The 57,671-nt window shown below is 41.3% G+C and carries 53 protein-coding genes and 4 pseudogenes (1 of these 57 running past the window's edge); 6 read left to right on the top strand and 51 right to left on the bottom strand.

Annotated features, from left to right (window positions below):
* The 17 genes from addA to HMPREF1150_RS11410 form a co-directional block, all read right to left on the bottom strand.
* Nucleotides 1-999, bottom strand: partial view of a helicase-exonuclease AddAB subunit AddA gene (gene addA / locus HMPREF1150_RS08140; RefSeq protein WP_009659401.1) — the 5' end (the start) only. 2,676 nt of this gene lie to the left of the window's left edge; the window shows 999 of its 3,675 coding nt (coding positions 1-999); its start codon is at nucleotides 997-999; its stop codon lies beyond the left edge, outside the window.
* The gene (rexB, locus tag HMPREF1150_RS08145; RefSeq protein ID WP_009659430.1) at nucleotides 996-4,277 is read right to left on the bottom strand and encodes an ATP-dependent nuclease subunit B; all 3,282 of its coding nucleotides are present in this window, start codon (nucleotides 4,275-4,277) and stop codon (nucleotides 996-998) included. The genes addA and rexB overlap by 4 nt, the downstream gene beginning before the upstream one ends.
* Nucleotides 4,278-4,478: 201 nt before the next feature.
* Nucleotides 4,479-4,790, bottom strand: coding sequence for a hypothetical protein (locus HMPREF1150_RS08150; RefSeq protein ID WP_009659455.1), 312 nt, complete (start codon nucleotides 4,788-4,790; stop codon nucleotides 4,479-4,481).
* Between the two features lie 46 nt (nucleotides 4,791-4,836).
* Nucleotides 4,837-5,682 (bottom strand): DUF4300 family protein, encoded by an 846-nt coding sequence (locus tag HMPREF1150_RS08155; RefSeq protein ID WP_009659449.1) that lies wholly within the window; start codon nucleotides 5,680-5,682, stop codon nucleotides 4,837-4,839.
* 34 nt (nucleotides 5,683-5,716) lie between these two features.
* Nucleotides 5,717-6,259, bottom strand: coding sequence for a ClbS/DfsB family four-helix bundle protein (locus tag HMPREF1150_RS08160; RefSeq protein ID WP_009659396.1), 543 nt, complete (start codon nucleotides 6,257-6,259; stop codon nucleotides 5,717-5,719).
* Nucleotides 6,260-6,317: 58 nt separating this feature from the next.
* Nucleotides 6,318-6,815: a hypothetical protein gene (locus HMPREF1150_RS08165; protein ID WP_009659457.1), complete on the bottom strand. Its 498-nt coding sequence runs from the start codon at nucleotides 6,813-6,815 to the stop codon at nucleotides 6,318-6,320.
* Between the two features lie 86 nt (nucleotides 6,816-6,901).
* A complete protein-coding gene (locus tag HMPREF1150_RS08170) occupies nucleotides 6,902-8,659 on the bottom strand; it encodes a glycoside hydrolase family 13 protein (RefSeq protein WP_009659411.1) in 1,758 nt (585 codons plus the stop codon).
* A 282-nt stretch (nucleotides 8,660-8,941) separates the two neighbouring features.
* Nucleotides 8,942-9,613 carry a CPBP family intramembrane glutamic endopeptidase gene (locus tag HMPREF1150_RS08175; RefSeq protein ID WP_009659367.1) on the bottom strand — a complete coding sequence of 224 codons (672 nt, stop codon included), beginning with the start codon at nucleotides 9,611-9,613 and terminating at the stop codon, nucleotides 8,942-8,944.
* A gap of 194 nt (nucleotides 9,614-9,807) precedes the next feature.
* Nucleotides 9,808-11,349 carry an ABC transporter ATP-binding protein gene (locus HMPREF1150_RS08180; RefSeq protein ID WP_009659432.1) on the bottom strand — a complete coding sequence of 514 codons (1,542 nt, stop codon included), beginning with the start codon at nucleotides 11,347-11,349 and terminating at the stop codon, nucleotides 9,808-9,810.
* 531 nt (nucleotides 11,350-11,880) lie between these two features.
* Nucleotides 11,881-13,839, bottom strand: a complete 1,959-nt coding sequence (locus HMPREF1150_RS08185; RefSeq protein ID WP_009659384.1) for a DUF2075 domain-containing protein — start codon at nucleotides 13,837-13,839, stop codon at nucleotides 11,881-11,883.
* Nucleotides 13,840-13,849: 10 nt separating this feature from the next.
* Nucleotides 13,850-15,460, bottom strand: coding sequence for a DNA cytosine methyltransferase (locus tag HMPREF1150_RS08190; protein WP_009659402.1), 1,611 nt, complete (start codon nucleotides 15,458-15,460; stop codon nucleotides 13,850-13,852).
* Nucleotides 15,461-15,472: 12 nt separating this feature from the next.
* On the bottom strand, nucleotides 15,473-17,554 hold the full coding sequence (locus tag HMPREF1150_RS08195) for an AIPR family protein (RefSeq protein ID WP_009659376.1): 2,082 nt from the start codon (nucleotides 17,552-17,554) through the stop codon (nucleotides 15,473-15,475).
* A 21-nt stretch (nucleotides 17,555-17,575) separates the two neighbouring features.
* The gene (locus HMPREF1150_RS08200) at nucleotides 17,576-18,508 is read right to left on the bottom strand and encodes a PD-(D/E)XK motif protein (RefSeq protein ID WP_009659406.1); all 933 of its coding nucleotides are present in this window, start codon (nucleotides 18,506-18,508) and stop codon (nucleotides 17,576-17,578) included.
* The gene (locus tag HMPREF1150_RS08205; RefSeq protein ID WP_009659394.1) at nucleotides 18,508-21,255 is read right to left on the bottom strand and encodes a Z1 domain-containing protein; all 2,748 of its coding nucleotides are present in this window, start codon (nucleotides 21,253-21,255) and stop codon (nucleotides 18,508-18,510) included. Before HMPREF1150_RS08205 ends, HMPREF1150_RS08200 begins: the two co-directional genes overlap by 1 nt.
* Nucleotides 21,248-22,714, bottom strand: coding sequence for an ATP-binding protein (locus HMPREF1150_RS08210; RefSeq protein WP_009659477.1), 1,467 nt, complete (start codon nucleotides 22,712-22,714; stop codon nucleotides 21,248-21,250). Before HMPREF1150_RS08210 ends, HMPREF1150_RS08205 begins: the two co-directional genes overlap by 8 nt.
* A 94-nt stretch (nucleotides 22,715-22,808) precedes the next feature.
* Nucleotides 22,809-23,045 (bottom strand): helix-turn-helix transcriptional regulator, encoded by a 237-nt coding sequence (locus tag HMPREF1150_RS08215; RefSeq protein WP_009659409.1) that lies wholly within the window; start codon nucleotides 23,043-23,045, stop codon nucleotides 22,809-22,811.
* On the bottom strand, nucleotides 23,005-23,535 hold the full coding sequence (locus tag HMPREF1150_RS11410) for a DUF2326 domain-containing protein (protein WP_009659463.1): 531 nt from the start codon (nucleotides 23,533-23,535) through the stop codon (nucleotides 23,005-23,007). Before HMPREF1150_RS11410 ends, HMPREF1150_RS08215 begins: the two co-directional genes overlap by 41 nt.
* 1,156 nt (nucleotides 23,536-24,691) lie before the next feature.
* On the opposite strand from HMPREF1150_RS11410, the gene HMPREF1150_RS12130 reads away from it, so the two are divergent.
* The 5 genes and pseudogenes from HMPREF1150_RS12130 (at nucleotide 24,692) to HMPREF1150_RS08225 (ending at nucleotide 26,594) form a co-directional block, all read left to right on the top strand.
* Nucleotides 24,692-24,901 carry a hypothetical protein gene (locus HMPREF1150_RS12130; RefSeq protein ID WP_009659479.1) on the top strand — a complete coding sequence of 70 codons (210 nt, stop codon included), beginning with the start codon at nucleotides 24,692-24,694 and terminating at the stop codon, nucleotides 24,899-24,901.
* 302 nt (nucleotides 24,902-25,203) lie between these two features.
* A complete protein-coding gene (locus HMPREF1150_RS08220; RefSeq protein WP_009659415.1) occupies nucleotides 25,204-25,533 on the top strand; it encodes a hypothetical protein in 330 nt (109 codons plus the stop codon).
* Nucleotides 25,523-25,678, top strand: a pseudogene (locus HMPREF1150_RS12215) (DUF2800 domain-containing protein); the annotation flags it as partial. The gene HMPREF1150_RS08220 and the pseudogene HMPREF1150_RS12215, both read left to right, overlap by 11 nt.
* Nucleotides 25,679-25,736: 58 nt before the next feature.
* A pseudogene (locus HMPREF1150_RS12270) lies at nucleotides 25,737-25,934 on the top strand (recombinase family protein); the annotation flags it as partial.
* An 18-nt stretch (nucleotides 25,935-25,952) separates the two neighbouring features.
* Complete coding sequence (locus HMPREF1150_RS08225) at nucleotides 25,953-26,594, top strand: zinc ribbon domain-containing protein (protein WP_269624467.1); 642 nt, start codon at nucleotides 25,953-25,955, stop codon at nucleotides 26,592-26,594.
* Between the two features lie 56 nt (nucleotides 26,595-26,650).
* Here the strand turns inward: HMPREF1150_RS08225 and HMPREF1150_RS08230 are convergent, their stop codons facing one another.
* From HMPREF1150_RS08230 to HMPREF1150_RS08305, 16 genes are all read right to left on the bottom strand, one after another.
* Nucleotides 26,651-27,562 (bottom strand): hypothetical protein, encoded by a 912-nt coding sequence (locus HMPREF1150_RS08230; protein ID WP_009659417.1) that lies wholly within the window; start codon nucleotides 27,560-27,562, stop codon nucleotides 26,651-26,653.
* 4 nt (nucleotides 27,563-27,566) lie between these two features.
* Nucleotides 27,567-27,992 carry an SMI1/KNR4 family protein gene (locus tag HMPREF1150_RS08235; protein WP_009659473.1) on the bottom strand — a complete coding sequence of 142 codons (426 nt, stop codon included), beginning with the start codon at nucleotides 27,990-27,992 and terminating at the stop codon, nucleotides 27,567-27,569.
* Between the two features lie 19 nt (nucleotides 27,993-28,011).
* Nucleotides 28,012-28,476 (bottom strand): hypothetical protein, encoded by a 465-nt coding sequence (locus tag HMPREF1150_RS08240; RefSeq protein ID WP_156788986.1) that lies wholly within the window; start codon nucleotides 28,474-28,476, stop codon nucleotides 28,012-28,014.
* A 149-nt stretch (nucleotides 28,477-28,625) separates the two neighbouring features.
* The gene (locus HMPREF1150_RS08245; protein WP_009659478.1) at nucleotides 28,626-28,823 is read right to left on the bottom strand and encodes a hypothetical protein; all 198 of its coding nucleotides are present in this window, start codon (nucleotides 28,821-28,823) and stop codon (nucleotides 28,626-28,628) included.
* 285 nt (nucleotides 28,824-29,108) lie between these two features.
* Nucleotides 29,109-30,482, bottom strand: a complete 1,374-nt coding sequence (gene rlmD / locus HMPREF1150_RS08250) for a 23S rRNA (uracil(1939)-C(5))-methyltransferase RlmD (protein WP_009659414.1) — start codon at nucleotides 30,480-30,482, stop codon at nucleotides 29,109-29,111.
* 84 nt (nucleotides 30,483-30,566) lie between these two features.
* Nucleotides 30,567-31,916 carry an LCP family protein gene (locus tag HMPREF1150_RS08255; protein WP_009659436.1) on the bottom strand — a complete coding sequence of 450 codons (1,350 nt, stop codon included), beginning with the start codon at nucleotides 31,914-31,916 and terminating at the stop codon, nucleotides 30,567-30,569.
* Between the two features lie 18 nt (nucleotides 31,917-31,934).
* The gene (pheA, locus tag HMPREF1150_RS08260; protein ID WP_009659408.1) at nucleotides 31,935-32,768 is read right to left on the bottom strand and encodes a prephenate dehydratase; all 834 of its coding nucleotides are present in this window, start codon (nucleotides 32,766-32,768) and stop codon (nucleotides 31,935-31,937) included.
* Nucleotides 32,765-33,241 carry a shikimate kinase gene (locus HMPREF1150_RS08265; RefSeq protein WP_009659426.1) on the bottom strand — a complete coding sequence of 159 codons (477 nt, stop codon included), beginning with the start codon at nucleotides 33,239-33,241 and terminating at the stop codon, nucleotides 32,765-32,767. Before HMPREF1150_RS08265 ends, pheA begins: the two co-directional genes overlap by 4 nt.
* The gene (gene aroA, locus HMPREF1150_RS08270) at nucleotides 33,234-34,517 is read right to left on the bottom strand and encodes a 3-phosphoshikimate 1-carboxyvinyltransferase (RefSeq protein WP_009659374.1); all 1,284 of its coding nucleotides are present in this window, start codon (nucleotides 34,515-34,517) and stop codon (nucleotides 33,234-33,236) included. Before aroA ends, HMPREF1150_RS08265 begins: the two co-directional genes overlap by 8 nt.
* A gap of 133 nt (nucleotides 34,518-34,650) precedes the next feature.
* Nucleotides 34,651-34,989, bottom strand: coding sequence for a YlbF/YmcA family competence regulator (locus tag HMPREF1150_RS08275; protein ID WP_009659474.1), 339 nt, complete (start codon nucleotides 34,987-34,989; stop codon nucleotides 34,651-34,653).
* A gap of 18 nt (nucleotides 34,990-35,007) precedes the next feature.
* Nucleotides 35,008-36,114, bottom strand: coding sequence for a prephenate dehydrogenase (locus tag HMPREF1150_RS08280; protein ID WP_009659452.1), 1,107 nt, complete (start codon nucleotides 36,112-36,114; stop codon nucleotides 35,008-35,010).
* A 15-nt stretch (nucleotides 36,115-36,129) separates the two neighbouring features.
* Nucleotides 36,130-37,296: a chorismate synthase gene (aroC, locus tag HMPREF1150_RS08285; RefSeq protein ID WP_009659372.1), complete on the bottom strand. Its 1,167-nt coding sequence runs from the start codon at nucleotides 37,294-37,296 to the stop codon at nucleotides 36,130-36,132.
* Between the two features lie 91 nt (nucleotides 37,297-37,387).
* Nucleotides 37,388-38,455 (bottom strand): 3-dehydroquinate synthase, encoded by a 1,068-nt coding sequence (gene aroB / locus HMPREF1150_RS08290; RefSeq protein WP_009659466.1) that lies wholly within the window; start codon nucleotides 38,453-38,455, stop codon nucleotides 37,388-37,390.
* A gap of 10 nt (nucleotides 38,456-38,465) precedes the next feature.
* Entirely contained in the window at nucleotides 38,466-39,320 is an 855-nt protein-coding gene (locus HMPREF1150_RS08295) for a shikimate dehydrogenase (RefSeq protein ID WP_009659397.1), read from the bottom strand.
* Nucleotides 39,310-39,987: a type I 3-dehydroquinate dehydratase gene (gene aroD, locus HMPREF1150_RS08300; protein WP_002906180.1), complete on the bottom strand. Its 678-nt coding sequence runs from the start codon at nucleotides 39,985-39,987 to the stop codon at nucleotides 39,310-39,312. The genes HMPREF1150_RS08295 and aroD overlap by 11 nt, the downstream gene beginning before the upstream one ends.
* Complete coding sequence (locus tag HMPREF1150_RS08305) at nucleotides 39,984-41,147, bottom strand: class I SAM-dependent rRNA methyltransferase (RefSeq protein ID WP_009659390.1); 1,164 nt, start codon at nucleotides 41,145-41,147, stop codon at nucleotides 39,984-39,986. The genes aroD and HMPREF1150_RS08305 overlap by 4 nt, the downstream gene beginning before the upstream one ends.
* Nucleotides 41,148-41,397: 250 nt before the next feature.
* On the opposite strand from HMPREF1150_RS08305, the gene HMPREF1150_RS08310 reads away from it, so the two are divergent.
* Complete coding sequence (locus HMPREF1150_RS08310) at nucleotides 41,398-43,593, top strand: LTA synthase family protein (RefSeq protein WP_009659444.1); 2,196 nt, start codon at nucleotides 41,398-41,400, stop codon at nucleotides 43,591-43,593.
* Between the two features lie 53 nt (nucleotides 43,594-43,646).
* Here the strand turns inward: HMPREF1150_RS08310 and pulA are convergent, their stop codons facing one another.
* The 18 genes and pseudogenes from pulA to HMPREF1150_RS12205 form a co-directional block, all read right to left on the bottom strand.
* Nucleotides 43,647-45,944, bottom strand: coding sequence for a type I pullulanase (gene pulA, locus HMPREF1150_RS08315; protein ID WP_009659416.1), 2,298 nt, complete (start codon nucleotides 45,942-45,944; stop codon nucleotides 43,647-43,649).
* Between the two features lie 23 nt (nucleotides 45,945-45,967).
* Nucleotides 45,968-46,918: a diacylglycerol kinase family lipid kinase gene (locus HMPREF1150_RS08320; RefSeq protein ID WP_002914839.1), complete on the bottom strand. Its 951-nt coding sequence runs from the start codon at nucleotides 46,916-46,918 to the stop codon at nucleotides 45,968-45,970.
* A gap of 9 nt (nucleotides 46,919-46,927) precedes the next feature.
* Nucleotides 46,928-48,886, bottom strand: a complete 1,959-nt coding sequence (gene ligA / locus HMPREF1150_RS08325; RefSeq protein ID WP_009659403.1) for an NAD-dependent DNA ligase LigA — start codon at nucleotides 48,884-48,886, stop codon at nucleotides 46,928-46,930.
* A 214-nt stretch (nucleotides 48,887-49,100) separates the two neighbouring features.
* A complete protein-coding gene (gene tnpA / locus HMPREF1150_RS0111120) occupies nucleotides 49,101-49,526 on the bottom strand; it encodes an IS200/IS605 family transposase (protein WP_156788985.1) in 426 nt (141 codons plus the stop codon).
* A gap of 122 nt (nucleotides 49,527-49,648) precedes the next feature.
* Complete coding sequence (locus HMPREF1150_RS08330) at nucleotides 49,649-49,837, bottom strand: hypothetical protein (RefSeq protein WP_002933180.1); 189 nt, start codon at nucleotides 49,835-49,837, stop codon at nucleotides 49,649-49,651.
* A gap of 50 nt (nucleotides 49,838-49,887) precedes the next feature.
* The gene (imm47, locus tag HMPREF1150_RS08335; protein ID WP_124766147.1) at nucleotides 49,888-50,610 is read right to left on the bottom strand and encodes an Imm47 family immunity protein; all 723 of its coding nucleotides are present in this window, start codon (nucleotides 50,608-50,610) and stop codon (nucleotides 49,888-49,890) included.
* Between the two features lie 82 nt (nucleotides 50,611-50,692).
* Entirely contained in the window at nucleotides 50,693-50,887 is a 195-nt protein-coding gene (locus HMPREF1150_RS08340) for a hypothetical protein (protein WP_223322483.1), read from the bottom strand.
* Between the two features lie 50 nt (nucleotides 50,888-50,937).
* Nucleotides 50,938-51,381: a DUF4274 domain-containing protein gene (locus HMPREF1150_RS08345; RefSeq protein ID WP_002924193.1), complete on the bottom strand. Its 444-nt coding sequence runs from the start codon at nucleotides 51,379-51,381 to the stop codon at nucleotides 50,938-50,940.
* An 18-nt stretch (nucleotides 51,382-51,399) separates the two neighbouring features.
* Nucleotides 51,400-51,723: an AHH domain-containing protein gene (locus tag HMPREF1150_RS0111115; RefSeq protein ID WP_232212191.1), complete on the bottom strand. Its 324-nt coding sequence runs from the start codon at nucleotides 51,721-51,723 to the stop codon at nucleotides 51,400-51,402.
* Nucleotides 51,724-51,991: 268 nt separating this feature from the next.
* Nucleotides 51,992-52,645 (bottom strand): annotated as a pseudogene (locus HMPREF1150_RS11405) (PoNe immunity protein domain-containing protein).
* Between the two features lie 157 nt (nucleotides 52,646-52,802).
* On the bottom strand, nucleotides 52,803-53,504 hold the full coding sequence (locus HMPREF1150_RS08350) for an SMI1/KNR4 family protein (protein WP_009659380.1): 702 nt from the start codon (nucleotides 53,502-53,504) through the stop codon (nucleotides 52,803-52,805).
* Nucleotides 53,505-53,564: 60 nt separating this feature from the next.
* Nucleotides 53,565-54,023 (bottom strand): hypothetical protein, encoded by a 459-nt coding sequence (locus HMPREF1150_RS08355; protein ID WP_223314003.1) that lies wholly within the window; start codon nucleotides 54,021-54,023, stop codon nucleotides 53,565-53,567.
* Nucleotides 54,024-54,037: 14 nt separating this feature from the next.
* Nucleotides 54,038-54,529 (bottom strand): Imm6 family immunity protein, encoded by a 492-nt coding sequence (locus tag HMPREF1150_RS08360; protein WP_004190956.1) that lies wholly within the window; start codon nucleotides 54,527-54,529, stop codon nucleotides 54,038-54,040.
* Nucleotides 54,530-54,537: 8 nt separating this feature from the next.
* A complete protein-coding gene (locus HMPREF1150_RS12210) occupies nucleotides 54,538-55,311 on the bottom strand; it encodes a hypothetical protein (protein WP_009659424.1) in 774 nt (257 codons plus the stop codon).
* A gap of 159 nt (nucleotides 55,312-55,470) precedes the next feature.
* Nucleotides 55,471-55,680 carry a hypothetical protein gene (locus HMPREF1150_RS08365; protein WP_002924190.1) on the bottom strand — a complete coding sequence of 70 codons (210 nt, stop codon included), beginning with the start codon at nucleotides 55,678-55,680 and terminating at the stop codon, nucleotides 55,471-55,473.
* A gap of 38 nt (nucleotides 55,681-55,718) precedes the next feature.
* Nucleotides 55,719-56,270 carry an RNA 2'-phosphotransferase gene (locus HMPREF1150_RS0111100; protein ID WP_002924189.1) on the bottom strand — a complete coding sequence of 184 codons (552 nt, stop codon included), beginning with the start codon at nucleotides 56,268-56,270 and terminating at the stop codon, nucleotides 55,719-55,721.
* Nucleotides 56,263-56,634 carry a hypothetical protein gene (locus HMPREF1150_RS08370; protein WP_002924187.1) on the bottom strand — a complete coding sequence of 124 codons (372 nt, stop codon included), beginning with the start codon at nucleotides 56,632-56,634 and terminating at the stop codon, nucleotides 56,263-56,265. Before HMPREF1150_RS08370 ends, HMPREF1150_RS0111100 begins: the two co-directional genes overlap by 8 nt.
* 5 nt (nucleotides 56,635-56,639) lie before the next feature.
* Nucleotides 56,640-57,671: pseudogene (locus HMPREF1150_RS12205) on the bottom strand (hypothetical protein); the annotation flags it as partial.

Below are 57,671 nucleotides of genomic sequence, written 5' to 3'. Positions count from 1 at the left end.
GGCCTCATTGTAGTCCTTGGCCATCTCTTTTTTGAGCTCGTCTGCATTCTTGCCAACCCGAGCTGTAAAGGCCTGGCCATTGGACAGTTGGGAAAGTGCCACAATCTGTTTGAGAACCTGATCTGTTTCTTCTATCGAGGACAGCTCATTCAAGCCTGATAAAAGGGTCAGAGCATTTTGGACATTTTCCTGATATTTAGCACCCGCAAATTCTCTTCCTTCATGCTCCAAATGGGCGGAAAAGAAAGCTTCCAGCTCCCAAAGGGCTGATTTGATTTGGTCAAATATCCTCTCTCTCTCTGCTGAAAAGTCACTGTGCTCATAACCACAGAGGAAGGTCTCCTCCAGCCAGCGCTGAGGACTGCTAGTTGACTGCAGAAAACTGTAAATCCGATAAACTTGCTCCCGGAAGCCTGATAAATCCTTGCGCTTACCAGTAAAGTTCTTTACCAAACGGCTAAACAAAGCCTGACGCTCGCTGTCATAGTAACGGTCAAACACTTGGCTGAAAACTTCATTTTGCAGAATCAGCTGCTCACTGGCAGACTGGAGAATCCGAAAATTTGGTGCTAACCCAAGCAGATAACCATAGCGACTCAGCACTTTCTGGGTAAAGGCGTCCATAGTGCCAATATCGGCATTGGGCAGGTCAGCTAATTGCTGGGCTAGATGTTGCTTGAGTTCATGACTCTCGGCCTCTTTCAAGGCCTGTCCCAGTTCCTTCTCCAGCCTCTCTTTTAGCTCGCCTGCCGCCTTGACAGTGAAGGTCGAGATAAAGAGCTGGCTGACCGCAACACCTCTAAGAATCTGGTCAATAATCCGCTGGACCATGACAAAAGTCTTACCCGAGCCGGCCGAAGCGGAGACCAGAATATTCTGGCCAGAGGAGTAGATGGCCTCAATCTGCTCTGCCGTCTTTTTCTGTGGCTTGTCCGAAGCAGCTTCTTGGGCTTGCTTAAGAGCAATCTCTTCTGCAGTTAAAAAAGGAAGTCTCTTCATTTTTCCATCTCCTCCCTCATCTTTTCTAGCCAGGCCTGGCGCAACTTCTCACCAGTCGGCCGCCTATCAAATTTGCTTGCATCTAGCTTTTCTAGCTGCCGTGCCTGTCCCAAATGGAGATTGGCTTCAAAGCCAGTAATGGCCTTAAACTGCTCTACATAAGGAGCAATGCTTCGTCCATTCTCTGTATAAGGATTGACTGCAAAGTGACCTGATAGAATGCCTTCTGCAGCTTTTTTATAGAGATAAGCATTGTAGGCCAGCAGCAAGTCCAAGTCTTCCTGGCTCAGCAAGTTGGTCTTATTTTTTTCATAGAGCGGACCAAGCTCCTTGACAGCATCTGCCACAAAAAGTCCCTTGTACTGCAGTGGTTTCATAGACTGATTGACTGCATCAGCCAAGGTCTTGGTATCTTTAAGCGCCACAATCGGATCGGTCATCTGCAAATACATGGCGCCAAAAGTTCCCTTATCCTCTTGATAGTCTGCTAACTCCTCAATCGCTGCCAGATAGGTCGGCAGCTGAGAATTCAGTCCATTAAAGAACTTTTCAAAGCTGAACTTAATATCGCCAGACTTATAGTCCACCACTCCCAAACTCTCGGTCTTGGTCAGACGGTCAATCCGATCCACTTTACCGCTCACGGTTACTGCTCTGCCATTTTCCAAGGTCAGGAAAGGCGTAGAAGCTGAGCCAAAGCCAGTCTCCTCGCCAATAGTCTCAATCCCGCTTGGATGAGCCAGCACACGACCGGTCGCCCGCGCCGTATCTAGTAAGAGCTGGCGCGCAAAACGGGTCTGACCTGACTCGCTGTAGATGCTCTCAAACTCGGCCTCTCGGCTGGTCTCTTCCATGGCCTGCGCTAAACGCCGGTCAAAATCGGCAGACGAATCATCCTGCAGGACCTTTTCAAAGATCCGATGGAGGAAAATCCCATGACTGCGAGCATCTGGATGAATGGTCCACTCTTCCTGCAGGCGTAGAACATACTTGAGAAAATAAGCATACTGATGCCGGAAATATTCATTGAGAGCAGAGGCTGAAAGTCGGAGGGGCTGCTCCTGAGGGTAGAGAGCTTGCAAAGTTTCCGACTGCAGAGTCTCCGTTTTCAGTTCCTTGCTGATTTGCGGAATGCTGATGCCTTCTGCTGCCAATTTCTTGCGGAGAACCCGCACAGCCACCGCCCAAAAAGTCTGCTCCTCTGCTGTCCACTCTCGGTCAATCTCCTCTTGGTGGAGCTCGATGATTTGAGAAAGCAAAGCTCGGTAGCTGCCAATATCATCACTGGAAGCCTGAGGCTTTTTGACAATGATGGGCAAGGAAATCGGTGCTGCAGTCAATTCCAGCAGATAGGTCGACATGCTGTCCTCTACTTCATTGACCAAGGCTGGCGCAGACAAGACCAGCTCTTTGGTAGCAGAATTCATCAGCGACAGAGCCGTATAGCGATTCTTCTTGAGATTTTCTGAGCTGGCAATCTGGAGTTCCGCCTGAGAATCCGTTGCGTCATTGAGCCGAGCCCGATCTTCATCACTGAGCAAACTCTTGTTTTGTGCGATTTTCGGAAAACGCTCCTGGGTCAGTCCAATCGCATAGACGTAAGGAGCTGCTAAAGGCTCTATCAGGTCATAAGACTGGACCTTGACCACATCTACCGTCGCTGGTACCGTCCGATAGTTAGACAAAAGCATACCTGACAAGACCAAGGCCAGAAAATCATCCAGTTTGACCTTGCTATCTGCAAAGACCTGAGCAAACTGCTCTAAGACATGACTGAAAGCCTTCCAGACTTCCTCATGGCGCTCCTGCTCCTGCTGACTTTCTCCCTGTAGTAGAGCCGTCAAATTGTCAGACAAACGGGCTGCTTGGACGAACTCCGTAAACTTAGCTAAGAGACCAGACGCCGTCTGACTACGGGATTTGAAAAAGTCTTGCAGCGGAGTCATGACTCGGCGACGAATATGATTGAGACAGTCTAGGTCAAATTTCCCTTGGCTATTGGCCGTGAAATCCTTGGCTAGCTTGCCTGCCCCCTTAATGTCCGCAAAGCGCAGATATTGCTCAAAATGATCCAGCTCTTCTTGAGTCAAATCGCCATAGAGCCCCGTCTTTAAGAGATTGAGCAGGTCTTCCAGTTGGAAATTATAGCGTTTGAGCCGCTCCAAAGATTCGACAAACTGGACCAGCGGATGCTGGGCCATTGACTCGCTCCGCCCCAGATAGTAGGGAATCTGATACTGATCAAAAATGGTCTTGAGCTGAAGCTGGTAGGCTTCCACATCTCCCAAAAGCAGACGAATATCCTTATAGCGCACACCATCATGAACCCGCTGTCGGATGGACTTAGCCACATACTCCAGCTCTTCTTTCTGGTTCATAGTAGCCCAAATTTGGAGCTGCGAGCGGTCTGTCTCACTAAGACTAACCGTTGATTCTGAAAAGTCATAACGACTCTCTAAGATCTTAGAAATCCGTCCAAAGGCATCTTCTGCTTCTGCATGAGAGATATAGTCAGGCTTGACCTGATAGTCCTCGGCCAGCTTTCTCAAAAAATCCACGCTTGCCTGATAGAGATTGCCCTCACGAAAAGCTGCTCGATAGGCTTTTTGGCTGGCATAGGTCCCGATAACAATCTCCACACCTTTTCGATGCAGGAGACCGACCAGGTATTCCTCTTCGGCAGAAAAACGAGTAAAGCCATCAATGACCAGGGCCAAATTCTCCAACTCCTCATCCGTATCACCAGCCAGAATATGCTGTGCAAAAGCAGCAATCTGAGAAGACGAATCAAAATCGCCCCTATTCAGAGCAGCAGTCACTGCAGTAAAAATCTTGACCAGATCCTCTCGCTTCTCAGGCTCCTCAAGAAATTCCAAATCCGCAAAGGACATCTGAGCGGTCTGCAGTTCATGATAAAGGTCCATCAGCTGCTGGATAAACTGGGGATCCTTCTTAATCCGGCCATAGACCTTAAGATCTCCATCATCTAACTCTGTCAAGGTCCGATAAATCAGCATTCCCAGACCAATATCGTCCAAACTCTGCCCTTGCCGAACATCATTGAGGACAAAATACCGAGCCATCTGGGCAAAGCGCGTCACTGTAATGGCAAAAGAAGCCTTGTTCTTCAGGCACTCCAAAACCGCCCGCTCCTTCTCAAAAGAAAGCGAATTTGGCGCAATATAAAAGACTCGCTTACCGGTCGCCACCAAGCTCTCGGCCTCCGCCACCAAGACCTTGGTTAAGGAATGGCGAATATCTGTATAAAGTAATTTCATAGCCTGCCTTTTCCTCTAGAAAATATAGGAACATTATACCATTTTTGCCAATAATTCTCATGGAGAATAGTCCCAAAGCCCGATTAGAACTCAACGTCCAAATAGAGCTTTAATAACTAGCCTCTTCATGTCCATAAACAAATGAAAAAGCCACTGCTTCCAGTGACTTCCTAAGGCTCTTACTTCTTTCAAAGTAAGAACTCATTTAATCTTATGCTTATTCATCTTTTCTTCAAAAATCTCTGTCATAATCACGCGCAATTCTTCTCTTTCCTTGTCCGGAAGTTCGCCTTGCCGCTTAGCGACAGCGTATAGCTGAGGATATTGCTTGGCAACTCGCTCAACCGTCTTGGTCGTCGCATGCCCTCTCACGAAGAAAGGAATCCTTTTAATCCATTCCTTGGGCACGAGTGCAAGAATCTTTTTGGCAGCTTCCTTATCAGAAATTTCTGCGGTGCTGAGCCCTTGATTGATCTGCTCTTGCTCTTTTTCAGTAAAATCATTTAATTCCATACCCTAAATCTCCCAGTTCTATTTTCTTAATACTAACTGAAGCACACTACTTACCCTCTACCCACTTATCATTGTCCATGATAAAGGGCTTGGCCAAACCTTCCCCTGTGTAGTTCTTATATTTGGTCTGCAAGTATTTGTAGACATCTTCCTTGGTCGCAAATTTGATTGCCTGATAAGGCTCTTCAAATGTCAGCTTTTCGATAAATAAGTAGCCATCTTTATCTGGAACCAAGACGCCGACATGCCCTACAAAGAGAGAATCACCATCAAGATTATCGTGGACAATGACTGAAAGCATTCGAGCCTTTTCATTAAACTTGAACTGTTTGAAGTATTCCTCCATCTTCTTAGCATGGACTTTGACATCTTGAGTCGCTTCAGTCTTAACTCTTGAAAACAGAATATTAAAATCTTCCTTATCTTTTGCATCAAAGAGCTTCCCCTTGTCAATCGAATCATTATCTATGAACAAGAGTTCGTCATCTTTTTCGATTTGAGGGATTTCGATGCTATTTTTCAGCAAAGTATAAGTATTAATCCGACAATTTGTTCCGATAAAATCGCCCTTTTTTGCCTGCCATAGAGGATTGATTTTTTCTACGTCATATTCTGTTTTGGTAAACTTAGTGAAATCGCCCCTTAATCCAGTAGAACCAACAAGTCCATTGTAGTCATTGACTAGATTAACAAAGTTATCGACACTGTCTTTATCCAAGTCGGCTGCTAACAAACTCCTCACTTCTTCGACACTCTTTTTACTGTTTAGATTTGAATAAGTCGATGTATTTTGACTTGTTTCTTTATTTTTCTGCGAACTAGCGCATGCCACCAGTCCAAAAGCCATAACTAGACAGGCGCAGGACATGATTATTTTGCTGTATTTTTTCATATTTTATTCTTCTCCACTACTCGTATTCAATTAACTATTTTGCTTTACAATTTTTCTGATGAGCCTTCAACTTTTTCATGGCCCAGTCATAATGGCTGGAAGTAGCACTTACAAAATAGGAACCTAATACAGTCCCTCCAACCCATTTATAGACATTTTTTGAAAATAATTCTTGATTTGTAAATGTGTCTGCCAACTCCAAAACATCTTGATGCGATTTCTGAAACAGCTGAGTTGCCTCTTTTAGAGAAGTCTTTTGATGCTTCTGCCAAAATTCCAGATTCAGCTCTCCATAAGTCTTCCAGTTATAGGGCGCAGGAAGAAAGGGCTGCTCTTGACCCTTTTGATTGGAATGCACCCAATTCAACAAGAGCTGATGCCATTCATAGAGGTGAATCAAAACATCTCTTACATTTTTATCTCGTCTCCAATGGGGCTCTTTCTTCTTTGCATCCCGAGAAAAATCAAAAGGCGTATTTAACTCTTCATCAGACAATTTGGAAATGAGAGTTTGTAACTTCTCATAGTTTTCCTTAGCAGCTAGCATCAAATCTTCTTTAGTTTTCGGTCTAGGCATAAGATTGCACTCCTTGCATCTTTCGGCTCTTGGAAATCATTTTGCTAATACTTAGCATTTATAGGATTTTCTCAATTTCCTTTGCTATTTTACTCTTTTTCAATTTCCTATGTCGAAAGTATCTCCATAAAACAGCAGGATTCAAGCTGTATGACAATTGCAATTGATAGTAATTTACCCACTCTATAAGAGCAAACATCCAAATCCCTAAAGAAATGAACAATATGGAAAATTCTCCGTGATTCAATAATATCACAAAAATTCCCGTAGCTAGTAAAATAAAATCCAATTTCTTCAATATCTTGTAAATTTGTCCTGTATACTTTTCAGCAAATCCTGGATTGGAAATCCTCTTGATTAAAATCAACCAAAAAACGGAACCCTGTATCAAGATAAAAGTTAGGAGAAACAAGGAGAAGGAAATAGAAATGAAGGCTTTAGTAGTAAGAATCCACTTTTTAAGCAGAAAAAAATTCATCCAAAATACTAAAACAGCGACCAACTCCCCACTAGCTAGATTAATCAACTTTTTCTTCAGAAGTCCTTTTGATTTCATCTTACACCACCATGAAAAAATTCTAACACTTTTAAAGAAGGAATTTTTAAGACCTTGTTTGTTCGGATTCCTTTATTTCTATTCCATTACTTTTTAGACTCATCACAATAAACTACAAATCCCTTTGGTAAGATGACAAGTTTCTCGTCATCAGTTTGGCATCGACTCACCAAATCAGCTGAATCTCTGTCTAAGAGATAATTCTCTTTGGACTGATTAAAAATGGCTCGGATTGCTTGATGATCATGTTGCCATTCTAAAGCCAGCGCATCAGGAGCGATTTCTTCTAGACTATATCTCCCATGCTGAATGATATCCGCAACAACCTTGCGAAGCTGAATCAAGTTTTTCATAAAATTGAGCATGTCATTACTATCGGACACCCTATCCCAAGGCATAACCCGTCTACAATCCGGATCCATACCTCCGCCCAATTCTAGCTCAGTCCCATAATAAATACAAGGCGTTCCCCTTTGTAAAAAGAGAAAGGCGAGTGCGGATTTGACAAGCTGGATATCTCCTTGAGCTGTCGTCAAGATGCGCTCTGTATCATGCGAATCCAAGAGATTGAACATGACCTCAGAAATCTGCTGCTTGTAGTACATGGACTGGCAGTTAATCTCAGCTATGAATTGACTGGTCTTCTTGCTCCTGCTCAAAAAGTAGTCCTTGATACTATCGGATAGAGGATAGTTCATGACCGCGTGAAACTCATCTCCATTTAACCAAGGCTGAGACGTATGCCAAACCTCTCCAAGAATATAAAGGTCAGGCTTTTTGGCCAAAACAGCCTTGCGGAAATCTCGCCAGAATTGATGATCAACTTCATTGGCCACATCCAGCCGCCAAGCATCAATGTCAAAATGTTCAATCCAATAGGTCGCAACGCTTAAGAGATAGTCTTTCACCTCAGGATTTGCCGTGTTTAACTTAGGCATATAGCTGGCAAAGGCAAAGGTATGATAAGGGAGTTCTTTGGGATTCATAAGCTTGTCATTCATCACTGGGAACTTTTGAATGTGGAACCAGTCTTTGTAAGCTGACTTTTCACCGTGCTTGAGAACATCCTGCCATTGAGCGGATTGATCGCCAATATGATTGAAAACCGCATCCAGCATGACCTTCATCCCACGCAGATGAGCTTGCTCCACCAGTTGACGGAAAGTCTCCTTGTTCCCAAAGTATCGATCAATTTCAAAGTAATCCGTCGTATTGTACTTGTGATTACTTGGCGATTCAAAGATGGGACAGAGGTAAAGCCCTGTAATGCCCAAGTCTTGCAAATAATCCAGATGGTCAATAATCCCCTGTAAATCCCCACCAAAGAAATCCGTAGTCTTAGGACTGATAGCAGCATTCCAAGATAACGCTCCCTCTGGCGAAAGTTCAGCATTTCCATTGGCAAATCGTTCTGGGAAAATCTGATACCAGACCGTTTTTGAAACCCAATCAGGAACCTGGCAGCCGTCAATTTCGTGAATATAAGGGAGTTTAAATCTGTTGCCCTCTAAAGCAAGGTTTTCTGGACTATTGTCAGTGAAACCTTTATCTCCATACAAGACGCTTTGACCTTCTTTATCCTTAAGCTCAAACAAATACTGAATCCGAGCAAAGCGCACAGAGACTGCTACTTGCCAATAATCAAATAAGGCATCAGAGGTCACTTTGACCATCTCTTTCACATCTTCATAAGAATCCTCAAGAAAAATAAAGGGATCGCCATAGTGCAAAACGATTTTCTCTACATCATCTTTCTTAGTCCTAATTCTGATATGCACTTGACCTTCTTTATAAAGATAGGCATACTCCGACTCCGGTCTATGATAAATGGCTGTTAATTCCATATTTTTATCTCCTAAATATTTCTATTTCTTAAAGTCGCTTCAAATTTATGCAAACGATTCCATAGACTAGCCCTAGTATACTATTTTAAAAAAAGGATTGCAAGCTATGGGCTAGTTTATGAGCAAGTTAAAAAGCCTTGGAGACAAGGCTTTTAGTTATTCAAGTTTTTAGAAAGATTCCTTACTTTTCTAAATCAAGTCATCTAGCCGACTTTTACTGATAGTGACCATTACTGTCCTAAAATGAAAATTTTTTATTAGCTAGATGACATTAAAACCTTTCTAGCTATACATCATTAGCAAAAGAATTCCTGTTGCATTGCCGATAATATGAGAAAGTGCAGAAATCAAACAATTACCAGACTTTTTATAAATCATTGCATAGATGATACTATCAACAAAAATCATGAAAATATCGTAGCTTACAAGTCCAACGCTTCCACTAGAAATATGGGCTATCGCAAACAATAAAGAAGACAGAATGGCACAAAGCCAAAATGGTAGAATTCTCATTGACTTACCAAGAAAGAAACCTCTCCATGCAATTTCTTCCCCAAAGGCTGCGATTATTATTTGAATCATAAGGAGTGGTATTTTATCGAAGGACAACATACCATCCGTTCTTCCCAAAACATGACTAGCAAAAGCACCCTTAAATACCATATCGCCGATAAGCAAAGTTGCTGCAGCAGATCCTACAGGAAGCAAGACCAAAAGAATTACTCCTTGTTTTTTCAGATCATCGAAAAATGATTTAAAGCGCAAACCTGATTCTATATGTGTTTTTTTATCAAAATGTTCAAGAACAAAGAAAAAGAGAATACCAATCAGTACAGTGAGACCTGATAAAGAAAGTTCAGATATTATCTTTGTCAAAGACAACACTGCCATTAGAAACAAACCAATGATTGTAGTATAAAAATACTTTCTATCTATTTTAGCAGAATCAGTCAAAACAATATTCCTCCTTGATTTAGTACGACGTCATCAATATTTTTTTATCGAACAATATAAATTCCAATCTCCAAATCGGAATCAATATTATTGTATATTATAAATGGGAAAAAAGCTAATCATCTTATTTTCCAACCCACAAAAAGAAAAAAAGAGTGGCCTCTGCCACTCCTTTCTGAAATCTATGCATCCAGCTATCTCTCCAATTTTATCACCTTATCATAGCGTTTCAAGTCCTCTTCGCTATAGTGATGAATCACTTCTACGACTGCTTGTGGGAAAGAGAAGAGAAGCTGACTGATTTTCTCTTGATTTTTAAGATCCAGATTGGCCTTGACCTCATCAGCCAGGATAAATTGGCGATTGTGATAGAGCGCGCGGGCAATTTCTAGCCGCTGCTTCTCACCACCTGAAAGGGTTTGGTTGCTGGGTGTTTTGCCTTGGAGAGCTTTCAGACCGGTTTGCTGCAGGATCTCCTCCATCCTAACGGAATCCAATTCTTGTCCCAAAGCAATATTTCCCTCTAGACTCAAACCATCAAAGACATGACTGGACTGGAGAATGTAGGCTCCTGCCTGATAAAGTTCATCCGAGCTTAGCTCTTGTCCATGGTAGCGAATCCGACCTTGACTAGGCTTGATTTCACCATAGATTAGGTTCAATAAGGTTGTTTTCCCAGACCCACTTTCTCCGATAATGGCAATCTTTTCTCCTTCCTCAATGGTAAGATCGCAAGGGGCTAAGATTTCTTGGCCATCACACTCTACTCTGACTTGCTCTAGCTGGATAGGAAAGACGGAACCTTCAAGAGCAGAAGGCTTTGTCAACTCCTCTCCCAGCAGTTTTTGATATTTATCACAGAGAGACTTGGCTGATTTTCTAGTATTGATAAAGTAAGATAGCTCCTGAAATTGGTAGCCGATATTATGCGATACTAGGTAAATTCCAACAAAGCTGGCTGCAGATAGGTAGTTATAATAAGTCATGAAACCACCAATGACAATAGGAGCGACCGAGCAAAAGGCATCAATCCCATTGATAAAGAGACTGTTTAAAGTCCGTTGCTTTTCATAGGCGATTTCTTGATCTAAAGCCTTGTGCAAATCTTTGGAAAAAAGATTGTAAAACAAGCTTTGTCCCCGATAATGCCGTATGGAACGAGCACCCGCAATCATATTGGTCACTTGAGAGACATAGCCCTGGTTAGCCATGGACTTGTGCTTAGTAATCGTATCCAAGCGTTTAGAGCCAATTCCACTGCAAAGAACCGGTATCGAATAAAAAATGATAAAGAGCAAGCCGAGATAAAAATTAGTCCAGAGAGCATAACAGATAGAGACGGTTGTAAATCCCAAAGAAGAAATGATAATGACAGTAGGCTCAATATAATTATCTTCTAGCTGTTTCACATCATTTTCCAGGTCGGACAAAACCTCTTCATCCGCTATCCGACGGCTATATAAGAAAGTCTGAAAGATGGCCTGCTTAATGCCCGACTTAAAGTCCGTCAGCACTCGTGCATAGTAATAGCGTTTCCCCGCCAAACCCAGCAAGAGAATCAAATTCCCCACAATCCCCCAAGTCAAGACCTGCCACAGCAAATGCAACTGGTGATTGGTAAAACTAGAGACAATATACTGAATCAAAGCTGGTGTAATGACAGCCTCCAGCCAAGTAATCATAATCGCCACAAAATAGAAGAATAAATACTTTTTAGTTACATAAGATCTAAGCATAGCGTATAAACCTCCTGAAGTTATTTACCAACTTAGATGGTCGTTTTTATGTAGACGGGGATATAAGGAGTTAAAAATCCTTTCACTAAAGGTTTCTAGCCTTTTACGAGCAGAGCAACACACTCAACCTGGCACGATACCTGCGAATTGATGTCAAAATAGGCTTCTGTATGCGTAAACATATCATATCAATTAGGGAACAGGTCAACGCTTCCTGAATATCCACTTTTACACTTTCCAAGGTACAGGAAAAATGTGATTTTTGACAACCATATCAAGGTCTTGTCTGTTGAAGTATTCGGGAAACAGTCTATACGTACCGCATGCTACTATAATCATTCCGCCACTTTTATGTACTAGCACCTTGCCACTGTCTCAAGACTCTTGAGTTTGTGGCCACTGGTACTTGCACATATTTTTCTTTGTAGCTATCGACCTATTTTCACTGATGGGCCAATACACTCCACGAGGTCGAGTTGCTGGATTTCAAGGTCTCAACCCCTATATCCGTTTGAATATTATTAATAGATTCTAAATTTCTTCAATACCTGTTTTTTTCAAATATTGAAAAGTTCTATCGTAATAAATACTGTTTCTTGATGGATCTTCATCTGATCCTTCTGGAACATATATGATCAATCCCTGTCGTGCTCTGGTTAGTAAAACTCGATAAGCATTTTTTAGATATCTCTTCCTTTGCTCCTTATTGACATGATTCCAATTCGTACCCCTAAACTTGAAATAATCAAAACCTTTTGTCGTATATCTAAAATCAGCATCCCATGCTAGTATCGCGTAATCAACTTCTAAACCTTGTACTTTAAATTCTGACGCTGCCACTTCTAAGTAATATGATGAGTCAACATTATCCTTTCCATTCAAAAACCATCCAACATGATTTATAGTTGATGGAACCCATATACCTTCAGCTCTTAATCTTTTTCCCTCTGAGCTTGCTAAAAGCCCATACCTTTCTGTTCCACGAGCCTGATTTTTCACCCATTTTTTTGCTATCTCTAAATCACGTGTAATGTAAATTGGATATGATTGCTTAAGCTCGCAATAAACTCCATGAGCATCTTCCGCTCTTTCATCTAATAAAAGTTTTACGAAAAGAGCTAATTTTTCACTCCTAAACGAACGTAATGAAACTCCTAAATGCAAATCTGGAATGCTACGATACTCTCGTCCATGCAACAACGTCGATATATCTGATTCACCTACATATTCTGTATCTGTAATTTTATCTGACAGATATATCTTCCAGTCTGAATAATTATCAGATAAAGTTTTAAACCAATCCTGAATTCCTGCCTCTCCGTTATATATTTCCTGTCCCCCACCTACAAGACAAACTATAACAGACCAATCTTTATGTCGATCCATAATACTAATCAGAAATTCCGGCTCTGATTGATTAAAATCAGGAATTCCTTTTTTGCGCTTCATAAAATCAGTGAGCGATTCTTCATCCCATGATCTTTGGGCCTCATCAAAAATTGCCACATTCTCTACAGGTGCTATGTCTGTTGTCAAAGCATCATCTCTAAGCTTATGAATAATTTGAATAAAAGCTTTTGTTTCTCTAAGAGCATTTTTCTTAGTTATTCCTTCTCTCTCTGCGCGATCTATCGCAAGCGCATTTTGCAAAACATCAACCAGCGGACCATTTCCTGAAAGAAAAACAGCATGTTCATCTTCATTAAAACGATGACGTTCATTCGCTATATTTAATCCAGCAAGTGTTTTTCCAGCACCAGGGACACCTGTAACAAAGCATATAGCTTTTTCATTATTCTTCTTACACTGATCAATTATATTAGAAATTGTCTCTGTTGTAATCGTTAAATTTTTTGCACCAGCATCATTCCTAGAAATATCTTCAACACCATGTTTTCTATACAATGCCTGCGCAGCCTCAATGATGGTCGGTGTCGGAGCATATCTTGAATTTATCCATTCCAGTGCAGATAAAGATGTGTCATTAATTCTTGAAATAACTTCTCGAATAGTACTGCCAATATTATTTTTATTACAAAAAAGTGTGTTATAAATATTATCTGTCATACAGTAATATTCATTCTGTTTTCCTACAGCCCTTGTTGAAACATTGATAGGAACAAGATACCTAGTCCCACTTTTATCATGAAAGTATTTCAAATCCAACGCATAATCCATCACCTGATCGCTGGTAGATTTCTTGTACTCTTTATCTCCTACCTTAAACTCTAGAAGAAAAATAATTCCATTTATTATGCATATCACATCTACCCTATGTCCCATTCTAGGAATGCTATATTCGAAAATAATATCACCTTGCAAAAACTCGACTAATTGTTCCTTTAAAATTTGAATTTCAGATCTCCAAGCCATCTTTTGGAGATCAGTAGTTTCAAACTCATCATTAATCAATAATTGGCCGAGAACACGCTCATCATCCTCTAATATAAAGTTGTTTATAGAATTAAAATAATATGCTCTTCGACTCATAAATATCTCCTTATTTCTGTGATAATGCTTTATTTAGCTGACTTGCCAATTTCTTTGCTATCGCTTTTGCCATTATAGGCGGCACCGCATTTCCTACTTGCTGATATTGCTTATCCTTTGTCCCACAAAAAATGAAACTATCAGGAAATGTCTGCAAACGCGCCGCTTCTCTTATACTTACTGCTCTGTCTTTTGTTGGATGTACCCACATTGATTTCCGCACATTTACTACAGTACCGGATGGCTCATCATATTTTAAGCGAAGATATATTGTATTCTGCGTTTTTGTAACATCTGTATATGTATTTGTTTTCATTTCATCAGATAGGGAATGAAAATTTTGTCCCTGATCTAATGCCTTAAATCGCTCCATAGCTGTTGGTGTCGTTTTAGTTATTATATGATTATGTAATATCTCCGAGTCGCGAAGTGTCTGTGCTAACTCACTTAAGTTAGATTTAGCTTGTAACTTCACGCCGCTTTTATCATCGGACACATTATAGACCGGCTCAACATCCTCCAAATCTTTAATTGCATCCTCAACTGTCCAATATGGTCCGTCTTTATATTTTCCTTCTGGAAGTTTTACTTCATCTGTAATATCTTTACGAATACCCATTACTACAAAACGCATTCTTTTTTGTGGAGCGCCAAATTGTGTTGCGGATAGAACATCTGACGAAATAGCATATCCTTCGTCATCATCGCCCCCTTGTAGCTTTGCCTTTAAATAATCAAAAACGGCATATGAACGTATATTTGCTATCAGCCCTTTATTGTCGATATAGCTATCAACTACAATATCATTTTCGAATATCTCCTGTGCTTTACTTATCATTCTTTGATACATAATGGCTGGTTCAATTAATACCTTAATCTGAGAATCATCTATTTTCCCAGCGTAAAAATCAAGCATTGCATTAAACGCAACCCTATCAGCAGCAATGATGAAATCATCCTCATCACCCTCTGTGTGCTTCTCTGATATTTTTATCAAACGCGATCTATGTTTTTCTAATACATCTTTAAATTTAGTTGTATTCTTAGACGCTTTATAGATAACATTCAATTCGAGATAGTCGAAATCATCCCATTTATATCGATCCAATTCTTGCTCAGATTGCACAATATTAATTGCTTCATCGAACATAAACTCAGCATCAAGTAGAGCCAACTCTGTATTGGCAGTTTCAATCACATTACTATCCACCAATTCTCGATCATCTTCACATAAGTAAAATCTGTGTACATCTGATCTCAGCATACTCACATTTTCCATTACAAATGCCTTGGGCCTTAATTCCAAAATTGCTCTAATATACTGTTTCACAAGTGAATTATTCTGGCTAATTGCATGATTTTTTTGCCTATTCGCATTAGAAAACCCCTGACATGGTGGTCCTCCAATCACAACATCTATATCGCCGTATTTTTCTTTTATTTCTGCATAGTTAGCATCTCTAACATCGCCAAACACATCAACTCCAGGATGATTTTTCTTATAAGTTTCCTGCATGGCTGGGTTAAACTCATATGCAACTTTTATTTCAAATTTTTTTGTTTGCGTAAATCCCAGGCTCAATCCCCCGGCACCCGCAAACAAATCTATTGTATTAAACATAGTTCCTCCATCTTACGCTTCAGTATTAAAGCCTTCTTCGGAGGCTTTGCGTAGCAACGCAAGTAAGCGTTTGCATTGATAAGTGTTTGGTATTTTATCAGGTATTTTACATACAATCGCTAATGCAGACACATCCGTAGGTGTAACCATATGATTTCTGACAACAAATTCTGATAGTCGCATCCACATTTCTACAGGATAATTAACTACCGTTGTCTGAGCTTGAATTTCATTTACAACCTTTTGCTCTTTCTTAGCTGATTTCTGCGCCGCCTTCTGTTCATCTATAGTAATTAAACAATTTTCAATATCCTCAGGAATATCAATATGAATTTTCTTTACATCTTCCCAGCAATCATTTCTCTTACACCACTGAGTAACATTTGCAACTTTTCTTGACGGATCAGTTATTCGAAGAAGGACTAACTCAGCCAATGCAATTAAAACTGTTCCCACTTGTTCCGGTACACTCTGTCTATTCCATATCAGCATTAAATCAAGTTCCTGGCCCTGATATTGACTATGCAATAATCTTCTAAATTGCGCCAAAGTGTAATATATGATATTTGCACGATATCCACCTTCGTACCAAGGTTGCTTTGGTATTATCTTCTCTAAATATTGGAACAAAAGAATTAACGCTGAGGTTGTTTGGAAATATCTCTCGTTAAACTGCTCTTCGTTTGTGTTCCATTGATCATCTATGTATTCTGCAAACGAATTAAAATTGGTCTGAGCACCTTTACTTACAATTTGTGGAAATCCTCTCCATGTATTTTGCACCTTTGCAAGGTCTGTTTTCTTAATCACCCTGTTCTTAGGATGTTGTAGTTCAAATTGTTTTTTCTTTGCAGGTGTCAGGCGCATTTGTTCTTGCAGATATTGCCCTCTCGCTCTTTCATAAAACCACTTTGTTTCATACTGCGCACCTTCTGACGCCGGTGCAAATAAATGTCTTGAAATTTGCTCCATACGACGGTGAAAAGGGTGAGATGCAAAAAAATCTGCGTCACTAACCTTATTCTGGCTATTTGAAGATCTAGAAATATTCCTGATCAACTCATCTGACTCTTCTGGTGTAGATTCATCAATTGAAGTCAATTTCATTTGTACAAAAATAGATGACAAATCTGCTTTATCCTTGTATCTTGCATTTGAAATAGATGCCGTCGTCTGTCCTCCATTAATTATCTGAAAATCCCTGACATATGTAATAAATTTTCCATGGTTTGTATCTTCTATCTTTACATCCATTGCAGTTGCTGATATTCCATTATTAAATGCAAAAAACATCTGAGGATTGCTCAGAATAGTCCCTCTTATTTTCTTATTTACTGCTACTTTAGTAGATAAAAATGATCTAACATTTCCCTCCAAAAGCTTACTGCCGTATTTATCATATATATCAGCCAAGACAATTCCAGGAATTACCCCTAAATAGCTACTATACTGTTCTGTAGATGCAGAGCTAGCTTCTATACACGGAATGCCCTCTCCACAATATTCCTTAAAATCAATCTCAATAATCTGACGACCTTGTTCTGAACAGCAGACTCTGAACAAACGATCAATATCCCAAATTTGGCCTTCTACCGGAATAGCATTATACTCATCAATTTCTACTGTCTTTATAGCAGCACTCATATCTGCATCAGTAAATACAAGAAAACGATATTTGCGAATTGTATTTTTTTTATACCTTAAGAAATCTACTAAATCTGCACATGGCGTACTCATCTCTATTTCTTGGTATAAATTAGTTGTCAGTGCTGTATCAAGAAATTTCATAAGCAAGCCAAAATCCTTATTTGCAGCTGTTCCTGTAAGTCGGCGTTCCAAATCATTACCATCAAAATCAGCAATGATAAGATTCATTGTATTATCAAATTCATCGTATACATATCCGTCTACTCTATAATTACTACGCCCACTTTTTCCTTTATAGAAAGACGGTGTGAAATCAGATAACGCCTCAGCATCAATTAGATACTGCGCCATATTATCTACAAAGGATGCACATGATCCTTCTCCAGTAACTGCTGCTGCAGTTTTTATACTCTCTATAAAATCTTTTTTAAATTCTGTAGAATCCATGCTAACATCCTCCCATTTTCATTACTTCTCCCAGCTTTTTATACTAGGAATATCTATCTGAAAAGTAGCATTTGTAATCTCTACTGGAATATGACTTCTTCGTATTCTTGGAAAAGAATCATTTACAGCATATATCTGTTTTGAGGATATACTAAAGTGCTGTTTATCATATTCCTTCATATCAATATAACCAGCAGATCCAAGTTTCAATATTAGCTCATCAGGATTTTCTCCATGTCGTGAAATCAAATCTATCACTTCATGAACTAATCCATATAATGTGAACGAATTTGGTTGATCAGGTGCACATTTATCGATACGATAAACGATCAATTCACCTTCATCGTTTCTATCTAGTTGCTCAACTGAAGAAATAGATATTTCTGCAGATGAAGCTCCCGTAGACTTAATCTCATGCCAACAATCTGCATATACAAAATCTTGATCTGCTCCTTCTGGGCCTACCCATCCAGATAAAGCAACGGAAGGTGACATTCCATTATCTATTTTTTCTTTCAAAAACAACAATTCTCCAATGAGACCTTTCTGTGTATTACTACCTAACACCGCGTTACTTTTATGATCTAATAATTTTAACCACGCATTATATCTGCGTAATACTTTAAGCAATGCAATATCATCAGTTTCCACATTGGAATATTCAATAATATCTCCTGCCATTGTTATGAAAACGTCTTCCTGTTTTTTATCCATCAGTGTAAAGGAAATTGCATATTTACCATCCTTTCTCTGATTACACGTAGCATCAATACATTTAGATGAATCTATTTTTTTAATTGCCTTTTGACTCACTATTACAACAGACTTATTCTCCGGCGTTGCATATCGAACATACCATTCAAGAGGATGGTTTACAGACAATTTCAATGCTCCTCCAGAATAGTAATTAATGGCATTCCATTTTTCTCTTAATTCATTTTCTTTAGCACTCATTACATATCCTCGTCATCATCATAATTATCATAAACTTCCACCCAATTTCTTAACTCAATTAGGTTGACCTTATAATTTGCAGTTTCAGTGGAGTCGCTGGTTTTAGGGAACCCAACGCCTAACGCGAACAAAAATTCAGGTAAATCCTTATTCTCAGACTTTGTATAATCAGCTTGTATTATATGTAACATTAAAATAGGGTTTCTGCCGGCTATCAAATAGGCCTTATCCGGAATATTTTTCTTATTCTCATTTCCTGGCAAGGATTTATAAGCTTTTTCCGCATTTTCAATCTCATCTTTTGTTAAGCCAATTCGAGTACAGCCACCGGCTCCAACGCGTAACTTGGTACCACTCACACTGATCATTTTCTTATCAGCTAATATTTTTCTTTTTTCTGTTCCCTCGATATCCAACATTTCATCACCACACTGTAATGGTTCATTATATGGATCACCTGTTCCAGATTTTATCAATACTGCATCCCATCCATTGCTCCAATGGTGACTCTCTATAAATTCTGCAAGAGCCCTACCATTGAAACTCAAATGCCATGGATTTGTCTCAAAATCCAACAATAATTGAGCAACATTGTCCCCTGGTACGTTTTTCCAGTAATAATGTCCCTTTGTACATTCTTCATCAAAATATCTATCCCCAATACTACTCAACGAATTCACAAAATTCTTGAATGCAGTCTCATTTGATGCCAGAATGTTTTTTGATGCTTTTAATCTAGGTGTTTCAAGCAAATTACCAGAGACTGTAACAGGGCAGGTCAAATCAGTTGCTGTACGCATTTTGTTTCGTGCTGTCACAATTAATGCACCAGGATCTTGTCGAACCTTCAGGCCAAAGTCTCTAGGAGTTTGATTTGCATTTCTCATTTTCGAGATTTCTTCCTTAAGTTCAGCAGTTGCTCTAGTAATTTGTCCATACCAATCTATTACTTCTGGTGTCATCCACACCTTTGCAACATCCCCATAGTTTGGTCTATATCCGAACCAACGACCCATTTGCAATAAAGTATCGTACATCTTTGTATTACGATGGAAATATGTCACACCAAGGCCCTCTAACGTCAAACCTCTAGACATACTATTTCCGCCTACAGCAATCACTCGTAAACCATCATTTTTATGATTAAAATAATCTAAGCTTGATGCACCGGTTTTCATATTTACTGCACGAACTTCAATAGGCGAAATTGCCTTGTGTAAATAATTTTTTAGCAAGTCTTCCCATTCTATTCCTACAATTCCACTCAAATGATACTTGTCCCAAACAATATGCATTGCTTTTATATTTCTTATTTTTTCACTTTGAGAAAGTGGTAATTTAGCATAGTTTCGAACGTCTGATTTCACCTGATCTAACCACACATTCATCATTTCTTGTATCTGAATTTGGACATTGGTATAAAGGCTTATATGTACCATCATAGATCTATGCTCCGTAAGATCACCTCTATAGTCTCTAATTGCATTTAGTAACAAGAAATAATATGCAGCCTCATACAAGTCCTCCGGTAAATCATCTACCACAAAGTCCTTTTTATGTTTTGGAGGGAAGCACGCTTCTAGCTCTTCTATATCAATCTCTTGAAGCATGTGATCATTATCAGAATTTTCTCCAAATATCCTATCTGCACCAATATAATTAGTTGGAGCTGATAGTGCATAAATAAAATCAGCAGGGAATAGATCATCATCTTTTTCCGGATCAATAAATATATTTGCAAAAGGAGTTGCGGTAATACCTAAATAAGTAGTTTTACTGAATAATTTCAATAAACGTCTGATGCAATCATTAATTGTAGCTGGCTGAGAATCTTCGTCTTTCGTGTTAACTGATGCATTATCGGCCTCATCATCAATCAACATAAGCGGAAGATCAATCTGTCCAGCAGCATTTTGCGTGTTATTATCAGATAACCACTTAATTAAATTATTTAAAATTCTTTTATTCTTCTTCACCACCAAAATAACTGGGCAATTTACGTTTTCGATGCCCAGATTATTGTTCCTCAAAATGCCGCTATCAAAATCTTTAGTCACAGAAGTAAATGCAACGATTTTTTTATCTGTTCCATATCTTCCTACACCGACCGGCTGATTCTTTATACCCTGTTCAGCTTTTGGATCCAGATAATATTCACTCTTTCTTCCCGTACATTCAGCATCCAATCTTTCTTGTGTTTGCTTACGCAAATTCTCCTGCATACCTGCTAAGACAATAATGATTCGATAACCCGTATCTGCTGCTTTATTACAAATAGCTGTGTAATTAGCTGTTTTACCAGACTGTACATCACCTAGTACCAGACCTTTTATTGCAAAATGATCTTCTGATGGATCGCCGCATAAATCTAATATTTCATCAGAAACTTTTCCTAAATTTGTTGTAACTCTTGGATTCCAATGTTTAATTTCTTCCAAATACTTTTTATATCTGTTCCAAAAGAAAAAATCAAAGTCAGCTCTCTTTGAAGGCAACCATGACTGATGACCATTATTACGATCATTAATAAATACTCCAATATCCATCTGGATAACTAATGATTGCTTGAGTCTAGAAATTATCTCAGCAAATTCATCATCTGAAACCGGCATAATAAGCGCATTTGCATTTCTTAACATCGTTGCTTTTTCCAAAAATTCTTCTTCTGTAGGTGGAACTTCTTTATAAATGTTGTTAACAAATGCGGAGATTATATTTTCTAATTGTTCAACATAGGGATTAATCATTTTCCAAAATCTCCTCCTTAAGTTTTTCTACTATATCAAGATGTGACGAATATGGATCGATACATGCAATAGCATCAAGTAGATTACATTTTTCTTGCTTGTCAGCACACATCGTTGTCATTTCTTGTAGTGATTTTACTATTTCTACATCTGACTGCTTATTATCATTAGCAATTTGTTCATCATTATTCAAATCCACATATAATTGATTAAGCGGCAAACCCATCTCAATCTGTTGCAGTAACGCATTTAGTGATGCCTCTATATCCGGGTTTGTCTTTATCATTTGTTGTACAAGCGGATACTCGCGATTAACCTCATAATAGAATCCGCCTTGTTTGTTTTTCATGCGATTCCATACATGGGTTTCGGTATCGCTTACTTCTTTTTTTCCTCTGAAGGTCCACGTTCTTTTACTTCTCTCAGCAATCTGATTAATGATTATCTCCAAATTCTTTCTAACTTCCGCTGGAGGTAATGCGGACGATTTTTTTATATCCAAGGTCCACAGATCATCTAACGTATTCGGAATATCAACACGGATTCTAGCAAGTTTTGATAAATCACTTTGCCGCATCATTCTGAACCAAGTACCCCAGACTAACAATCTTTTGTTTCTGTATACATAAAACCCTTGTTGCTTTCGAAGTCCATCTTTTCCACCAAGCATTTTTATCTCTTCTGATGACAACTTGGATATGTGTGGAAGAATATATGGTCGTACTAATATCTTACTGCCCTGGATAACTAATGCTTCATCGTCCATAGCTTGAATGCTTTTCTCCGTCAAAAACGGATCAATTCCTTTAATTTTTTCTCCATTAATTGATAGTCTAAGTTTTGTGATTCCTGATTCGCCTGCTAAATATCTGTGGTAAACAAGTGAAAGATGATCTCTAACTCTATCAATTTTACGTCCTAACGACAGTTCAAAATTAATCTCACCAGCCTTGAGACGATCTAATTTTTGCCAAACCACTAATGTTCCTGATTCGTTTTTTATCAATTCATCGAACTGAGGTATTTGTTGAATATCTTCATAATCCAGAATATTTAAGGACCAATCGCCTACTTCCGTAACATGATCTATATCCCATTGACGTCCCTCCAAATTTTCTCCTTGCTTTGAAATAACAGTCAGGCACCTACACTGAGATAAAGATGCGGTTTTTAAGCCTAGGCCAAAACGTCCTAAATCTTTTATGTCTCTTTCTTCAATTGGATTCTTACTGCCATATTGCATCGCAATATCAATTTCTTCCTCGTTCATTCCTTTTCCATTATCAAGGATTGCAATAAATGCACCGTCTACTGGAAAAAAATATATATCAACATTTGTAGCATTCGCTGCAATGCTATTATCGATAATATCAGCTACAGCCGCCTCAAGAGAGTATCCTATTGCCCTTGTTGACTCAATTAACGTAGGCGCATAGGGCGGAAGACTTTTTGTTTTCATAATCTCATTAGTCCTTTCCCTAATTACTATTCAAATACAATTCAGTTGTGTTCATTAGTTTGTACTTTATTTTATATGACTAGCTGTACCACAATCAGGACTCTGACATATTCCCCGATCCCTTTGATTCATCCGGTATAAATTCCATAATATCAGAAACATCACATTTCAATTCATTGCAAATCTTTACCAATACATCCGTAGTTACATTTTCATCGTTGGTAAGCTTTGCTAATGTTGAAGAGCTGATTTTTGCATTCTTACGTAAATCAGATTTTTTCATCTTCTTATCAATCAATAGTTTCCAAAGTTTGTTGTAACTCATCTTCATTTGTTTTGTTCTCCTCTTTATTCCATGACATACCATAAAGTTCACAACCATCCGTAGACAGTATTATTCGAGCATTTCTCTCTATCCGCTCTCTTGTTTCAGCTCTGTAATCACCTTGCTTATCATAAGCAATAAACACCTTCTTATTAGTGATGTCGTAGATTTTGATTAATCCGTCTTCGATATCCTTTTCCAAATTTTTAAACAAAAGTGAATCATGAGCCAAAGCTAGCAAAGCAGTACATAACAGCACCGCCAAATCATAAACAATCATTCCCTTGAAATTTGAACCTGTACCAGTATCATCTGGTGTTTCAAACTTATAGCTATCATGCTTATTGAAGTGAATATGCGGTGGTTCCCTTGGCGTACTAAACAAGGAATCATTTATATCTTTCATCTTTGTATTAAGCTCATTCTCAATTTCTCGCAGAATGTCTTCAATACTCTTTTTAAGAATCTCGTCAGCATTAGCTTTAGCTACCTTCAATTCTTTAAGCGTTAAATAAGCTTGATTCTGTGTTTTCAGAGCATCAATTTCACCTTTTAGTTCAGAGTGCTTATCAAGAAACTCCTTAGAAATATTACCTACAAAGCCTAACTCTTTAATCTGCTACTTTTTCATCAGAGAACTGCGCATCTAGAAGCTTTGCAAGCTTTTGATGATATTGTTCAACTTCATAAAGCTTTCGCAAGTTCACATTCGGAAAAAAATTCCTGTAAGGATGCCATATCTGCTTCCGTAGGATATAATCCATATTCCAAGCTCATACCTACAAGACGGAGCTTCATTTCCTTAGACTGAATTTGACTTTCAATATTGAAAAGAATTACTTAAACTCCACAAAAACAATCTCCGTTTCTAAGATTTGTACCATGATGTACCACGCTGTACCATTCTATCCCCAAATACCAGTAGGGCTTTTTTATAATGGTATCAACGGATGAGAAATACGCCTCTCGCAGTAAAATGAGGCTGTTCGTATTATATCACATCTGTGTCCATTTGTCAAACATAAGATTTGCGATAAGGACATTTTTAATTCATAAAAGATTTTTTTATGGCGAAACGGACGTCTTATAATAATCGTCCCAGACAAGACGTTAAACTGTCTGACCCAACTACCAGCTCACATCCTGTGACCACGATGTGTGTTCGCAGTTGATAGGAAGGTCCCACAAGTAAATAGAGTGCCAGCTTGCTAACAGCTGGTCACCAAGTTTAAGCGGAGCAATCCGCATGAGGTGACCAACTATGTATAGAAATACTGGCAACCATGCTTTCTTACTACGCTTTGGAATTTCACCAAACGGAGGTAAAAAACATGGCAAAACAAGAAAATCATTTAGACAACCAGAGTAAAAAACGTTATTACCCAATTCGCGATGCTGAGAATCCTAAAAAGGTCTAACTCGTAGAAATTACTGAAGAACAGTATCGAGCTTTATACCCAGATATCTGGGCCACACAGAAGCGTGAGCAGTATCATCACCTTTGCATGTGTCCAAAGCATTATTTATGGAAGTGCGATGGAGATTGCAGTGTTTGTGAATATCATGCTACTGGTGATGTTCTATCATTAGATGTACCAACGGAAGATAGTAGCGCTAATATGTATGACAATTATGAGGATACCGCTCCTACTATGGATGATGTAATTGCGGATGCAATGCTTCTTGAACAGCTTATTGCAAGATTTTGTGAACTTGACCCGGACTCTGACCGCATCATTGAGATGCTTGGCGATTCACTCTCAGACTGTAAGATTGCAGAACAGCTTGGTCGTAAGCAGAGAACCTTTGCTGACCAGATGAAGCGTATAAGAACTGAACTTCGTAAAGTACGCGGCTACTAATATAAGTAGTGCCTCCCTTTGGTGCCTGAAATATCAGGTGCTAGAGGGATTTTTATATTTTTTCAAAATTTCTCCGCTCAAAATTCTCACTCGTCTCCAGTGGTAAGTGTAAGGGACGAAACAACAAGCCTTAACTACTAGAAAGGAGGCTAAAGCAATAAAACAGCCCTACTTCGATTCAGGCGGTGATGAGTGTGAATTGATTGCAGTATTAAATGCAATCTCACAGGTATTCGCAAGAATGGTGAGAAATATGACAATCCTCGCAAAACAGAGACAATCAGAGAAAGGAGAAATTCGCTATGAGCAAAATGAGCGATATGGCTATGACCATCGAAGAACTGCGCAATCCAGCCGCTACTATTAATGAAGAAACTAACTGGTTAGCAGAACAGTTTAGCAACACTGCTGATGAAGCACCTGCTAAAAAGCCTGCTACCAAGAAGGAAGTAAAAACAGAACTTAAACTTGAGGATGTACGAGCTGTCTTAGCAGAAAAGTCCCGTGCTGGACATACAGTTGCTATCCGTACATTGCTTCAGAAATATGGAGCCTCTAAGTTATCTGGCGTTGACCCTAAGAACTATGAAGCCTTGTTAAAGTATGCGGAGGTGCTTGACAATGCCACCTAAAGGACACGCGGTATTATCCGCATCAGCATCACACAGATGGCTTAATTGTCCACCTTCTGCAAGGCTCTGTGAAACCTACGAAGACAAAGGCAATGATTATGCTACTGAAGATACCGACACACATGAGCTTTGTGAGTACAAAATATGGATAAGATTGTTGCTGGCCTTGAAGCTGAAGGTATTCTCACCGGAGCAGGCAAGAAAAAATGGTGGACCAGTACAATATAAACAAAATCCTTAGAAACGAAAAGTACATCGGTGACGCCCTACTTCAAAAGACCTACACCACTGACTTCTTAAACAAAACCAGAGTCAAGAACAATGGCATCGTTCCTCAGTATTATGTGGAAGGCAATCACAAAGCCATAATTCCGAAGGATATCTTCCTAAGAGTACAGGAAGAACTGGTACGCAGGCGTGTGGTAAAAACCAGCTCCAATGGCAAGAAGCGATCCTACTCCTGCAACCACTGCTTCGCACAAATAGTTATTTGCGGAGAATGCGGAGAAATGTTCCGCAGAATCCACTGGAACAATCATGGCTGCAAATCCATCGTCTGGCGCTACATTAGCCGCCTTGAAGCCACCGGTGAAGAATGCCATGCAAGAACGGTTAATGAAACGGTTCTTGAGAACGTGGTGCTTGAAGCGATTAACAGACTCCTTGGTGACAGAACCACCTACCAAGCACAGCTCCAGCAGAATATTGCAAAGGTCATCCGTGGCGCACAACAAAACTCAGCTGATGGCATTGATGAGAAGCTTATGGAACTTCAAAAAGAACTGCTCAAAAAGGCCAATAATAAAGAAGCCTACGATGAGATTGCCGACGAGATTTTCAAGCTCCGCGAACAACGCCAGCAATGCACCGTCGACACTGCTTCTAGAGACGCACAGATTGAACGAATCAATGAAATGCAGGATTTCATCAAAGACAATAAATACAAGCTTACAGCCTTTGACAAATCTCTTGTAAAGCGCTGGCTGAAACAAATAACCGTCTGGGACGACCACTTCACAGTGGTGCTTAAGTCCAGACTTGAGATTGATATTGAAGGATAAAGCCTAAGACGCACGAAAACCTCTCGACTATAATAGCCGGGAGGGTTGTTTTGTTATTAATCTTTTTTTCCACCACGTTTGTATGAATCTTTTTCTATCCACACGCGTTCACCGTTTTTTCTATAATGCTGCCCATGAGCTCTCACAGTATGTTCATCAGGAGAACTATGAGTTTGACCAGTAGGCTCCGAATTATCAATAATATTATAATTTGAATAATCAACATTGCTATCAATCAAATAATCATCATCGTTTTCATTGTCACTTGAGGGATTATAACTTGAGTTGGATGAACTATTCTTTATAACTTCTGCAATAGCACCTGCTGCAATTATACCAGCAAACAATGCAATCTTACCTTTATTCTTCCATAGAAATTTTCCAGCACTAATAGCGCTTTTCTTTGCTGAATCCCACAAAACCTTACCAACCGATGGGTTAACCACCGTTTTAGTCGTATTCGAAGATGAATCCAGTTTTATATTTTTATCTGATAGAGCTGATTTGTTATTACCATTTTCCTTATTCTTTTCTTTTTCAATTTTATCAACTGAACCATCGCTAGGCTGAATTGTTGGTTCTATATTTACCACTGGTTCATTAAGCTTTATTATCTCACACGGAATAAATGGTCCGTCACCAAAATCAAATTTTTCTTTTGTTACCGGGTTAAAATACCAGTTCGTTGGATTTTGCCAATTACCATCATGAGCCTCTAAATGCTCTGCTCTTGTTAGAAATTGTATATTTCCGGGCTCACCTTGAAACTCTGGATAAGCCTCAGCACTTTTCATGTGCTGTCCTTCAAAGGCTTTCCCGTTATCATCATATGCTTTTCCTTTTTCAAGGATATCCTGCTGTTGCTGTGGAGTCCATTCCCTTGTTCCTTTTCCTTCCTGAACAAGCTCTTGTTCCCTATTCCATGCAGCAAGAATAGCCTTATTGGACTCGGATGTTCTTCTTGACATAGAATCAGCCTCCTATGCCAAGCAAATCATACAGGTCTTTTAAGAATGCGATAAAATCATCATAAATTTCATCATCTTCTATTCTTCCTGCTACTTGATTATAGATTGCTATTTTTTCACTATTCTTTTCAAAGAGAATAGGATCACCTGATGCTAAAGCTCCAATAACAACATAGTCCTCACTTGGTCTTGAATCATCATTCACATCTATAACTGGCTTATGTTCAATTCCGTACAATTGTATTCCAGCTGGTAAAAACAATTCACCACCATCTGAAAATCCAAGCCACTCCTTATAACCAGATGGAAGTGTAATGTTATTTTCCTTTTCAAATAATGCAATCTTATCTTCTGTTGTTGCTTCAAGAAAAGACATCTTGCCTTGTTCTTTAAACTTATCTAATATTACTTTTAATTCTTCTGAAATCATAATTGTCTCCTTGCAATTCTTACATTATCATAGGCGAAGGTTCCAGTATTTCTTCAATAGTTTTTATCAATTTATCCAGATATGGGAACAAGACATTATCATCAAACTGTTGTAATTCAACTATTGCAGTCTCTAATGAAAATGAATATTTCATATCACTGATATCAGAAGCCATCTGTGTTACTTCACCCGATTCCTTATTTTCGACATAAATTCCCATCATTCTTTCGGGCTTGAGTTTTTCTATTTCTTCATACACCGGATGACCTTTATGCTTGCAAAAATTATATCTCTTCCTAATCTCAGTAGATGAAAACTCAATCCAAAATTCTATAATCTGGTCAATCGCAGGTGTGAACTCTGGGCACATCATTTTTAAATACTCAAATGGATTTTCTTCTACTGTTGGAGAAGTTACATTTCTTTCTGCACTTCTTAATAGCTCTGCTGACTCCTCGACAGATTTCATTCCTGAGACATTCACTCTCTTTCCCTTTTTGTTACAAGCAAACTCAACTGCTATATAGCATAGTGCCCAAGATATATCAACTACAGAGTTGTAGTAAAAAAGGGCAGTCTCATAAAAATGAGACCTATAGATTAAATGAAATGCTTCATCTGCGTTAGGATTATCTACAGGATTATACCACTAGTTCCAATCAACGGTTTCTGTTTCATGCATAAAGATCGTGCTGCTGAGTATTGCTCCACTAATTCTTCCTGCTTTGCTCGAAAATACAAATCATTTGTACTTGGAAGTTTTGCACCAACCAAATTAAATGTAACCTTTTTAGGTTTATCCAAACTAAAAATATCTGTCTTAAAATCCATTATCCTTTTCCTCCAACATCTATTCCACTGTCCAAAAATGCCCAAATGGTCGAGTTGTCGATTATGTTGTCACACGATATCTAAATCAGACACTCGACCTTTTAGGCGTTAAAATCTGTAAAAGTTTGATTTCAAAATCAATGACATCTAATCCACTGTCTTAAATCGTGACATCTAATCCGAAATCACAACCTAAGCCCTTAGATAAATTCCTACTTACCGATTTTTGCATTTTTGAGTTAGTAGATTAGATAATTTATGCTTAGTTCAACCTCGCAAAAGCCCTTATTTCAAGGGATTTCGCGCCTTCCTTGACATCAATACAACCGCCTCAACATGATGCGTTTGAGGAAATAAATCCACCGGCTGGACTTTCTTCAACTCATATCCTAATTCTTGATAGAGCTTAATATCACGCGCCATGGTGGCGACATTGCAGGAGATATAAGTAATTTTTTGGGGCTCCATGCTGACGCTAGCTTTGATGAAGCTCTCTGTCAGGCCTTTTCGTGGTGGATCAACTAGGATGACATCCGCTTGGATGCCCTCTTTCAGCCAGTTTTGGATGGCTTCTTCAGCAGGGGCGCAGACATAACTGGCGTTGGTAATGCCGTTGATTGCTGCATTCTTTCGGCTATTTTCGACAGCTTCTGGAATCACTTCGACACCATAGACCTGCTTGACGTGTTTAGCAACAGAGAGCCCAATCGTTCCGATACCCGAGTAGGCATCAAGCACCACATCGTCAGAGGTCAGCTCAGAAAAGTCAATGGCTGTCTGATAGAGCTTTTCTGCCATCTCGGTATTGACTTGGTAAAAGGCGGGCGCAGCAATCTGGAAGTCATTTCCCAGCATCTGGTCGGTAATGTAGTCTTGACCATAAAGCGTTCGCCAGTCTTTTCCGAAAATCGCATTGCCAGGCTGGTCGTTGATATTCTGCATGATGGACTTGATAGCTGGGAAGGCTTCTGTCAAGCGCTCCATCAGCTGCTCCACTCGGAATATTTTAGGTCGGGTTGTCACCAGGATTACCATGATTTCCCCTGAATAATGACCACGGCGAACAACTAGATTGCGAATGAGTCCAGTCTTTTCTTGCTCATCATAAGGTTTGAGGTCAAAACGACGCAGCAAATCACGTGTAAAAAGGATAACTTGGTCAATGACTGGATCCTGGATATAGAAATCTTCAATCTGCAGGAGGTCATGGGAATTTTTCCGGAAAAATCCTGTTTCCAGCTGGCCATTGACACGGCGGACAGGCACTTGAGCCTTATTACGGTAGCCCAACGGCTGCTCCATACCAAGTGTCGGCGGCACTTCAACATCAGACAAACCAGCAATCTTATAAAGACTGTCCTTGACCTGCTTGCGTTTGAAGTCCAGCTGGGCTGAATAGTTCAGATGCCCCAAGTCGGCAATCCCCGTACGCAGATAGGCCATATCAAGATTTTCATTGCGCTGGTCTGAAGTACGGAGAAATTCCTCCACCTTGCCAAAGCCAATTTTTTTGTTGACCTTGAGCACACGCATGCGGATGAGCTCACCCGGCAGAGCATTTTCCACAAAGAAAACCAGGCCTTCTGCCTTGGCGACCCCAGCTCCCTCATGGCTTAAATCCACGATTTCAACTTCAATCATATCATTCTTTTTTAACATATTTTTCTCTTTCTGCTTTATCGCTCTGCCATTTCCCAAAAGAAAAGGCAGGACATCGTCCTACCTTTCATTATATCATATATCTTATCTAAGACCCATTTGCTGCAGTCTTTCTTTATAGGCTTCAAAGTCAATCAAGAGCCCTTGACCACCGTACATGTCATAGGTATCAACCCAGTCGCCATTTTCCGGAATCGTCAGGCGCTCAACCCCGTTGCGGGAATCTCCAGCCATAGAGAGACCATTAGTCAAAAGGAAGCTGTATGGTACATTGGTCGAAGTCAAGGCAAAGACCTTACCAAGAGCCTCTGATCCGGTAAAGAGCTTAGTCGGATCTTTGACCTGCTGGAAGACAGCTGTCAAAACTTCCTGCTGGCGACGGGTCCGGCCAAAGTCGCCCTCATCATCCTTACGGAAGCGAGCGTAGTTGAGCAAGGTCCGACCGTCCATCTGCTGCTGACCGACCTTGATTGTTTGATTAGGCACCACACCGTCCTTCATATTCAGGTCATCTGGCACTTCAACTTCTGTCACCTTCTCCCCATCAATCGTTGAGAACTGGGCATTCATGCTGACGCCATTTGGGAAAAGGGTGTCAATAGCTGTCGCAAAGGTCTGGAAATCCACCAGTGCATAATATTTGATGTCCAAATCAAAATTATCTTTGAGCATCTGGCGGACATAGTCTGCACCGCGGTTGTGGTTTTGCTCCCCAATCGTATAGGCAGAATTGAGCTTTTGGTCATAGTAATCTGCCTGCGACGGATCGGTGTACTCATTGCTGACGCCATCAATGTGAATAAGTGTATCACGCATAAAGCTGACCAATTTCACCTTGTGGTCCTTATTGCCAACATTCAAGACCATAATAGAGTCGGTTCGTGTCTCAGTCGAGTCGTCACCAACCCGGCCATCCGTCCCAAGAATGAGGATATTCACTCCGTCCTTAGTATCCTTGCCGTCAAAAAATTCTGTTTCTGCTGGCTTAGAATTGCCATTATGAGCTGTGGTCAAGCCTTTGACAAACATGAAAATCATGCCCCCCAAGACCATCAGCAGGAAAATCCCTGCCCAAAGCAGAATCCGTTTCAAGCGGATTTTTTTGCGAGGCTTCTTGGGCTTGTCTTGTCCCAGACCAGCTCCTGCCAGAGCTTCCGGCTCCTTCTTTTGCTTTCTGCTGCGAGAAGAACGCTCAGGGTACTTGGGCAAGAGGCCAGAAGAATCCATTTCAACAGGCTCTTGCTCATAGGCGTCACTAACTGTATGCGGCTGCTCTTCATGGTCCGGCGCACTGGCTGAACTGCCAATCCCCTTGGACTTCTGACGCAAATAGTCAAATTCTTTCTTTTCTTTATCGTTTAGATAATAATAATTTTTATAAAGATAATCTAAGCGGAGCTGTTCATGATGGCTAAGATTTTCTGGTTTCTTCATCTCTTCTCCAATCTATTACTACTTGTCCTGAATCAGAAACACACTGTAGCTACCAAAAATTTTATAAGTAATTCCAAGACTTGTCAACTCTTGATAGGCAAAATCCGCCAATTTTTTCTGTTCGTTGTCAATGTCTATAATGAAGAAATATTCTCCCAGAGCCGTTTTTAGAGGCCGGCTCTCAATCTTGGTCAGGTCAATCCCACGCCAAGCAAAGGTCGACAAAGCCTTATAGAGGGCACCAGGCAGATTGTCCGGCAAGGTTAAAGCCAGTGTCTGCTTGTCTCCTGTCTTAGCCAGTTCAAGCTCAGGCACCTCATGACCCAGAATCCAGAAGCGGGTATAATTTTCTTCCATTTCCTGAATATCGCTGGCCGCTACTTTAAGCCCGTATTCTGCTGCAGCCGTGCGCGGGGCAATAGCCGCAAAATTCTTTTCAGGATGCTCTGCCACAAAACGAGCTGCATAGGCCGTACTAGCCGTCACCTCAATGGCAGCCTGCGGATAATGCTGGCGGATGTATTTTTTTCCTTGGGCAATAGCCTGCGGGTGAGAAAATATTTTCTCAATCGGCTTCTCCAAATCCGTCACCAAGAGCTGCTGCTTGATGGGCTGGACGATTTCAGCCACCGCCTGAATATCTGCTTTATGAAAGAGATAGTCCAGCGTCTCATGGACACTGCCCTCAATGGAATTTTCCACCGGAACAACCGAGTAATCCACTTCCCTAGCCTCATAAGCCTTCATGACCTCGGTGATATTCTGATACGGCACCAAGTCCTCGCTGGGAAAAGCAGCTTGGGCTACATGGTGAGAAAAGGAGCCTCTGGGACCTAAAAATGCTATTTTCATTGAATTTCCTCAATAATTTCCTGCGGGCTTTTGAGCCTCGTATCGACAATCTGGGTCGCCACTTCCTCATACCAGGCCTGACGCTGTTCAAAAATCTGCTGCAAGTCTGACTTGCTCTGGTTTAAGAACAAGGGTCGCTCTTGCTCTGCATCCTGCTGAATTCGCTGATAGAGCGTTTCAAAATCTGCTTTCAGATAGATATTGTCAGCATTCTGAGCCAGCAATCTGCGGTTTTCTGGGCTGACGACTACACCGCCGCCGGTTGAGACGACCAAGTCCGTATCGATCAACTCAGCCAAGAGCTGGGCTTCTGCAGTCCGAAAGGCTGCTTCACCATGCTGGTCAAAATAGTCCTTGATAGACATGCCCAGCCGCTGGCAGAGCAGTTCATCCATATCGACAAAGTCTTGGGCTAAGCCTCGGGCCACTGTGGATTTTCCGGCTCCCATAAAGCCCAGCAATATCTTAGCCATGCATCAAGCCCTCCAAGTCGCTGAAAAAGCTTGGATAGCTGGTCTTAATGGCTTCAGATCGCTCAAGTTCTACCTGACCACTTTGAGCCAACAAAGCAGCAATAGCTGTCATCATCCCAATACGATGGTCACCAAAGGTATTGACTTGAGCACCATGAAGAGGTGTTTTCCCTTCGATAATCATGCCGTCTTCCGTCGGGGTAATAGCTGCGCCCATGCTATTGAGAGCGTCTGCCACTACCTGGATCCGGTCGGTTTCTTTGACCTTGAGCTCCTCTGCATCACGAATGACAGTTCGTCCCTGAGCCTGCGTCGCAAGAAGCGCAATAATCGGCAACTCATCAATCAAGCGCGGGATAATCTCGCCGCCAATCTCAGTGCCCTTAAGCACAGACGTCTCAACGGTGATGGTTGCAGACTTGGCTACTGGATCGACATCTGACAGCGTCATCCGTCCGCCCATAGCCTCTATCACTTCTAGAATACCTGTACGAGTTTCATTGATGCCGACATTCTCTAAGACAATCTTAGAGTCCGGCACAATCAGTCCAGCTACCAGCCAGAATGCTGCACTGGAAATGTCACCTGGAACCGTCACTTCTTGTGCAGTGAATTCCTGACCACCCTGAATGTGAATTTCCTTACCCTCAACCTCAATCTGCCCGCCAAACTGGGCAATCATATCTTCTGTATGATTGCGAGTGATTTCCTTTTCTATAATTACCGACTCTCCCTGAGCCTGCAGGGCAGCAAAAATCAAGGCCGACTTAACCTGAGCAGAAGCCACTGGCAGCTGATAATGAATAGACTGCAATTCCCTGCTCCCCTTCATCTTGAGCGGTGGTAAATCACGCTCGGTCCGACCAGCAATCTCAACTCCCATCTGCCTCAGAGGAATGGTCACCCGATCCATAGGCCGCTTGGATAGACTGTCGTCACCAAACATCTCTGCTTCGAAATCCTGGCCAGCCAAAACACCAGAAATCAAACGGATAGACGTTCCAGAATTCCCCATATCCAGCTTATTTTTCGGTGCTTGCAGACCTTCAAATCCTACGCCATGTATCTTGACAAGATTTCCATCGTCCTCAATCTGCACGCCTAAGTCACGAAAAACCTGCATGGTAGACAGCACATCTTCTCCTCGCAGAATGTCGCGGACGGTAGTAACGCCCTTGGCCAAACTGCCAAAAATAATGGAACGATGGCTGATAGATTTATCTCCTGGTACGCGGATATGGCCCTTCAGGCCTTTTACATTGGTTGATAATTTCATAGGTGACCTCGTACTTTCCTTTGTTGTTTCTTATTTTATCATAAAAAGACCAGAAATTCTTAAAATTTCTGGAATCCGAGCTGAAGCAAAAAGAATCCGGGTATTCAGCCCAGATTCTTCTTTTTTTATTAACTTATTTAAGCAAATCCTGCACCGGATCAAAGATAATACGCTCAATGTCCGCCAGATAGATGGACAGTTGCTGCTGCTTATTGAAGAATTCAGAAAGAACAGCATTGCCCTGAATCTTCTCACCAAAGGAAGTCATCTTATCCTGCACCTCCTGAGTCGGTACCTGACCAGTCTGAGCCAGCTGTTGCAACTCCTGCTGGAAAGCCAGATAATCTGTAAAAATGGCCTTGGCTTCGCTATCAGCATCCACTGCTTCCTTACTTTCTGCGACGGCCTTGTACTCAGGTAAATCACGCAGATTTCTGCTCAGTTCATTGGCTAAATCATAAATATTTGACATAGAGTTCTCCAATCTATATTAGTCTTCGGACACTTGGTAATCCGTATTTTCTCTTACTATTGTAGCAGATTTTTCCAAATCTTGGCGATTTTTAAAGGTGATTTGCAGGATACCATTGATATCTTCGCGGTTTTCCTCGTTGATACGAATGTTGACAACTGAAATTCCCCGCAGAAGCTCTAAAATACCCAAAATCGCATCTTCTTCGTCAGGCACCTCAATAAAGAGGTCGTAAAAGCTGTCCACACCGGCTCGCTTATGAATTTCCATCTGCTTACGGCTTTGCCGTCCTCGGTCGAAAAATTCCCAGATAGCTGTCTCGTCCTTTGCCTCAATCGCTGCGGCAACCTTGTCTAACTGGTCTTTAAAATCTTCTAGCCGCTCCAAGATAGCTTGAGGATTTGTCAAGAGAATAGAGGTCCACATACCTGGCTCGCTCTCCGCAATCCGTGTCATATCTCGAAAACCACCGGCTGCAAAAGATTGGGTCAGCTCATGCTCCTGGCTATAAGCTGCCGCTTGCTCCATCAGGCTGGAGGCTAGGATATGCGGAAAATGACTTATTTGACAGGTCACTCGGTCATGCTCTACAGGATCTACCTGAATAAATCGAGCATGAAGACCACTCAGCAAGTCTTTTATTTCCTCAAGCGTACCAGGCTTGGTCAGGCTAGAGGGCGTGAAAATATAATAGGCATTTTCAAAGAGGGTGACATGGGCTGCCTTGGCTCCAGTCTTGTGACTTCCGGCCATCGGATGAGCACCGACAAAGCGGACGGGCTTATTCTGCAGATACTTTTCTGCAGCTGCCACAATCTCAGCCTTGGTTGAGCCAGCATCTGAGATGATAACATTTTCCTTCAGGTCCAGCTCCGCTAGATTCTTGATAAATGCTATGGTCTGCTTGATGGGCACAGCCAGAATAATCACATCAGCCAATGGAGCAAAGGCGGCAAAATCATCCGTTACCCGGTCTACCATTCCTCGCTCCAGGGCAACCTGTCTTGATTCTTCACTTCTGTTATAGCCGAGAATTTCAATCTCAGGATGAGCTCGCCTGATGCCCAGAGCCAAAGAAGCTCCAATCAGTCCCAGACCTGCGATATAGACTGTTTTTCTCTCCATGCCCACTCCTTTCTTCTAAAAGTTCTTGACAAATTCCCGATGGCGGGCTACCGCATCCTTTAGTTCTTCCAGATTGTCTGAAGAGAACTTCTCCAGAACTTCGGTGGCTAAAACTGTTGCCACCACGCTTTCCATGACAACACCCGCCGCTGGCAGAGCTGTAGGATCGCTCCGCTCTACTGTCGCCTTATAAGGCTCGTGGGTCTCAATATCCACGCTCATCAGTGGCTTATAAAGGGTTGGAATGGGCTTCATAACACCGCGCACCACGATTGGCTGACCATTGGTCATCCCCCCCTCAAAGCCGCCTAAATTATTGGTTCTGCGAGTGAAGCCATCTTCCTCAGACCAGAGGATTTCATCCATGACTTGACTGCCCTTGAGACGGCCGGCTTCAAATCCCACACCAAACTCAACTCCCTTGAAAGCATTGATAGACACGACTCCTTGAGCAATCTTGGCATCCAGCTTCTTGTCCCATTGGACATAGGAGCCTAGACCGACCGGCACACCACCAACGACAGTCTCAATGACACCACCGATGGTATCCCCGTCTTTCTTAATCTGGTCAATGTAGGCCTTGATCTCTTCTTCGCGATCGGGATTGACAATGGAAACATCAGACTGGGCAGCTCTTTCCTTGATTTCTGCTACAGTCAGGTCGTCCGGCACATCAATATCAATGCCACCAAAGGTTACGATATGACTAGCCACCTCCACACCGATTTCTTCCAGCAAGCGCTTGGCTACTGCTCCGACTGCTACACGCATGGTCGTTTCGCGGGCAGAAGAACGCTCCAGTGAATTTCGCAAATCGTCAAAGCGGTATTTCATACCACCAACCAAGTCCGCATGGCCAGGGCGTGGTTTGGTAATCTTGCGCAGCCCTTTTATCTTTTCATCCACATCTGCCACACTCATAATCTCCAGCCATTTCTGATGATCCAGATTCGTGACATTGAGGGTAATCGGACCGCCCATGGTCAATCCATGACGAACCCCAGACGTAATCTCGACTTGGTCGCTCTCAATCTTCATGCGGGCACCACGGCCGTACCCACCCTGACGGCGCTTGAGCTCAGCATTGATATAGTCAGCGGTCAGAGGAAGACCAGCCGGCACTCCCTCAATAATAGCTGTCAGGCGTGGTCCGTGGGATTCTCCTGCTGTTAAGTATCTCATACATTTTCTCCTATTTCTGGGATGGAAAGAGCTGGACACTCTGTCTATTTTTCATCCAAACTGTCCAATCATCTTAAACTCCATCTGGCACTTATTTCTTCAGAAATTCTTTCATCTCTTCCAGCGGAATCTGGTGAATACTAGCCGAACCCAGCTCAGGCACCAGTACTAGCTTGATAGAGTTGCCTCTAGCCTTCTTATCATGGGTTAAGGCCTGATAAAGAGCATTCTCATTCCATGGCTGGTAATCCACCGGCAAGCCAAACTTCTGACACATATGGATGATGTTTTCTGTGATTCCGGCTGGCATAAGGCCTTTCTTTTCAGCGACACGAGAAACCTGTACCATACCAATCGCCACAGCTTCACCGTGCATGACTTTTCCGTAGCCGGCTGTCGCTTCAATAGCGTGCCCAATAGTATGGCCGAAATTCAGATAGAGGCGGACGCCATTATCCAGCTCGTCCTCGACCACAATCTTACGCTTGACATCGCAGGAATGGTAAATGATGCTTTCAGCATGCTCTAAAATCGACTCTGGACTGCCATCCATTTCTGACAGCTCATCCCAGAGTTCTTTATCCTCAATTAAGCCGTACTTGACCACCTCGCCCATGCCTTCAATCAGTTCACGCTGGCCTAAAGTCTGCAAGACTTCAGGGTCAATCAGAACCCCATCTGGCTGGGTAAAGGTGCCGACCATATTCTTGGCCCAAGGTATATTGACACCAGTCTTACCACCGATAGAGGAGTCCACTTGGGCTGTCAGACTGGTTGGAATCTGCACAAAATGCACACCCCGCATGTAGGTTGAAGCGGCAAAGCCTGCCAAATCACCAACAACGCCGCCTCCCAAGGCTACAATGCCGTCACTGCGGGTCAGACCAACCTTAACCAAAAACTCATAGACTTTGTTGACCGTCTTTAAGTTCTTGCTGGCTTCACCCTCCAAAAAGTCAAAGACAAAAGTCTCAAACCCAGCCGCTTCCAAGCTCAGCTTGACCTTTTCAGCATAGAGTCGAGCCACTCGATTGTCCGTGACGATAACTACCTTCTGAGGCTGCCAAAGCTGACTCAGCCAACTTCCAGCCTGAGATAAAGCCCCCTTTTCGATGAGAATATCATAGGGATGATGCGGGAGATTCACATTTAGTTTCATAAGCGCCTCCTTATTTATACAATTCTTCTAAACATTGCCAAATTTCCTGACTGGGCATAGGCTTGCCGGTCCAAAGCTCAAAGGCTTCTGCTCCCTGATAGAGCAGCATACCAAGTCCGTTGACCGCTGTGACATTTTGATTTCTGGCCCATTTGACAAAGGGCGTTTCAAAAGGTTGGTAGATAACATCCGCAACTAAAATCTGGTCAGGTAGTTCAAGCTGTTCAGGTAGGGGCATGCTGATGCCATCCATACCTAGACTGGTCCCATTGACCAGAAGGTCTGATTGATTGATTGTATCCTGCAAACTATCCGCATCTTCCAAGGTTAGTACCTGGATAGAACTCTTGGTTTGGCGACTGATAGCTGCCATCTTTCTGACAGTCTTCTCATAGGAAGACTGTCGAGTGAAAACAAAAATTTCCTCTGCATTGTCCAAAGCTGCTTGGGCAATAATCGCTGTCGCTGCTCCACCTGCCCCCAAAATCGTCATTTTTTTGCCCCGAATAGCAAAAGAAGGCAAGCTCTTAAAAAATCCCTTGCCATCTGTATTATAACCAACTAAAATTCCATTTTTATTCACAACCGTATTGACTGCTCCGATAAGGCGAGCGCTGACATCCAGCTCGTCCAGATAAGGGATCACTTCCTGCTTGTAGGGCATGGAAAGATTGACACCAAACATATCGTATCTGCGGATATTTTCTATACTGGCCTGCAGATCCTTCACTTCTACTTCCCAAGCTAGATAGACACCATTGACACCAGTCTTTTCAAAAGCCATATTGTGAATAAGAGGAGAAATACTGTGCTTAATTGGCTTGGCAACCACAGCAGCCATGCGGGTGTGGCCATTAATTCTCATTCAAAATCTCCTGAATTTTCTTCATATTGCTCAGAGAAATCTGACCGGGTGCTGACGCCATATCCTGACTGGCAAATGACCAGCTGGAACCTGTCAAATCAGCCGCAATCCGTGAAATCTTGCCAACTTTTCCCATAGAAATGGTGACAAAATCTTGCTCAGGATTCAAAGTCTTGAAACCGCGAGTATAGTTCATCAAGTCCAGCACATCCTGCTCATTATGAGCCATGACAGAAACCTTGACCACCTTAGGGGTCAGAGAAGTCAACTCAGACAGGATTTCCATCATATTTTCAGGCGTTTCCTCAAAGTTATGGTAGCTCAGCACCAGATTAGGAAACTCTAGCATTTCTTCAAATTTCCCCTTGTGAGAGAAATATTCAAAGTCGATATAATCCGGCTGGTAAAAACCGGCTACTTCCTTGATGAGAGCTACGTATTCATCATCGGATAGTTCGATTTCTCCGCCTTCCTGACGGGTTCGCAAGGTGAAAATTAATTCACGTCCGGCAAATTTTTCAAAAATAGCTGGCGCAACATTTAAAATGTCATCCTTGGCCAGAAAATCCGCCCGCCATTCAATAATATCCGCATCTTCGTAGCGTGATACATCAATTTCTTGAGCTTCTTCTAAACTCTTGGGCATTACAGAAACGACTAATTTCATTGGTCCACCTTTATTGTAAATACCTTGAGGTAATTACTGCTCCCGTCTTTTTTATTATAGACAAAGTCTGCTGGCAAGCCATACTCCGCAAGATAGCGGTGCTTTCTGCCGGCAAGGCCTTTTTCAATTTCTTGTTTAAACTTACTTTTGGAAAGATTGGCTGCATTGGTACTTAAAATCATGATTCCCTGAGGATTCAGGATTTCCAAAGCTTGTGCAACCAAACGATGATAATCTTTAGCAACCGAGAATGTCCGCTTTTTATTTCTAGCAAAGCTAGGCGGATCTATCACAATGACATCAAAACTTAGAGCGTGACGCTTAGCGTACTTGAAATAATCAAAGACATCCATCACCTGAAAGCGATGCTGATCCAATGTCAGACCATTGGCCAGAAAATGAGCTTCAGACAGCTCACGGCTTCGCTTGGCCAAATCAACTGATACTGTCTGACTGGCACCGCCCATGGCTGCTGCAACTGAAAAAGCGGCTGTGTAGGAAAACATATTGAGCAAACTTTTACCAGCAGCCAGACCATCTACCAGACTGGCACGCACATCGTGCTGATCCAGAAATATACCAGTCATAAGACCATCATTCAGAAAAACCTGATAGCGAACACCATTCTCCAAGACTGTGAAGGTTTCTGGCGCTTCCGCTCCGTAGATATGGGCCGATTCGTAGTTCAAACCCTTGAAACGAATCTTTTCATAAGCTCCCTGAATCTCTGGGAAAACCTTAGCGAAAGCTGTCAGAATCTGCTCCTTGATAGCAAAGACAAAGTCATTGTACCAAGAAAAAAGCGCAAAGTCATTGTAGAAATCCACCGTGAAGCCACCGAAGCCATCCCCCTCTTGATTAAAGAGTCGAAAGGCTGTCGTGTCAGACGAATGAAAATAAGCAGAACGTCTGCTCTTAGCCTGCTCAAAGAGACCTTGAAAAAAATCCGAGTTTAGCTCTACCTTCTTCTGGGAAATCAGCCAGCCAACTCCCTTATTCTGCGGAGAGAGATAAGCTGTGCCTAAAAACTTTCCCTGACGGTTTTGCAGCTCCACGCATTGATTCTGAAGCGAAAGGGCGCCAAAATCCTTTTTATCTAATAAAAGAATGCCCTTTCTCAGTTTTTCTTCTGCCTGTTGAGTAACAGTAAGTTTATTCATAAATTATATTATACCAAAGATTGTGAAAATTCTCAAAACATATTTTACATTTGAGTTAATAAAAGATTTCACAAACGAGTGCAAAACGACTATAAACCTCTCTATAGAGAGGATAAGGCTTTCATAGGAATATTACAATTTCGCCGATTTAAAATATCTCAAATACGGCTCAAATTTTCCTTAACTGGAGAAATTATGTTATACTTAGAGGAGAAAATTTTTAGGAAATAAGACAAGGAAGTAACTTTTTGTGAAAAAAATAACCAAGAATTTACTCAATTTCATGAGTACGAGACTAGGTTTTGTCTTGATTTTACTGGTCCTCTATTGGATAAAAACCATGTGGGCCTATACGATTGATTTTAACCTTGATATCCAAGGTGCCTATCAAGTATTTTTAGCTATTATAAACCCTTTCCCTATCAGCCTCTTGCTGCTGGGACTAGCACTTTATGTAAAACGAACCAAATTATTCTACAGCCTAGCCTTCGGAATTTATCTGCTCCTCTTTGCTTGGCTGGTATCTAACTCCATTTACTACCGCGAGTTCAGTGACTTTGTCACTGTAAACACTATGTTGGCTTCCAGCAGCGTTTCAGCTGGACTTGGGGAAGCAGCACTCGAGCTCTTCCGCCCTTGGGATATTCTTTATCTGATTGATTTCCCAATTTTGGCCTTCTTATTTTTTAAGAAATACATCCGAATGGATGATCGGCCTTTCAATAAACGCGCCAGCTTTGCTGTGACCTCCCTGTCTGTCATGCTGTTCTCTGCCAACTTATTCTTGGCTGAAATTGACCGGCCTGAGCTCTTGTCACGTGGATTTTCCAACTATTATGTCGTTCGGGCTCTGGGCTTGCCAGCTTTTCTAGGTTACAGTGCTAACCAGACATATACCGCTAATCGTGAGCGATCCAAAGCTTCTGAAAAAGACTTGGAACCAGTAAAAGAATATATCCAATCTCATTATGCGGAGCCTAATCCAGAATATTACGGAATTGCCAAGGGTCGCAATGTTATCTATGTCCATCTGGAAAGTTTCCAGCAGTTCCTGATTGACTATAAGCTGCAGGCAGATGGGAAAGAGTACGAGGTGACACCTTTCCTCAATTCCCTCTACCACTCCAACTCGACTCTGGCTTTCTCTAATGTCTTCAACCAGGTCAAGGCTGGTAAAACTTCTGATGCTGAAACCATGATTGAAACTGGTCTCTTCGGTCTCAATCAAGGGTCCTTCATGGTCAACTACGGTGGTACTAATACCCAGCAAGCTGCACCTTTTATTCTTTCCAAAAACGGCGGCTACACTTCCGCTGTTTTCCACGGAAACACTGGAAGCTTCTGGAACCGTAATACAGCTTACAAGCAATGGGGTTATAACTATTTCTTCGATGCGTCATACTTTACCAAGCAGGACGATACCAACTCCTTCCAGTATGGTTTGAACGACAAGATTATGCTGAAAGATTCCATCAAATATCTGGAACACCTGCAGCAGCCTTTCTATGCTAAGTATATCACGGTTTCCAACCACTATCCTTACACGACTAGCTTGATTGGTGACGAAATTGGCTTCCCGCTGGCTAAGACCAAGGATGAAACCATCAACGGCTACTTTGCCACTGCCAACTACCTAGATTCTTCTGTCAAGGCCTTGTTTGACTATCTCAAAGAATCCGGCCTCTATGACAACTCTATTATCGTTCTCTATGGAGACCATTTTGGAATTTCCCAAACCCGTAATCCTAACTTGGCCCCTCTTGTAGGAAAGACCTCTGAGACTTGGTCCAACTACGACAATGCCATGATGCAGCGCGTGCCTTACATGGTCGTAGTTCCTGGCATGGACAAAGGAAAGATAATTGATACCTACGCCGGTCAAGTGGATATGCTGCCAACATTGGAGCATTTACTGGGCATTGACTCTAAAAACTACCTTCAGGTCGGCCAAGATATGCTATCAAGTCAGCACCAGCAAATCACAGCTTTCCGCTCCAGCAATAACTTTGTCACTCCAAAATACACTAGCTTCAACGGACGGACCTACTACACCCAGACCGGTGAAGAAATTACCAATCCTGACGAAACCATCAAGAAAGAACTGGATGAAATTCGTAATGCTGCCAATACCCAGCTGAAGATTAGTGACGCTATTCAAACGGGTGACTTGATTCGCTTCTACAAGGGTAATGACTTGGGCAAGGTCAACCCTAAAGATTACTCTTATCTTAATTCAATGAAGGCCTTGTTGGCTATTGAAAAGGAAAAAGGCGACCAATCAACCAGTCTTTACTCTAAGCGAGGCAATGTCTCCACTGTGGATCTCTTTAATTCGCCAAGCTATAGAGCACTGCATCCCGAACAGTTCCAAACTAGCAGCAGCGACGAAGACAGCAGTCAGGAAGACTCGAGCTCTTCCAGCTCTAGCTCCACAGCCAATCCATAGATAACAAAAGCCTTAAGTCCAATGGACTTAAGGCTTTTCATGTAGCTAATAACTTATTGAATAACTTCAAAAACAGAAACCGTCAGATTTTCAACATAGAAAGGCTTCTTATGACGGCTATTGCCTACTAGGAGGCGCAGCTTGTCTGCATTAGGCAGATAGTAAGGCAGGCCGCTAGCATTAAAAATGACTTGATAATGCTTGTCGTCCTTGATTTCGAAGATAATCAAGCCACTGCCCTGCTCTGCTGATTGGACAAAGACATGCTTATAAATATCCTCATAAGTCTGATAAGAAAAGGCTTTGCAGCTTGTCTTTAGACGAATAATGTCCTTGATAAAATCAATACTCTCTTGATGGTCCTGCAAAATATCCCAATTCACCTGATTGACTGCATCTGGTGCATTGTAACTGTTCATAGCCCTTTCGCGATCGCTATGCAGGACTTGGCCGTCCTCCCCCGTAGCTACGAGCTTAGTACGAGAAAATTCCTGTCCCACCTCCATGAAAGCCATACCCTGCATGAGCAGGTTCATGGCAGTTGCCAGCTCAATCCGCTTGGTACGAGTCAGAATATCATCATCGGGATGCAGCTCCGCAAGCAAATCATGCAGGTTGAAATTATCATGTGCCTCCACGTAGTTAAGGACTTGATCAGGACTGCGATAGCTGCCTAGCTCACTGCTGCCAAGGATAGACTTAGCGACGATATCCTCCGTCGCCTGACCACTGACAAAACCAGCTTTGATGCCGCCGTAAACTTCTGCTCCTTTGACCGCATCCCGCTCTGTATCATTGAAAAATCCAATCCGCGGTAACTGATAAGCATTGTCCTTCTTAGCCTTGTCTTCTGGTCTCAGGCCCGTTCCCATATCCCAGCCTTCTCCATAGAGCAGGATTCGTGGGTCCACTTCATCCATAGCTTGACGAATGGCATTCATCGTTTCCACATCATGAATTCCCATTAGGTCGAAGCGGAAGCCATCTACATTGAACTCCTCTACCCAGTACAGCAGAGAGTCAATCATAAACTTGCGGAACATCTCATGTTCGCTGGCCGTCTCACTCCCCACTCCAGTTCCGTTTTGGAAAGAGCCGTTAGGATTCATCCGATAGTAATAATCCGGTACTGTAGCCTGAAAAGCAGAATCATAGGTCGAGTAGATGTGATTGTAAACAACATCCAGTGTCACAGAAATCCCCGCATCATGGTAGGCCTGAATCATGGTTTTCAAATCTCGAATGGCCTGCGCTGGGTCGGCAGGATTGCTGGAAAAGCTAGTCTCCGGAGCATGATAGTTCTGTGGGTCATAGCCCCAGTTGTAGATTAGCTCTCCATTTTCATCATAGTCCTTGTGACGGTCAGAGACAGGCTGAAGCTGGACAACATTAACGCCTAAATCACTGATATAGTCAAAACCTGTTTTTTGCCCTAGATGATTGGTAGTTCCTTTTTGACAGGCCCCCAGGAAAGTCCCGCGCAGCTGACTGTCCACACCAGAAGTCTCCGACTTAGTCAAATCCCGAATATGCATCTCATAAATCACTGCCTGGTTTGGATTGTCCAAACGCCAGACAGCTTCTTTACCCTGCCTGACCTGAAAACCGGCTACTTCTGTCTCATCCGCTCCAAGAATCGCTGAGCGTTTGCCATCTGGACTGGTCGCAACAGTATAGGGATCTCGAGTATAAAAATTGCGATATTCAAAGCTAACATGGTAGTGATAGGTTTTGCCGGTCAAGTCTTCAGCTATTTCAGTTGACCAGACACCAATGGTGTTTTCCTTATGGTCGTGAGAATATCGGTCTCCTTTTTGCATGGGGAAAATTTTATAAACAGGAGCTTTATTGTCAGCCGATTCATAGACTACCAGCTCTACCTTTCTAGCTGTCGGTGCCCAAACTTTGAAGGTATTTACATCGTCGGTCTGACGGTGTCCCAACCAACCTTGATAGCCCCAGCATTCATCGAAGTAGTCTGTTCTCAGGGCCATATCAAAGTTATGCGGACGCCGGCGTGAATACTGGTGACTTGTCGTTGCAGCCTGCAGGGAATAATAAACCTGCGCATCTCCCTCAATCAGCCAAATTTCCGTCACCAGATGAGGAGGCAGCAAATCAATATGATAGTCACATGACTGGCTAGACCAGTCTGAACGTTTGATAATTACATGAGCGTGATCTAAGGGCTCCCAGGTTTGAAATGATAATTCCCCCTGAATACCAAAATAATCAAGTTTGGAAAAGGCTGCTTCCTTTCCCCATTGGTTTATTTGCCACTGCCACATATCATAGGAGAAATAATCTCCAGTAGGATTGTGGTAATGGACTAAGACTTTATAGTCTAGCATGTTTTTTCATCTCTTATCTAAAATTATTCTATTGAAAGGGCAGTCTGACTGATTTCATCAATATTGGCAAAAAATTCCAAATGACCGTGCAGCACTTCCAGTTCAACAGGCGTATCGCCGCCGTATTCTCCATCCAAATTCAGCATAAATGGACCTTTTTTATCTAAAACTTCCAGCTGCAGTTTGCTTGTTTTAAGGTATTCTACGTTGATATCGCCGACATGCTGACCGCCATTGATAGCCTGCATCATCAGACTCAGCATATCGAAGAGATTGGCTGTCTTGACCAAAATCAAGGTAAAATTCCCATCATCTAATTTAGTGTCTGGCGCTAGCTTTTCAAAACCACCGATAGAGTTGGTTAGAGCAGCAAACATGAGCGAAATCTTCCCTTCAAAGACACCGTGGTCGTGCTTGATACGGACCTTGCGGAACTTAGAACGAGGGAGCTTTTTTGCTCCTTCTGCGACATAGGCAAAGTAGCCTAGGCGGGATTTGACCTCGCTAGGTACACTATAAGTCAGCTCTGTTAAGGTTCCAGCTGCTGCAATATTGATAAAATACTTGTTACCATAGGCCCGGCCAATATCCATCTTAATGGTCTGGTTCTTTTCGATGATGCGAGCTGCCGCTACTGGATCTCCCATGGGAATCTTGAGAGCACGCGCATAATCGTTGGTTGTGCCAGTTGGAATAAAGGCCAGTTTAGGCCGTTCATCCAGATTCGCCACGCCATTAACTACCTCATTGATGGTACCGTCGCCGCCTGCCGCAATAATCAAATCAAATCCTGCTTTTGCTGCTCTTTCAGCTTCTTTTTGAGCAGAAAGAGGCGCTGGAGTGGTCTGGTAGGCGCTGGTTTCATAGCCCACATCCTCCAAAACATCCAGAACTTCCGCTATATTTTTCTTAATAATTTCCTGTCCCGAAGTCGGGTTATAAATCAATCGTGCTCGTTTAATCTTATCCTTCATACTTCAGCCTCATAAGCTATCAAGCCAATCTTCATCCCGAATTTCAATTCCCAACTCCTGAGCCTTGGCCAGCTTGCTGCCGGCATCTTGGCCAGCCACTACCAGATCCGTTTTTTTAGAAACAGATCCGGAAACATTAGCACCTAGACTCTGCAATTTTTCTTTAGCTTGATTGCGTGTCAATTTTTGTAATTTACCAGTCAAGACAACCGTCATACCAGATAGGGCTGCATCAGCTGCTGCTTTTTGTCCCAGATAGTCTAGATTCACACCTGCTTCCTGCAGCTCCGCCAAAAGAATCTGAGAGCCTTCCTGCTCAAAATAGGTATGCAGGCTTTGGGCAATTACAGTTCCAAGGCTGTCAATAGCCGCAATTTCTTCTTGGCTGGCCTGAGACAGCTTAGGAATATCATGGAATTTCTCCAGCAAAATCCGACTGGCCTTGCTTCCCACATGACGAATCCCCAAGCCGAACAAGAGGCGTTCAGCCGAGTTCTCCTTGGAAGCTTGAATAGCAGTATACAATTTATTTGCTGATTTTTCCTTAAAGTTCTCTAGTTCTAGTAAATTTTCTACCGTCAGCCGATAGATTCCAGCCACATCCTTGACTAGATTTTGAGCAAAGAGCTTCTCTACCACTGCTGGACCAAGGCCAGTAATATTCATGGCATCCCGGCTGGCAAAGTGAATCAAGCCCTCCTTGATCTGAGCTGGACAGAGAGGATTGATGCAGCGCAGAGCGACTTCATCTTCAAAGTGCACTAGCTCACTCTCACAGCTCGGACAGTGACTTGGTATTTCCAGAGGCTCCTCTGAGACTCGTTTGGACTCCACCACTCGCAAGACAGCAGGAATAATATCCCCCGCCTTATAGACGATAACGGTGTCTTTCTGACGAATATCCTTCTCTGCAATATAGTCCACATTGTGCAAGGTTGCTCGGCTGACAGTCGTTCCCGCTAGCTGCACTGGCGTCAGATTGGCTGTCGGAGTCACCACTCCCGTCCGACCCACTGTCCAGTCAACAGACAGAAGCTGGGCTTCCTTTTCCTCAGCCGGAAACTTATAAGCGATGGCCCACTTAGGTGCCTTGACAGTAAAGCCAAGCTCCTCTTGCACCGCCAAGTCATTAACCTTGATGACAATACCGTCAATCTCATAAGGCAGACTGTCCCGCTCCTGAGCAATCTTTTCGATAAACTCCCAAACCGCTTCGATAGAATCCGCCAGAATATGAGTAGGATTGACTGAGAAGTCCAAATCTGCCAGCTTGTTTAAGACTTCTTCTTGGCTGCCAACCTGAGTCGGACTGGCTTCTTGGTATAGGAAAGTCGCTAGATTGCGCTTGGCCACAACTGCTGTGTCGAGCTGGCGCAAGGTTCCTGCTGCCGCATTGCGGGGATTGGCAAACTCAGGCTCACCATTTTCCTGTCGCAGCTGATTGACCGCATCAAAGGATGCCTTGGGCATATAGCACTCTCCGCGAACCGTAATGTCCAGCGGTTCTTTCAAAGTCAGTGGAATATCCTTGACTCGCTTGAGATTTTCAGTAATGTTTTCACCAACAGAACCATCCCCCCGAGTCGCTCCTGCTACCAAGATTCCATTTTCATAGGTCAGGGAAATAGAGAGCCCATCAATCTTGAGTTCACAAAGATAAGAAACTTGTGGAAATTCCTTGCGAACCCGCTGGTCAAAGGCTAGTAATTCTTCACGTGAAAAAGCATCCTGCAAACTAAAGAGAGGATACTGGTGTGGATATTTTTCAAATCCTTCTAAAATCTTCCCGCCCACCCGATGCGTCGGACTGTCAGGCAGGATATCGGTTGGGTACTTTTCTTCTAACTCCGCTAACTCACGATAGAGTCTGTCATACTCGCTGTCCGATACGCTTGGCCTATCTGCCGTATAATATTCATGGGCGTATCGATTGAGCAATTCTACTAATTCTGACATTCTTTCTTTCATACTTCTATTTTATCACAAATACACAAAATCTTCCTCTATTTGTTCCCAATTTTTCCTAAAAAACAAAAGGACATCATAACCACCCGTCTAACGGGTGGTTTGTCCCAGGGCTATAAGCCCACATCACCAGCCAGCGCCTAAAGACGCTGGCTTTCACTTTGTTCAAGCCTCATTGCTCTTGACTCGTCACAAACCTCTCAAAGAGGTGTTTGCATTACTTGCCACTATCCCTAAAGGGATCCTCATATTCTTTTTCACTCAATTCATCCAACGCTATATCATGCTTTTCCTTCTCTTGGATATATTTCTTAATTGTGGCTTCATTAAGTCCTACTGTACTCACGTAATAGCCTTCCGCCCAAAAATGTCGGTTCCCAAACTTATATTTTAGATTGGCGTGCTTATCAAACATCATGAGAGCACTTTTACCTTTTAAATACCCCATAAAACTAGAAACACTTATCCTCGGTAGAATACTTACCAACATATGTACATGATCTGGCATTAAGTGACCCTCAATAATTTCAACACCTTTATAACTACATAATCGGTGGAATATTTCACCCAAACTGTTTCGATATTGATTATAGATGACTTTTCGTCTATACTTAGGTGTAAACACAATGTGATATTTACACATCCACTTTGGGTAGTGTAAAATAAGTTGTGTAAACACAAAAAGGAATAAATCCGTTATAGTAGAGTTGCGAAACATTACTAGAAAGAGATTTATTCCTATGACACAGTTTACTACAGAATTGCTTAACTTCCTAGCCCAAAAGCAAGATATTGATGAATTTTTTCTTTTCTTTCTTCCAAACTATCTGACAAAAGTGCTTCTTTCCAAAAATCTGGAATTGGGGCATTTAGAATATTTGCTTTATCTGTTACAATTTCTACTTCTGAAGAAGTTAAAGTATACTTGTTTAAAAATTCTATTTTATCTGTCATTTACTCTACCCCACTGCAAAAAAGAGGACGTCCGTCCTCTTAAAACCTTACTACAAGTTGTAGCCATAAAAATATTTTGTACTTTTTTTCCACTCTTTTTGAGCCAGAAAGTCTACGTATTCTTGAGCTTTCCGTAAATCTTGCTCGCTAACTTCCTGTCCATATTCAAGTGGAAAATGATAACCAGATAAGACTGAAAGAAGACTTGGCTGGATAAAAAGAGCGAAACGTTCCTTTTGGTTAGCCGCCATATACAAACGCTGGAAGATGATTTTTGTTAAATCACCAAGAAAAATCGGTCCCTTTTCATAGTAATAAAGTCTTTTATCAACTGATTGGACTTTATCCAAATAATACTGTCCCACTTCATCAAGGTCGGCTTCTTCACCAAGAACATCATAGTAATCTAGATAAGAGTCTAAACTATCACGAATAGCAACCGCTACATCTGTATCTTCCCAATCCTCCCATAAAGCTAGCAAATAAGGGATGACTTCATAAGACAGACTGTTAATCGCGCTTGAAGCAAAAGTTAAAGCACCAAGCTCTGACACATTAGCTAAAAAATTCAAATTTTGAGGATTTTCTAAATCTTCGTGAGTACAGACTGAACAAAACAAGCGAATACACAGATTAAGCACGGCATCGTCTTTAGTGGTATTCATCAAGTCAATCAAAAGATTTTTTACAGAAAAATCTCCTTTTTTGAGCAATTCAGCAATTAACAAGATACAATCTTTTTCATCTTGTACTTGCACTAATTTTTCTCTCAATTCTTCTACTGAGAGAGCTTATCTCACCGTACCATGAACCTGTTAGTAATATATTTTTAACCATTAAAAACTTTACCCAAAATCATCGGTTTTCTGTGAATATCTTTTCTAAACCTTCAAAAATGACATCCCGCAAGACTTCGTTATAACTGTCATACTGACGCATGGCTTGAATTTTGTCAAAAGCGATTTTAATCGTGCCGTCCACCAAAATCGTAAGCCCAGCAATTTCCTCATCTGACCCCTCTTTCCCGAAAGTGTCATTTAAAATAATCAATCGTCTATTTTCTTCCATTTCGCAAATATAATACGATATATAGCCTACTTTTATAAAGTTACACGGACATGCTCTCCGTCAACTCCGTCTAGAAATATCGTCGGTAAATCTGGATGTTGTTTTTTCAACTTAAATTTCTGCACTTTACTAAGTTCAGGCAAATAACCAAGCTCTCCGTCAGGAAATTTGTTCTCACATAAATCTTTATATAAAGACGTCACAAAGTCTTGCCAAACTGGCGAGGAATATTCTCCGAACCCCTCGAAAAGGAAACGGTAGCCGTCCGCTCTATCAAATGCCAGTAGCGCTACAGCGTTAGTACAAGCAGGATTGTCAAGTACCGCTTGCGGAAGGTCAAAGCCACTGTCCCAGTTATAATTGTCTAACAAGATGAACAGTTGTTCGGAGCTATTTATACTTTGAACTTGTTCTAGTGCTCTTGTTATGTCTTCAGAGAATAGAATATTTGTTAAAAATTTCATGTTATTAGTCATAAAATCATCCTTCAATAATTAGTCTAAATTTTTCATAAATCTTTCCCAAAGTTCGGCGGTTGCGCCAAATTTAGGATATAAAGGCAGACCCTTATCTTGCAGTATGCCTAATTTTCTTTGTAACTCTTTAACCTCTTTTTGCAACATTGCAGGAGATTGATTTACATCAATATTATCTAACTGTGCACGAACAAATTCATTATACGTGGAGTGATAACCTCTATGTCTTGATAATGGACTAACACTTGTAGTATCTACCGAATCTGGCACAGGCAAAAATTTCCCATTACTTGCATCATCCAAATCCATACCCATTTTTTGTATAACAGGGTGATCAGCCATATCTGCCGGAATTATGTGTTGGGCTTGATAACCAGTCCATTTTTGCCCCCTACTAAGCCCCCATATCTTCCATCATATTTTTACCTAGTACAGAGTGAGCAAGTATGAGATAAAAGCAAATCATGCCTCTCCCAACCTCCCTCAACACTTACTCTTCCCAAAAGTAATAAAATTAGTATAGCATAAGATGAAAAGATATCAAGGTAAGCTAGAAAAATTTATAATTCTGATTGCTGGTATTAGAAAAAAGAGGGCGAGCGTCCTCTTTCTATTTTCCGCATTCAGCCACTAAATCATATGGGAAGTAATTTACTCCCTTAAAATCTTCAGGGTTCAAACCCATGATTTTGCAGATTGCGCCTGCTTCAAAAGACCAGTAGCCAACATAGTTATCAATATTACGCTTATGTAAGTCATACCAACCATTTCCTCGCTGACCTTGATACCACTCTTTTTCCAAATAGTACTTTAATAAGTCAGTTGCTTCAGCTAAATTTTCTGCTTGAGTTATTTTTTGTGTAAAAACATAGGGACGTGGAAACATAAAATCATCGCGAATTTTCCAATCAGGATGACGATAATGAATAAGATAATCAATCAAATAATCAACTGGGTCATCTTTTTTCACTAAGTCAACTAACTTGTCAAAGACTTCTGTTTCAATGTCCAACATAATTCCAATAGACAAAGCCCAGAGCATATGAACATAACCGCTATTACTATACCAAATTGGTACCAAACTATCCACCAATTTAATATATTCTTCCTTAACAGCTTCAAGTGGTTAACCCACTGAATAGGTTGCTATTAGTATTTCTTCTTGATAGCCAGCAATGATTTTATGCGAACTTTTTATAACTTGAATATTTGGACGTGAAAATTTCTGAACACCTTTAGCCTCTAACTTATTTAGTTCTTCAATGTCCTCATACTATTCTTTTATAAATTGTTTGTAGTTCTCAATTAAATAATTATATTTATCTTCAGTATTCAGTCTATCTCTTAATTTCATTTGTTTATCACCTATTCATCAGTATAGCAAAAAAGAGGACGATTGTCCTCTTTTTTATGAATATAAATTAACCATCAAACCCTATCGTTATCCACTCATCAACAATAGCCCAAAAGTCTAAATGATAACGAGCAGGAGCAGAAGAATCCCATAAAACTGCTTCAGAAAGAGGATTGCCCTCTGATAAATCCAAAACAACATATCTTCCCATACCATTCGTAAAGAATGAATAACTAGAAGATAAATCAATAGGAACAGGAGCACCATCTTCCAAAATCCCCCACTCTTCATCTGCCAATCTCATGATAGACTGTGTAGCTTCAAGTCCCATACTACGACTTGGATAATAGTAAAAGCCATCGTGTAGTTCAAAATAAAATTTCTTTAAACTTTCAGGTAGCTGCGAAACGAAAGACTCCCCTATAGAATTTAAAGCCGCTTTTGTTTTATTAGGATTTCCTCCAGCGTAATACATGACTTTGTGTCTTCTACCAACTACTGTATAAAGCAAATAAAAATCTTGACCGATTTTCATAACTTCAACGTCATATAAATATTCAGACAGATAAGAAGTTGTATTTATAAGGTATTTCCCTACTTTTTGCTGCCAATGTAAAACTTGTTTCACGCGTTCTTGACGTTCTGATATGGCTAGAATATCTTGCCATAATTTAGGAAGTTCTTGAACATTACTATCAACACCTGTCAAAATTTCAACTTGGTGTTCATTTAATGTATATTTGTTTAAAAAATCTATTTTATCTATCATCTACTCCACCCCACTGATACCAGTATAGCAAAAAAGAGGACGATTGCCCTCTTTTGACCTCTATTTTACTTCTGCGACTTCTAAAAAGACTTGTTTGAAATCCTCATAAATCGTAAAAGCTGTTTTTAAAATATCTTCCAATTCGTCGTAGTCACTGAAATTGGGCATTTTGATACGATAGTCTGGATCAATCATCAATCTGGAATAAATTCCCCACGGCATGCCTGCAATTGATTTTTCTTTATCTTTAACAGCCCAAATGAGCTCTACTGTTCCATTATAAAGTACAATATGCAGACCGAACCGATAATCTTCTATCTTTTCATAAAATTTAAAAAATTTCTCTTTGGGGTCAAAACCGGGAATATAGCCAGCCTCTGAAATCATATCCATAACTAACTCACCGTCAAGATATTTTAACGGTGTTTTATTTCTTAATTTCTCCGGACTATATTCTTTTGATAAGGCCTCATAGCGGTTGATGAAGTCAATATCAAGCAGAACTTGTTTAACAATCAAGTTTAGCTCCATGATTATTTATCATCTCCAAACAACTGTACATAATAGGTATGAACAGCTTCGTCTGTCAAATCAACTTCTTTCTCCTGCAAAGCAGTCGTAGCCGCCACTGACAAATCTGAAAACAGAGAAAGATTTTCCTTGTACTGAGTAAAAAACTCTGTTAAGGTCGCTTCATCCACCGCTTCAATCGTCTCGGGTAGATACTTTTCGCCACTTTCGTCGTAGCTTAATTTACAGATATAAGCCACAAAGTCTGCTATGCAGACCCAGACTGACGGAGCACTTTCTTTGTCAAGGTCAAAATAAGTAAGAATATCTTCCTCGTTTATATTTTCCAAGCGGTCATATAAAGCGTCAGGAGACACCGTTTCTTTATCCAAAAGAAAATCTTGCGTCATCTCAAGCGTCTTTTTGACAAAAACAATATCTTCCTTTTTCTTCAAATATGACGGTAAACACTCCGTCAAGATTTGCATGAAGTTTGCTAATTTATAATTTTCCATTTTTCACCTCAATCAACATATTTCCCGTTTTGAACAGTAAAGTTTGATCTTCCTGTCACTCGGACACCTTCAACTTGATTGGAAGATACTTTTATCTTTAAATTTGGGTATCTTTCACTTAGTTGTTTTATTACTCCAGATGCCTTATCGGGATTACCTAAACCACTTAAACAAGTAGGACATACTCCACTTGGATTTGATTGATACAAGTGTAAGACTCCCTTAACTTCTTCGTTTGATAAACCTGCTTTTTCCACAGCTTCAACGAACTCATTTGCCACATCTTCCTCGGCATGACGAGTCGCAGACGCAATTTTACCAGAACTTTTAATCGCTCTATCTGGTTTTAACACATCTAAATCATCTAGACCAGCTTCTTTTCTAACTCTTGGAGAGCCTCCTTTAAATACTATGTCTTCTAGACCTTCTATATCTGTTTTTGCAACAGCAAGTGTGTCAGTTTCTGGAACTCCCCAATCCTCTCGTAAACGCGAAATTTCATCTGGGCCCCAATTTGTATCTTCCTCCTCAACCTTCCCAGCCTTAGTGGCTTCGGTATCCACCTCTTCTGGCTTCTGCACCTTCTTGCCAGCGTCAGGGGTGACTTCGGGTTGTCCGGCTTTGGGTAGGTCGGGCTCTTGCGCCTTGACCTTGGGAACGGCACTGGCACTAGCTGCCGCAGCGTCAATGTCTGGTTTGACCTTGGTTTCCATTTCTGGCTTGACCTTGGTCGGATTGACTTCGGCCGGACGACTGGTTTCGATGTCTGGCTTCTTGCTCACATCCACTTCTTTTGGACGACTGTTTGGTGACGCCACCTCGCTCGGCTTGAGTTGTTAATCTCGGATTGGATTGTCAATGTACTTGTTTAAAATTTCCATTTTATTCCCCTACACTTTCCAGTATAACAAAAAAGAGGACTAACGTCCTCTTAAATAAAACTATGACTCCCTGATTTCAGCCAATCCACGAACAATAGCATCTTGAATTAAGTCTAAGGTTGAATTATATCCTTTTGTTTCCTTAAGAATATCTGTCACGTCTTTGACAACACCGTCAACAATGAGAGTAATGCCCTCTACTGTTTCTCCGCTATCGCCCTTTTCAAATTGTTCTGTCATCATTGTCATTTTCATTGATTTATCGGACATTCTTTTCCCCTTTCTTTCTATTTCTACTCATAAAAAGATTATTTATCCTCAATAATAGAAATATACTCACTAGGAATTGGCTCAGAAAGCCATATATCTTCATTCCCAATATAAAATTTTACACCATTTTCCCAAGCAGACTGGGCAGCAACTTCTAAAATGATAGCTCTGTCATCTCTTCTCAAAGCTACCTGCTTTGCTGTACTCACATCAGAAGACAAATGAACATACTGCCTTTCTTTTGGAATTAGCCCAGTTTGTAAAATCTGATTTAAAAATCTTTGAACTGTTCCATGGTATAAAACTTTCGGTGGTTTATTGGCTGTTTTAGATAATTTGTCTTTTATTGAATGTCCATAAAAAGCCCTAATCTTTTCACCTTTTATTTCATGACGCTTTTTGTCAGATAGTTCTATCATTGTTTCAAGGTCATCTCTTGTAAGTCCTTTCCATAAAGGAGTTTCTGATAATTTATGTATTAAATCATCAACTGAACACCACCCCTCCGAGTCCAGCTTTATACCATATTTATCTGGATTATGTCTTAATATATAGGATACTTCTCTACTAAGTTTTGTATAATCAAACAAGCCTTTCCACCTCAAAACTATCAGCAATTATTTGAAAGAAACCTGAGCCGTCTAGGTAAAAAGCATAATGATTAGGAGACCAAAACGCATAGTCCCTTTCATTTGCTTCTTTTAACTCCGCTAATCTTTTAGAATTTTCAATTTTAATGACTGTATCATAAGAACCCTCTGTTATTCCAAATTTTGAGGATGTCCGAGTAAATTCCAAGACTGATTGAAATTTTAGTAGAACATCACTAAATTGTTCCTCATCATCATAACCTGAAATCCGAATTGCAACCTCCAAACCTGTTATCTGAATTTCAGGCTCTTTTTCTAAATTTGAAGAAAACATAGGTAAAACATATTCTGTTTTGTATGTCATATTTATTATCCTTTTCTGTTACTTGGTCTAACTTCTTTAATACCTTCTGAAGTGAGTTTGTTTCTTTGTAGTTGTCCGTCAAGCAAAGTCTCGTGTAACTTTTCTCCCGTCCTATCAATCGTATGCCAATCACTCCTAGGAATACCTGATTGAGTTAAAGCCTGTGATGTACGAGTATTCAATATCAAAGTATTTCCATCGCGATTGATATATTCAACCGGTAAGTCTTTAATATCTATTTTACCCGATTTTATTGCATCAACTAAATCATCAATTGTTTTTATAGGTTCCCCTGCTAATTCAGAATATATTTTCTGTCCTTCTTGACTGAACGAGTGACCATATGTCTTTTGTGCATAATTTGCATCTTCCGACATTCCTATACCAGCCTTAGTTGCTTCGGTATCCACCTCTTCTGGCTTCTGCACCTTCTTGCCAGCGTCAGGGGTGACTTCGGGTTGTCCGGCTTTGGGTAGGTCGGGTTCTTGTGCCTTGACCTTCGGAACGGCACTGGCACTAGCCGCAGCTGCGTCAATGTCTAGTCTGACCTTGGTTTCCATTTCTGGCTTAATCATGGTCGGATTGACTTCGGCTGGGCGACTGGCTTCAATGTCTGGCTTCTTGGTCACATCCACTTCTTTTGGACGACTGTTTGGTGACGCCACCTCGCTCGGACGAGCTTGGCTGACCTCCGGTTTAACCGTCTTGCCTGTATCAATCTCGCTCGGCTTGCTGTTGGTCTTATCCACCGCTGGACGACTTGGATTGTCAATCTCGGGTTTCGCCGTCTTAGAAGTATCAATTTCTGGCTTCTTACTTGGACCAGTTATCTCTGGACTGCTTGCACGGTCAATCTCAGGCTTGCTTGTCTTCGTCACATCAAGCTCTGGCTTCTTGCTTGGGTTTGGTATTTCTTGATGTTGAGGCGTCTGAATCTCTGGTTTTGGCTTCTTGCCTGTACCAAGCGTAGACGGATCCACATCTGTGTCCGCATGGGTCTTCAAGCCTGCATTGCCCGCTGGCAGATCCACACCTTT

The organism is Streptococcus sp. AS14 (assembly GCF_000286495.1).
Lineage (GTDB): Bacteria > Bacillota > Bacilli > Lactobacillales > Streptococcaceae > Streptococcus > Streptococcus sanguinis_P.
This window is presented reverse-complemented; position numbering and strand designations above follow the sequence as displayed.

Coding starts and splice junctions, on each gene's coding strand:
- rexB (WP_009659430.1), bottom strand. CDS start 4,277: ATGAAATTACTTTATACAGATATTCGCCATTCCTTAACCAAGGTCTTG.
- HMPREF1150_RS08150 (WP_009659455.1), bottom strand. CDS start 4,790: ATGGAATTAAATGATTTTACTGAAAAAGAGCAAGAGCAGATCAATCAA.
- HMPREF1150_RS08155 (WP_009659449.1), bottom strand. CDS start 5,682: ATGAAAAAATACAGCAAAATAATCATGTCCTGCGCCTGTCTAGTTATG.
- HMPREF1150_RS08160 (WP_009659396.1), bottom strand. CDS start 6,259: ATGCCTAGACCGAAAACTAAAGAAGATTTGATGCTAGCTGCTAAGGAA.
- HMPREF1150_RS08165 (WP_009659457.1), bottom strand. CDS start 6,815: ATGAAATCAAAAGGACTTCTGAAGAAAAAGTTGATTAATCTAGCTAGT.
- HMPREF1150_RS08170 (WP_009659411.1), bottom strand. CDS start 8,659: ATGGAATTAACAGCCATTTATCATAGACCGGAGTCGGAGTATGCCTAT.
- HMPREF1150_RS08180 (WP_009659432.1), bottom strand. CDS start 11,349: ATGCTTAGATCTTATGTAACTAAAAAGTATTTATTCTTCTATTTTGTG.
- HMPREF1150_RS08185 (WP_009659384.1), bottom strand. CDS start 13,839: ATGAGTCGAAGAGCATATTATTTTAATTCTATAAACAACTTTATATTA.
- HMPREF1150_RS08190 (WP_009659402.1), bottom strand. CDS start 15,460: ATGTTTAATACAATAGATTTGTTTGCGGGTGCCGGGGGATTGAGCCTG.
- HMPREF1150_RS08195 (WP_009659376.1), bottom strand. CDS start 17,554: ATGGATTCTACAGAATTTAAAAAAGATTTTATAGAGAGTATAAAAACT.
- HMPREF1150_RS08200 (WP_009659406.1), bottom strand. CDS start 18,508: ATGAGTGCTAAAGAAAATGAATTAAGAGAAAAATGGAATGCCATTAAT.
- HMPREF1150_RS08205 (WP_009659394.1), bottom strand. CDS start 21,255: ATGATTAATCCCTATGTTGAACAATTAGAAAATATAATCTCCGCATTT.
- HMPREF1150_RS08210 (WP_009659477.1), bottom strand. CDS start 22,714: ATGAAAACAAAAAGTCTTCCGCCCTATGCGCCTACGTTAATTGAGTCA.
- HMPREF1150_RS08215 (WP_009659409.1), bottom strand. CDS start 23,045: ATGAAGATGAGTTACAACAAACTTTGGAAACTATTGATTGATAAGAAG.
- HMPREF1150_RS12130 (WP_009659479.1), top strand. CDS start 24,692: ATGGATGATGTAATTGCGGATGCAATGCTTCTTGAACAGCTTATTGCA.
- HMPREF1150_RS08220 (WP_009659415.1), top strand. CDS start 25,204: ATGAGCAAAATGAGCGATATGGCTATGACCATCGAAGAACTGCGCAAT.
- HMPREF1150_RS08230 (WP_009659417.1), bottom strand. CDS start 27,562: ATGTCAAGAAGAACATCCGAGTCCAATAAGGCTATTCTTGCTGCATGG.
- HMPREF1150_RS08235 (WP_009659473.1), bottom strand. CDS start 27,992: ATGATTTCAGAAGAATTAAAAGTAATATTAGATAAGTTTAAAGAACAA.
- HMPREF1150_RS08245 (WP_009659478.1), bottom strand. CDS start 28,823: ATGGATTTTAAGACAGATATTTTTAGTTTGGATAAACCTAAAAAGGTT.
- rlmD (WP_009659414.1), bottom strand. CDS start 30,482: ATGTTAAAAAAGAATGATATGATTGAAGTTGAAATCGTGGATTTAAGC.
- HMPREF1150_RS08255 (WP_009659436.1), bottom strand. CDS start 31,916: ATGAAGAAACCAGAAAATCTTAGCCATCATGAACAGCTCCGCTTAGAT.
- pheA (WP_009659408.1), bottom strand. CDS start 32,768: ATGAAAATAGCATTTTTAGGTCCCAGAGGCTCCTTTTCTCACCATGTA.
- HMPREF1150_RS08265 (WP_009659426.1), bottom strand. CDS start 33,241: ATGGCTAAGATATTGCTGGGCTTTATGGGAGCCGGAAAATCCACAGTG.
- aroA (WP_009659374.1), bottom strand. CDS start 34,517: ATGAAATTATCAACCAATGTAAAAGGCCTGAAGGGCCATATCCGCGTA.
- HMPREF1150_RS08275 (WP_009659474.1), bottom strand. CDS start 34,989: ATGTCAAATATTTATGATTTAGCCAATGAACTGAGCAGAAATCTGCGT.
- HMPREF1150_RS08280 (WP_009659452.1), bottom strand. CDS start 36,114: ATGGAGAGAAAAACAGTCTATATCGCAGGTCTGGGACTGATTGGAGCT.
- aroC (WP_009659372.1), bottom strand. CDS start 37,296: ATGAGATACTTAACAGCAGGAGAATCCCACGGACCACGCCTGACAGCT.
- aroB (WP_009659466.1), bottom strand. CDS start 38,455: ATGAAACTAAATGTGAATCTCCCGCATCATCCCTATGATATTCTCATC.
- HMPREF1150_RS08295 (WP_009659397.1), bottom strand. CDS start 39,320: ATGAGAATTAATGGCCACACCCGCATGGCTGCTGTGGTTGCCAAGCCA.
- aroD (WP_002906180.1), bottom strand. CDS start 39,987: ATGAAATTAGTCGTTTCTGTAATGCCCAAGAGTTTAGAAGAAGCTCAA.
- HMPREF1150_RS08305 (WP_009659390.1), bottom strand. CDS start 41,147: ATGAATAAACTTACTGTTACTCAACAGGCAGAAGAAAAACTGAGAAAG.
- pulA (WP_009659416.1), bottom strand. CDS start 45,944: ATGCTAGACTATAAAGTCTTAGTCCATTACCACAATCCTACTGGAGAT.
- HMPREF1150_RS08320 (WP_002914839.1), bottom strand. CDS start 46,918: ATGAAGGATAAGATTAAACGAGCACGATTGATTTATAACCCGACTTCG.
- ligA (WP_009659403.1), bottom strand. CDS start 48,886: ATGAAAGAAAGAATGTCAGAATTAGTAGAATTGCTCAATCGATACGCC.
- tnpA (WP_156788985.1), bottom strand. CDS start 49,526: ATGTGTAAATATCACATTGTGTTTACACCTAAGTATAGACGAAAAGTC.
- HMPREF1150_RS08330 (WP_002933180.1), bottom strand. CDS start 49,837: ATGACAGATAAAATAGAATTTTTAAACAAGTATACTTTAACTTCTTCA.
- HMPREF1150_RS08345 (WP_002924193.1), bottom strand. CDS start 51,381: ATGACTAATAACATGAAATTTTTAACAAATATTCTATTCTCTGAAGAC.
- HMPREF1150_RS0111115 (WP_232212191.1), bottom strand. CDS start 51,723: ATGGCTGATCACCCTGTTATACAAAAAATGGGTATGGATTTGGATGAT.
- HMPREF1150_RS08350 (WP_009659380.1), bottom strand. CDS start 53,504: ATGATAGATAAAATAGATTTTTTAAACAAATATACATTAAATGAACAC.
- HMPREF1150_RS08360 (WP_004190956.1), bottom strand. CDS start 54,529: ATGGAAAATTATAAATTAGCAAACTTCATGCAAATCTTGACGGAGTGT.
- HMPREF1150_RS08365 (WP_002924190.1), bottom strand. CDS start 55,680: ATGTCCGATAAATCAATGAAAATGACAATGATGACAGAACAATTTGAA.
- HMPREF1150_RS08370 (WP_002924187.1), bottom strand. CDS start 56,634: ATGACATACAAAACAGAATATGTTTTACCTATGTTTTCTTCAAATTTA.